The organism is Extibacter muris (assembly GCF_004345005.1).
Lineage (GTDB): Bacteria > Bacillota > Clostridia > Lachnospirales > Lachnospiraceae > Extibacter > Extibacter muris.
Window position 1 is genome coordinate 288,142 of record NZ_SMMX01000002.1, and the last position, 57,671, is coordinate 345,812.

Here is a 57,671-nt window from a genome sequence, read left to right on the forward strand (position 1 = left end):
TTGAGGTGTTTCCTCCAAAAACGGATGCAGGATATGAAAGTGTGCTGTCTGCGACTGAAAAAATAGCAGCATTAAAACCGTCATTTATAAGTGTAACCTATGGTGCAGGCGGCGGTACGAGCAAGAATACGGTCAACATTGCATCCCATATACAAAATGATCTGGGAGTGGTAAGCCTGGCACACCTGACATGCGCATCGTCCACAAAGGATGAAGTACGGCAGGTGATTGGAAAGCTGAAAGAAGAGGGAATTGAAAATGTACTGGGTCTTCGTGGAGATATACCCGATGATGTGCAGTTCCCTGTATCAAACCAGTACAAATATGCATATGAACTGATTCAGGATATAAAGTCTCAGGGCAGCTTCTGCGTTGGGGCGGCCTGCTATCCTGAGGGGCATGTGGAGACGGAACATAAGAAAGACGATATTGAGAATCTGAAGAACAAGGTGGAATGCGGAGTGGACTTTCTCACGACGCAGATGTTCTTCGACAACAATATCCTATATAACTTTCTTTACCGTATCCGGGAAAAGGGGATCACTGTACCAGTGCTTCCGGGCATCATGCCGGTGACGAATTCCAAGCAGATGAAGAGAATATGCTCTTTATCAGGAACAGCGCTGCCGGAGAGGTTCCGTGCCATCGTGGACCGCTTCGGAGAGAATCCGAAGGCGATGCAGCAGGCCGGTATCGCATATGCAACCGACCAGATTATCGATCTGATTGCCAATGGAATCAACAACATACATATTTATTCCATGAACAAGCCGGAAGTCGCGGAGGCAATCATGTATAATCTGTCGGAAATAGTAAAAGTATAAGCGAAGCATAAGGGGAAGACATGGATACAAGGACGAAGGAAGCAGTTCGTTACTTGGGGTATGGCAGACATGCGGTAGATGATTATACACTTGCGCTGATTGGGGAAGCATTTGAAGAGCTGGACCTGCTGGCAGCCAGGAGAATCGTCTACCGCATTTTTGACTTGACGCTGAAAGGGCAGGACTGCATAGAGATAGGAAATTTATGCATCAGGAGCAGAGGCCTCGGCAGAAATTTGAATGGCTGCAGTAAGGCAGCCGTACTCGGGGCGACGCTCGGCATCGAGATAGATATGTATATGAAGAAGCTGAGCATTACAGATATGGCCAAGGCAGTTGTCGTACAGGCGTGTGCCGCAGCCCTGCTGGAAGACTATCTGGACAGCTGCCAGCTTGAGATAGAGGAGGAGGCGGACAGGCAGGGACTGTATCTCCGCCCCCGGTTCAGCCCGGGATACGGGGACTTTCCCATACAGCACCAGGAAGAGATACTACGGATGCTGGACGCTGCCAAGAAGATCGGACTGACGATGACCGGAAGCAGCATGCTGACGCCGACGAAGTCTGTCACGGCAGTCATAGGGATGAGCAGGAGGAAGGAGCCGTGCCACAGAAAAGGCTGTGAGGCGTGCAAGATGACAGATTGTCCCTACAGAAGATAAGGGAAGACCATGACAAAGGAGAAAGTGAAAGTAGATGTTATCACAGAGACTTGGAAAAGAACTATTATATTTTGACGGAGGCATGGGCACCCTGCTCCAGTCAAAGGGGCTTAGGCCGGGAGAACTGCCGGAGACGTGGAACCTGATACACACGGAAGAGATCATCGACATCCACCGGCAGTATTTTGAAGCCGGCAGTGATATCGTGCTGACGAATACATTTGGTGCAAACGCGTTGAAGTTCCACGATACACAGTACAATCTAAAGGATATCGTCTCGGCCGCCGTCAGAAACGTCAAGAAAGCTGCGAAGCTCGGCGTGGCCGACGGGCGCGAGACCTATGCTGCACTTGATATCGGACCTACGGGCAAGCTGCTCAAGCCGATGGGCGATCTGGCATTTGAGGATGCCTATGAAGCCTTTAAAGAGGTCGCCTGCTATGGGGAGGAGGCCGGCGCCGATCTCATCCATATAGAGACGATGAGCGACACGTATGAAGTGAAAGCGGCCGTTCTGGCCGTAAAAGAGAACACGAATCTTCCGGTATTCGCAACGATGATCTTTGACGAGAGAGGCAAGCTTCTGACAGGTGGAGATGTGCTGTCTGTCGTGGCCCTGCTGGAGGGGCTTAGGGTGGACGCCCTCGGTATCAACTGCGGGATGGGGCCAAAGCAGATGATGCCTGTACTGGATGAGATTATGAGATACGCCTCCATACCTGTTATCGTGAAGCCGAACGCGGGGCTTCCGAAACAGAAGGAGGGAGCGGTGTTTTATGACGTGGATCCGGAGCATTTTGCTGAGTCGATGCACCAGGTCGTGCAAGTAGGTGCCTGCGTCATCGGGGGATGCTGTGGAACGACTCCTGCGCACATCAAGGCTATGGCAGGCAGATGTAAAGGTATGCGCCCAAAGGCGCCGGTAAAAAAAGGTGATACCATCGTGTCTTCCTATGGGCGGGGTGTCGCTATTGGTGACCGGCCGGTTATCATAGGCGAGCGGATCAATCCGACGGGGAAGAGCAAGTTCAAGCAGGCGCTGAAGAATCATGATCTGGATTACATTCTGCGGGAAGGAATCACGCAGCAGGATAAAGGGGCACATATACTGGATGTCAACGTGGGGCTTCCGGATATAGATGAAGTATCCATGATGAAAGAGGTGGTGTGTGAGCTGCAGAGCGTCACAAGCCTTCCGCTCCAGATTGACACGGTTGACATAGCAGCCATGGAGGCGGCTATGCGCATCTACAACGGCAAGCCGATGGTGAACTCTGTAAATGGGAAGCAGGAATCCATGGACGCCGTATTTCCGCTCATAAAGAAGTACGGCGGCGTAGTTATCGGACTGACGATTGATGAGGACGGCATACCGGACACGGCGGATGGAAGGCTTAAGGTTGCCGGCAGGATAATAGATGAAGCGGAAAAGTACGGCATCGACCGGAAAGATATTGTCATCGATGTGCTTGCCATGACAATCAGTTCAGAGCCGGAAGGTGCAAAGATTACGCTGGACGCGCTTCGGAAGGTGACCGAATACTATGGCGTCCGTACGGTGCTCGGTGTCTCGAACATATCTTTCGGCCTGCCTTACCGCCCTGCAATCAATGCCAATTTCTATACGATGGCGATGCAGTGCGGACTCAGCGCGGGTATTATCAATCCGTCTTCAGAAGATATGATGAGGTCTTATTACTCTTTCTGCGCACTCATGAACCATGACAAGAACTGTGAGCAGTATATTATGCAGTATGGCAATCAGAAAGCGCCTTCCCCATCCGTGCAGCCTTCAGGAGAGATGGCGCTCAAAGACGCCATTGAGAAAGGGCTGAAGGAGGAGGCGTACCAGGCGGCTGCCCGGCTTGTGATAGAAAAGGCGCCGCTTGACATCATCAATGAACACCTCATACCGGCTCTCGACGCGGTGGGGAAAGGGTTTGAGAAGGGAACCATCTTCCTTCCGCAGCTGCTTATGAGTGCAGATGCGGCGAAGCTCGCATTCGCGGTGCTTAAAGATGAGCTGGCCAAAAGCGGTGAAGCGGCGCAGAAAAAGGAGAAGGTGATTCTGGCTACCGTCAAGGGAGATATCCACGACATCGGCAAAAACATTGTGAAAGTGCTGCTAGAGAACTACAGCTTTGACGTGATCGATCTTGGCAAAGATGTGGCGCCGGAGGTGATAGTCCAACGGGCAGTTGCAGAAGACGTGCATCTCGTGGGCTTAAGCGCGCTTATGACGACGACGGTCGTCAGCATGGAGGAGACGATCCGGCAGCTCAGACAGGAAAAGCCGGACTGCAAGGTCATGGTGGGCGGTGCTGTATTAAACGAGGAATATGCGGATATGATTGGAGCGGACTACTATGGAAAAGACGCGATGCAGTCTGTATATTATGCGCAGGACGTCCTGAACGCAGCGAAGTGACGTATGTTTTTGATTAAATACATGTCTGCATATTGACAGTATTTTAACGATTCAGTATAGTGTTGGCAGGAACAAATTAGTGGAAGATAATCAGGAGGAAACTGCCATATGATGAGAGGGCTGGATACGACGGTCAGGAAGCTTAGAAGAAAAGTATTCGAGGAGGTTGCAAGGCTGGGATTTAAGGCCGATGCCGGGACGCTGAACGATGATATGGAGGCGATTCCATATAAGATGGTGAACGAAGATACGGCAAAGTACAGGGAGAGCGTGTACAGGGCCCGGGCAGTAGTCAGGGAAAGGCTGAGGCTGGCCATGGGCCTTTCCCTGCGTCCGGAAAATAAGCCGGTCCATCTGACCGCAGGCGTGGAATCGAGCAATATTTCCGACAAGTACTATGAGCCGCCGCTCATGCAGGTGATACCTTCCGCGTGCGAGGCGTGTGAGGAGCGGGGGTATGAGGTCAGCAATATGTGCAAAGGCTGTCTGGCCCACCCGTGCATGGAAGTCTGTCCGAAGGATGCAATCGCCATGATAAAGGGCCGTTCCTACATAGACCAGGACAAATGCATCAAATGCGGAAAATGCAAGTCCGTCTGTCCGTATGATGCCATCTCGAAGAAGGAGCGCCCTTGCCAGAAGGCCTGTGGAGTGGGGGCGATAGAGTCGGATAAGATGGGACGTGCCTACATCAACAATGATAAGTGCGTATCGTGCGGCATGTGCATGGTGAGCTGTCCGTTCGGGGCAATCTCCGACAAGTCGCAGATATTCCAGCTTGCCCGGGCTCTGACGGAAGGCGATGAGATTGTGGCGGAGATTGCCCCTGCATTTGCCGGGCAGTTCGGCGACAATATCACGCCGAGGAACCTTAAGGCCGCACTCCAGGAACTGGGATTTTCGGAGGTATACGAGGTAGCGCTCGGTGCGGATATCGGCGCGGTGGCAGAGGCGCACCATTATGTCAACAAAGTGACGACAGGCGAACTTCCATTCCTTCTCACTTCCTGCTGTCCGTCCTGGGCCATGCTTGCGAAGAAGTATTTTCCGGACCTGATAGACCAGGTGTCCCAGGAACTGACACCGATGGTCGCGACCGCCCGGACGATAAAGCAGGAACATCCGGAAGCGAGGGTGGTATTTATCGGCCCGTGCGCGGCCAAGAAGCTGGAGGCGATGCGCAGGACCGTCCGCAGTGATGTGGATTTCGTGGTGACTTTTGAAGAGCTTCAGGCGATGTTTGACGCCAAGGATATCGATCTGACTAAATATGAAGCAGAATCTTCCTTCCACAATGCGACAGGAGCGGGGCGCGGTTACGCGGTGGCCGGCGGAGTGGCAGAAGCGATTGAAAAATGCGTGAAAGAATACTATCCGGGCATAGACGTAAGCATCGAACACGCGGAAGGACTGGCAGAGTGCAAGAAGACGCTGGCGCTCGCCAAAGCCGGCAAGATGAACGGCTGCCTCATCGAGGGGATGGGCTGTCCGGGCGGCTGCGTGGCAGGGGCCGGGACGAATATCCAGGTCGCCAAGGCACAGAAAAAGATAAAAGAATTCGTGGCAGCATCGTCAAAACAGCTGCCGCCGAAAGAATTAGAAGAGATAGAGCTGAAATAAGGGACAGGGCAAAATGAGTTTGGGACGGGGGAAATTTGATTTTCCCCCGTCCCAAACTCATTTTGCCCTGTCCCCGCCCGTTGACAAACAGCCGGGTTCTCTTTATAATTAAGACTTAAGTATCAAATTGTCCCGGATGCCTGTGGCTGCCGGGTATTTTGGATATAGAAGCAGGAGGGCATATATGCAGAAATACGGAGTAAATGAATTGAGGAAAATGTTCCTGGAATATTTTGAAAGCAAGGGACATCTGATAATGAAGAGTTTTTCTCTCGTACCACACAATGACAAGAGCTTATTGTTGATCAACTCAGGTATGGCACCTCTGAAGCCATATTTTACAGGCCAGGAGATTCCGCCGAGAAAGCGGGTTACCACATGTCAGAAGTGTATCCGTACGGGCGATATTGAGAACGTAGGCAAGACCGCCAGACACGGAACGTTTTTTGAGATGCTTGGGAACTTCTCGTTCGGTGATTATTTCAAAAAGGAATCTATCCGGTGGACGTGGGAGTTCCTGACAGAAGTGGTAGGGCTTGAACCGGACAGGCTGTATCCGTCTGTCTATCTGGACGATGATGAGGCATGGGAGATTTGGAATAAGGAGATAGGCATCGCGCCTGAAAGGATTTTCCGTTTTGGAAAGGAGGATAACTTCTGGGAACATGGCTCCGGGCCGTGTGGACCGTGTTCGGAGGTATATTATGACCGGGGACAGGAATATGGCTGCGGAAGTCCGGAGTGTACGGTGGGATGTGAATGTGACCGCTATATGGAGATCTGGAACAATGTATTTACCCAGTTCGACAATGACGGCAACAATAATTATACAGAGCTGGAGCAGAAGAATATAGATACCGGCATGGGGCTGGAACGCCTGGCCTGTGTCGTGCAGGGCGTAGACTCCATGTTCGATATCGATACGATCAAGGCGCTGAGAGACCATGTCTGCCGAATCACGAAGACGGAATACGGGCAGGACGATGAGACCGATGTGTCCCTGCGTGTTATCACGGACCATATCCGTTCGGTGACCTTTATGATATCAGACGGAATCATGCCGTCCAATGAAGGCAGAGGATATGTGCTGCGCCGTCTGCTGCGCCGTGCATGCCGTCACGGGCGTCTGCTGGGCGTGGAAGGTGAATTCCTCGTGGATCTGGCGCAGACGGTTATCGATGGTTCCAAAGACGGATATCCGGAACTGGAAGAGAAGAAGGACTTTATCTTCAAGGTGATTGCCAAAGAAGAGGAACAGTTCAACAAGACAATCGACCAGGGGCTGACTATCCTTGCCGAGATGGAGGCCGAGATGGATGAAAAGGGAGAGAAGACACTGTCCGGCGGCCATGCATTCAAGCTGTATGACACGTACGGATTTCCGCTGGATCTTACAAAGGAGATTCTGGAGGAAAAAGGGCTGTCTGTCGACGAAGACGGCTTCAAGGCATCTATGGAGGTACAGCGAAGGACAGCGAGAGAGGCAAGAGAAGTCACGAACTATATGGGCGCGGATGCGACGGTGTATGAGTCCATCGATCCAAGTGTCAATTCAGAATTTGTCGGCTATGACAACCTGTCGTATGCGTCCGGCGTGACCGTTCTCACGACGGAGACGGATGTTGTGGATGCATTGTCTGACGGTGAGAAGGGAACCGTATTTACAGAGAAGACACCTTTCTATGCCACAAGCGGCGGACAGGAGGCCGATAAAGGTTATATACGGACTGCAGACGGAGAATTCCGGGTTGAGGATGTCGTAAAGCTTCTCGGCGGGAAAATAGGACATGTCGGCTATGTGGCAAAAGGAATGATTAAAACGGGCGATAGGGTTACGCTTGAGGTCGATAAGGAAGTCAGGGCATTATCTGCAAGAAACCACAGCGCCACACATCTGCTCCATAAAGCGCTTCGTACTGTACTTGGAACGCATGTAGAGCAGGCAGGCTCTTCTGTAAATGCAGAGCGGCTCCGATTTGACTTTACCCATTTCTCTGCATTATCAAAAGAAGAATTGAAGCAGGTAGAAGATATCGTCAACAGCCAGATAATGGCCGCGCTGTCAGTCAAGGTGGAGAACCTGCCGATTGAAGAGGCTCGCAAGACAGGCGCAGCGGCACTCTTTGGGGAGAAATACGGTGACATCGTCCGTGTCGTAAGCATGGGAGACTTTTCCGTAGAATTCTGTGGCGGAACACATGTGGAGAATACCGGCGTCATCACTGCATTCAAAATCATTTCCGAGGCTGGGGTTGCAGCGGGCGTACGGAGGATTGAGGCATTGACATCCAAGGGTCTGCTGAACTACTATGATGAGCTGGAGAGAAGACTTGTGGAGGCGGCAAAGCTTGTCAAGGCCGCACCGGATAAGCTGGCGGAAAAGATTACGCATCTCCAGGCGGAAAATAAAGCGCTGCACAGCGAAGTGGATAGCCTTAAGAGCAGATTAGCCCAGGATGCCATGGGAGACGTGATGAATCAGGTTGCAGATGTGAACGGAGTGAAGCTCCTTGCCACAAAGGTAGAAGGGGTGGATATAAACGGGCTCCGCGACCTGGGAGACCAGCTGAAAGATAAGCTTGGAGACGGGGTGATAGTGATAGCATCCGCCAGTGATGGAAAGGTAAATCTGATGGCTACAGCGACAAAAGGAGCCATAGACAAGGGGGCTCATGCAGGTAATCTTATCAAGGCTATCGCGGGACTTGTAGGCGGTGGCGGTGGCGGACGCCCGAACATGGCGCAGGCCGGCGGCAAGAATCCGGGCGGTATCGATGATGCGATTGCCAAAGCACGTGAAGTGCTCGAAGGGCAGTTATCCTAAAGAGAGACATCTTTGTCAGAAGATTAACGTCATAAAAATAACTATGGTTGACAAATCGACATGGTGCACATATACTGAAAAAAGAATAAAGCCAAGTGAAACGGCGAGGAAGATTTCTGTCTGATTTGCAGCAGAAAACCGATGAAGCAATTGGAGAGGCGCCTAATCTCTTCAAGAAACTTTCAGGTTCAGGTACCCGCCGCGGATGGAACTCTGGAAAGAGCCTTTAAAGGCCACCGTAGAAGTAAAGCTTTCAGGTAAAAATACAGAGGGTATAGGATACGCTACAAGTATGCCTATACCCTCTTTTGTATTGTCTGAATAGTGTGGAAATCTTCATAGGGGTCAGACCCCTGTGGACAAAGGGGTCTGACCCCTATGAAAATTTAAGGAGAATGATTATGGAGCAGAAAAAGGAATTGAAGAGGAACTTGGGTGTGGCGACTGCCATGGCTTTGGTTGTTGGCTGTGTTATCGGGTCTGGCGTGTTCTTTAAACCGCAGGCAATTTATACTGCTACAGGAGGAGCACCTGGGCTTGGCATGATTGCCTGGGTCATTACGGGGCTTGCGAGCATTGCGGCTGCCCTTACTTTTGCGGAAGTGGCTATCATGATTCCGAAGACGGGAGGAATGGTCGCGTATCTGGAAGAGATTTATAATCCGGTTGTCGGGTTTCTGGCAGGATGGGTGCAGACGATACTGTTCTATCCGGCCATGATATCCGCGCTTGCAGTCGTATGTGCCCAGCAGGCAGGGCTTTTTATCGGAGACGGCTTTACCGTTCCGCTTGCGATAGGCATCATCATACTGATTATCTTATTGAACAATCTTGGATCCAAAGTCGGCGGGAGCATTCAGGTCATTTTTACGGTATGTAAATTGATTCCGCTCGTTCTGCTGATGGTCTTTGGATTTGTAAAGGGTAGCGGCGCCAACCCGATTTTCAGCCCTATGGTAGGAGACGGGCTGAGTCCGGCGGTGGTCCTTGGACAGCTGATGGTTGCCATATTATTTGCCTTTGAGGGATGGACCGGGGTCGGTGCGATTGCAGGAGAGATGAAGAATCCAAGCAGAGACCTTCCGATTGCCATCGTCGGAGGCGTATCCGTCATCATGGGCGTATACTTTATCATCAATATCGCCTATCTGTGGGTGATTCCGGCAAGCGAACTGGCTACGCTTACGGCGCCTGCATCAGCGGTAGCGCTTAAGGTATTCGGCGACATCGGAGGTAAGATCATATCGGTCGGCATCATGATATCCGTGTTCGGCGCATGCAACGGTTTTGTCCTGTCTGGATCCAGGGTGGCGTATTCCCTGGCGGCGGAAGGCAATTTCCCATTCGGCAGAAACCTTGCAAAGCTGAACAACGCGCAGGTTCCTACGAATTCCATCATCCTTGTCGGGGGAATCGGATGTATCTATGCTATCAGCGGGCAGTTCAACCTGCTCACGGATCTTGCGGTATTCTCAAGTTGGACGTTCTATACCTTGACTTTCATCGGCGTAATGAAGCTCAGGAAGGACCGTCCGGATGCGGTGAGGACCTACAAGGTCCCGTTATATCCGATTGTGCCGATTATCGCGGTTGTCAGCGGAGTGTACGTCATCATCAACCAGCTGTTCATGTCGGGCCTGCAGTCTACGGTACTGTCAGTGGGCAGTATCATCATCATGCTGGTGGGACTTCCGGTATATACGGTAGTCAAGAAAAAGAAAGATAAGAAAAAACTACAGTAAATACCGAAAAAATATTGACGTAGTAGAAATATGTGATATAATCTTATGTAGTGCAATAAATATACCCGAACAGTCGTATGGTGCACAATATAGGACTGGAGGGAGGTTAGGTGTGAGTCTATGTCAAATGTAATCGTTAAAGAAAACGAGACGTTAGATAGCGCTTTACGCAGATTCAAAAGAAACTGCGCCAAAGCTGGCATTCAGCAGGAAATTCGTAAAAGAGAACATTACGAAAAGCCAAGCGTAAGACGTAAGAAAAAGTCTGAAGCTGCTAGAAAACGTAAGTATAACTAATATGTGCAGATAAATAGAGTGTTGGGGTACAACACTCTATTTTTACGTTGATGGAACATGTCGGCAGAAATACTCAGGAAGAACAGAGAGGTGGTAAAGATGTGGTGGAACAAAGTGATATTTGGCTGGAGTGCGTATCATGTCGTGCTGTGGTTCCTCGTGTACAGTATACTCGGATGGTTTGTAGAATCGGTCTATATGTCATTGTGCAACCGTAAGATTACAAACCGCGGATTCGCTAGATGCCCGATCTGCCCTATCTATGGCGTCGGCGCGCTGACCGTTTTTTTCATGCTGCAGCCATATAGCGAGCATCCGGTGAAGCTGTTTTTCATGGGAATGCTGCTTGCCACATCCATTGAATTTATAACAGCAGGTATCATGAACAAGATATTCGGCGAGATATGGTGGGATTATCGGAGGAAACCGTTTAATTATAAAGGAATCATATGTCTGGAAAGCTCTATCGCCTGGGGATTCTACACGCTTGCATTATTTGCGTTTCTCCAGAATATGATAGTCGGGATTGTAGATTTAATCCCTGTTATGATAGGAAAAATAGGCGGAACTATTGTTATTGTCGTCTATGCGGCAGATTTCTTCATCACCTTATACCGGGAGAAGAAAGAAGATATACCGGACCGTGTGTGGCAGGTAAAAGACAGGCTGCTGGACAAGCTATCTAAAGAATGATATGTACAATTTCCCGGCCCGCGCAAAAGTTTTAGAAACAGTTGTTGACGAGGAACCCGGGAAGGTTTATACTGTAAATGTCACAGACGAGGACGTCGTATTTTATATACGGCGTCCTTTTTTCATTGCATAATCTGTGAATAAGGGAGACTGTTAAAAGCCAGGTAGTAGAGAAAGTGAGGAGATTAGTATGAGACTGAAGGATACGGGACTTACGGCCAGAGAACTGAAGGCTCTGGCAGACAAGTACATGGTGGAGACTTATCCAAGATACGACTTTGTCGCAGAGCGGGCGGAAGGCATGTACCTTTATGATGAGAAAGGAGATGCCTACCTTGACTTTTACGGAGGAGTAGCGGTCAACAGCGCCGGCAACAGAAACGAGAAGGTTATACAGGCAATCAAGGAGCAGGCAGACGATATCATACATACGTTTAACTATCCATATACAGTGCCTCAGGCGCTGCTCGCCAGGAAGATATGCGATACGATAGGAATGGATAAGATATTTTACCAGAATTCAGGTACAGAGGCGAATGAGTGTATGATCAAGATGGCAAGAAAATACGGTACGGACAAATATGGTAAGAACCGTTATCATATCATCACCGCAAAAAATGGATTCCATGGAAGGACGTATGGAGCCATGTCCGCGACCGGACAGCCGGACAGTGCCATACAGCAGGGATTCATGCCCGTGGTACCTGGTTTTGCCTATGCAGAATTCAACAATCTGGACGACTTTGCTTCTAAGGTGACCCCAGACACGATAGCTGTCATGATAGAGCCCGTACAGGGGGAAGGAGGCGTGCATCCTGCGACGCAGGAATTCATGGAAGGGCTCAGGAAGCTCTGCGATGACAATGATATGCTCCTGCTGTTCGATGAGGTGCAGACTGGATGGGGACGGACAGGGACAGTGATGGCATATATGGGGTATGGTGTAAGACCGGATGCGGTGTCCATGGCAAAGGCCATGGGAGGCGGCATGCCTATCGGAGCATGCTGCGCACGGAAGGAAGTAGCGGAGGCGCTCGGTGCAGGAAGCCATGGATCCACTTATGGGGGGAATGCGCTTGCATGTGCAGCCGCTCTGGCATCCATATCGGAGATTCTGGATAACGATCTGAGCGCAAATGCGGCAAAGGTAGGAAAATACCTGCAGAGAAGGCTTGCAGCCCTGCCGCACGTAAGAGAAGTGAGGGGACGGGGGCTGCTGGCAGGGTGTGAATACGATATTCCCATTGCTACGGAAGTGAAATGGGCAGCCCTGAAAAGACGGGCATTGATTACAGCTATCGGTGACAGCGTCAACAGGATGGTCCCGCCGCTGACAGCTACAAAGAGGGACGTGGATAAACTCGCAGGCATTATGAGGGAGGCCATTGAGGAGGCGGCAGGAGGGCAGACAGCCAAAGCAGGTTAAGCAGCTAGATGCCACGCCCCCTGTCCTCTGCATTTTCAATATCAGGAAGCAGTTCAAAATAGAAATCCTGATATTCTTTTGCCAGTGCCTGATTGATAAGATTCTGTACAATCTTAAAGCGGGAGATGGATATCTCGTCCCGGTCAAACGTAATGTATACGCTGATCCATAGTTTTCTTCCCGTCCGTACGATATCATAGTACAGCCTGTCGTACCCGTACGCATCCAGAACCGGTGTGATAATCTCTTTGATGCGGCAGACTGTCTCTTCCTCCGGTGGAAGCAGGAACAGGTCTCTGAGCCCTGTTATGACAGTACGGACAGGCACAGGCAGCATTATCTGTATATTGTTTACAATCAGGCCTACGGTTACCGAGGCCATGATAGTGCCCTTTACGGCCATGAACAGAGACTCTATCTGCATATAGCCGAACGGCCTCTATTCGCTTGACGGCTTATAAAGCAGCGGTACGAGGAACAGAGAGAAGAATATCATAAGCAGTTCGACGCCGTCATAAAGCGCGTCAAGAAGAACCGCCTGTGAACTTGTGTACACAGCCATGATAAACTACAGTATGACAAAGACGGTTCCGCCGGCCAGTGAGATTTTCAAGGCTGATTTTTCATGTTTCTGCCTGTGCAGATCAATGTTCATAGCACATACCCCTGTCTAGCTCGTGGTACAGACGTGCTATCGGCAGACCGACCACATTGTTATAGTCACCGCTGATACATTTTACATGGATGGCAAACGGTCCCTGGATGCCATAGGCTCCTGCTTTGTCTAAGGGATCCCCTGTCGCGATGTAGGACTGCAGATCCTGGCGGGAAACAGGATAGAACGTCACATTCGTCTTTTCATAAAAGGTTCGGACATCCGGTGTCTTTACACTTCCCGTTACGAGGGACACCCCGGTATAAACCTGATGGGTACGGTCCGCCAGCAGGGAAAGCATGTCATAGGCCTCCAAAGCACCCGAAGGTTTTCCGAGTATCTCGCCATTGTATACGACAACCGTGTCTGCGCCGATTACAGTACACGGTTTTGCCGGCAGCGTCTTGAATATATGCAGCGCTTTCTGGCGGGCCAGGTTCATGACAATCTCCGGGGGATTGTCCCCGGCCATTATTTCTTCTATATCAGCCGGCATGACATCAAAGATAAATCCAGCCTGCGTTAATAATTCTTTTCTGCGTGGCGAAGCCGAAGCAAGGACGTATTTCACAACGTGTTCCTCCTTTTTTAAAACAGTGTTTTCTGATGTGGCTTTACGATTTGCATTTATTATATCACAATACGGGTTTATTTTTTACCAGATTTGCTCTATAATGTAACTCGTGATGACAATCTGAAAGAGAATAGAAATAATGGAGGAACGATACTATGTACATCAGTGAGATTACGACGACGGCGCCGGCCGACGAGAGGATGCCGCTGGAACGCAAAATGTATGAGACGCTTGATAAATTGAAGATTCCGTATGAGCGTGTGGATAATGAACCGGCTGCGTCTATGGAAGAGTGTGCGGCTGTGGACAAGGCGATTGGCACGGAGATCCGTAAGAATGTATTCTTATGCAACCAGAAGAAGACGACATTTTTCCTTCTTGTCATGCCGGCGGATAAAGCGTTCGACACGGCATCATTCAGCAAGAAGCTCGGCGTGTCGCACATGTCGTTTGCACCGCCGGAAAAGATGATGGAACATCTGGGCACGACCCCGGGTTCCGCAAGTGTGGCAGGGCTTCTCAACGACGAGGATGACTATGTGCAGGTGATTGTGGATAAGGAAGTGGCGGAAAGCGAATGGTTCGGCTGCAACCCCGGCATCAACACGAGCCATCTGAAGTTCAAGACAAAGGATCTGCTCACGAAATTCCTGCCGCACGTGCATCACAGGGCAAGAATCGTTGAGCTGTAGAGGTTGCGGGCCGACTATAATATGGGTAAGGAACAGAAGAATATGAAGTCAGAATCAGATTTAAGACAGTTGCTATATAGTATAGACCACAAAGGATATCCGGCGTATAAAGGGACGAAAGGAATCTATCGTTTTGGAACGTATGAATTATCTATAGACCATGTCCAGGGGGATCCCTTTGCGGCCCCGTCCAGGCTGAGTGTCAGAGTGCATGGCCGTACGGCAGGATTTCCGGTGAGGCTGTATGATGAAAAGTACAAACGCATTGCACTGCAGGACTATGTGACCAGGCAGTTTGCGGCACAGACGGCCCGCTATACGTTTCAGGCCAAAGGCTCTGGAAAAAGTGGAATTATCTCGGTGACTTGCTGTGGCCAGGAAGTTCTGGAACGCACGGCCTGTACGATAGACGAGCAGTCCGGAGATGTTACCGTGCGTTTTGAGGTCGGCTTCCCGTCCAACGGACGGACCATCAATGCAAAAGAGCTGATTAAGATACTATATGATTATCTGCCGGATTGCGTGGAAAAATCAATGCTGTATGGGAATCTGAATGCCCGGACAGTAGAAAAGGTCATGGAACTCAGCGTTGACCGAGATTACATCCTTGGCGAACTGGACCGCCTCGGGCTTGCGGCGTTTATCGCGAACGGATCTATACTGCCAAGAGAGTCGGGCGTGTCACAGAAGCCGATGAAGGAAGCTGTCGCATTCGTCTCGCCGGAGCAGATGGAGGTCACGCTTGAGCTGCCTTTTAAAGGAACGCTTACCGGCATGGGAATCAAGAGAGGGATTACACTTATCGTAGGCGGAGGCTATCACGGCAAGTCCACGCTCCTTAAGGCGCTGGAATCCGGGGTATATCCGCATATAGCCGGAGACGGCAGGGAGTATGTCGTGACGGACAGCTCTGCGGTAAAGCTCAGGGCAGAGGATGGAAGGAGCATCAGGCACACGGATATCTCTATGTTCATCAATGACCTGCCGAACGGGAAAGACACGAGAGCATTTTACACAGAAGATGCCAGCGGCAGTACGTCCCAGGCGGCCAACGTGGTAGAGGGCCTGGAGGCAGGGGCAAAAGTATTCTTCATAGACGAAGATACGAGCGCCACGAACTTTATGGTCCGGGACGAGCTGATGCAGCAGGTCATCCACCGCGATATGGAACCGATCACACCGTTTATAGAGAGGGTAAGAGACCTGTATGAGATGTATGGCATCTCTACTGTCATCGTAGCGGGAAGTTCCGGGGCATATTTCCAGGTGGCGGATGACATTATCCAGATGGACCGGTATGTGCCAAAAGTGATTACGCAGGCGGCAAAAGAGGCAGCCGAAGAGTATCCGGAGCTGGAACTGCCGGCGGACAAGCCCAAGATGCCGGAATTCAGAAGAATTGCCAAAAATAATCCGGGACTGAAGCAGAAAGGGCGTATCAAGATAAAGACGTTTGGGAAAGACGGCGTACAGCTGAACCACGACACGATTGACCTGCGTTATGTGGAACAGCTGGCTGACGCAGAACAGCTCACCTGTCTCGGCTACATCGTAAAGCATATGGAAGAGCACATGATGGACGGAAAAATGACGATACGGCAGCTTGTAGAAAAGCTGACATCTGATTTGGATAAAATGGGATTTAAAGCAGTCTGCGGCGAATCTTACCTTCCGGGCAATCTGGCGCTGCCGAGAAAACAGGAAATCTACGCTTGCCTGAACCGTTACAGACGGTTGGGGACACGTTAAAACGAAATGGGGACGGAGGTTTTTTAAAAAACCTCCGTCCCCATTTCGTTTTAACGTGTCCCCGCTGCCTATAGCAGCAGATTGTTGAGGGCATCTTTCAATGCGCTCTGATAACTTACTTCATCAACGGTTTCTCCGGCGATGATATCCTTGCTGCCGATTTCTTTTCCTGCCAGATAGTATTTCATTTCTCCAATCTTAGTCCCTTTTTTAATCGGAGCCTTCAAATTCTTTTTCAATACTTTTTTCTTTTCAATGCTGTTCAGGTCGGCTCCGGTCGTGTCTATGTAGGCAAAAGGTTCTGTCTGTTCTGCCTTGATTGTCTTTTTTACTCCTCTGGTGAGTGCGACAGGCTTGATGGAGGCTGTTTTTTCTTCTTCGTATTTGTTGCACTTTCCGAATCCATAGTTCAGCAGCGTGGTGGCGTCGTTGAAGCGGGCTTTATGGTCGGGCGCAGCCATTATGACAGCAATCAATTCCATGCCGTTTTTTTCTGCTGTGGCTGAGACGCAGTATTTGGCTTTGTCTGTGGAACCTGTCTTCAGGCCTGTCGCGTATTCATACTGGCGTACCAGCTTGTTTGTGTTCGTCAGCCCGAATTCGGTAGTCCCCTTTTTGGTCGTATGTGTTATGTCTTCCATCCATATCATGGAATAGTCCCGGATCTGCGGGTATGTAGTGATTAATTCACGGGACATCAGCGCGATATCCCTGGCTGTCGTGAGATGTCCGTCTGTATCCAGGCCATTGCAGTTCACGAAATGTGTATTGTCCATGCCAAGCCCTTTGGCGCGTTCATTCATATTTTTCACAAATTCTTCTTCGTTCCCGCATATGTATTCCGCCATCGCAACGCAGGCGTCGTTGGCCGAGGCCACTGCAATACATTTGATCATCGTATCTACGGTCTGGGTCTCGCCAGGCTCCAGGAATACCTGTGAGCCGCCCATAGAAGCGGCAAATTCCGAGGTGGATACAGAATCTTCGAGCTTGATCTTCCCGTCCTTCAGAGCGTCAAATATGAGCAGCAGCGTCATGATCTTCGTCACGCTGGCAGGCGGGCGCTGCTCATCGGCTTCTTTCTCGTAGATTACCTGTCCGGTTGAGGCTTCCATCAGGATGGCTGACGGAGCGGAGACGTCTAGTCCGGTCGCAGCGTCCTGTCCGGCACCGGAATCCGATTCGGTGTCCGTGCTTTCATCCGTGCCGGCATCGCTGTTTTGTTCCTGGCTCTGCCCGGTGTCCTCTTCATAGAGGAGAATGTTGTCCGGCGGCGCGGCAAGAGCGACAGACTGGGTACATAAAAATACGCATATTAGTAGAGCAAAGAATCGCTTCATTGGCAACTCTCCATATAGATTCTATTATTACCAGTGTAGTGGAAAAGGAGGGAAAATATAACCTGGGACAGGGTAAAAATAAAAAGGGACACGTTAAAATGAATTGGGGACGGAGGTTTTTTAAAAAACCTCCGTCCCCAATTACTTTAAGAAAATTAAATTGCTCTTGTGTATTCTTTCAGCCATTCTTTTTCGTCTTCATCCAGATGTGGGGAGACGATGTCGTATACTTTGGCGTGGTATGCGTTCAGCTGGTCTTTGTCTGCCTGTGACAGCAGTTCCGGCTTGATGGCGTCCAGATCTATCGGCACATAGGTGATAGGTTCAAAATACAGGAACTGTCCGTAGTCTGTGCAGTCCCCTTTTCTTACGACCATCTCGTTCTCCGTGCGGATGCCGTGGGAACCTTCGATATACAGTCCGGGCTCATTCGTGATTACCATGCCTGGTTCCAGCGGATGCTTTTCTTTCTCCCGGATAGCACAGCGGAAGCCGGTAGGGGCTTCATGGATGTTCATCAGATATCCCACGCCGTGGCCGGTTCCATGATTGAAGTTCTGGCCCCGTTCCCAGAGCGGCTGCCTTGCGAGCACATCCAGGTTATAGCCCGTAGTACCATAGAGGAACACTGCTGCAGCCAGATGCAGGTTGCACTTGAGGACTGCCGTAAAGTCCTCCTTCATGTTATCCGGAATATTGCCAAGGGCAAAGGTTCTAGTGATGTCGGTGGAACCTTCGTAATATCCACCGCCCGTGTCCGTCAGGAAAAGAGAACCTTCCTTCAGCGATACGTTCGTCTCCGGCGTCGATGTATAGTGTACGATGGCCCCGTGTTCGCCGAATCCGCAGATTGGCTCAAAGCTCTGCCACAGGTAGCCTTCCTGCTCTTTTCGGAACTCTTCCAGCTTATCTGCCGCGCTGAGCTCGGTAATCTCGATCTTGCCGACCTGTTTCTTCAGCCAGTACATGAACTTTGTGACAGCCACGCCATCTTTTACGTGTGCCTTGACAATATTCTGAAGTTCCGTATCATTTTTCATGGCTTTCATAAGAATCGTCGGGTTGATCTGCTCCACAACCTTAGTGCCCTTTGGAAGGTTGTTATACAAAGCATAGTTTAACCTGGAAGGGTCTACAAGCACGGTATCGCTCTCTTTAAACGACTTCACATCCTCATATACCGCATTGTAAGGATGGATGGAAATATTGTCTGCCGCCAGCTTTGCCTTCATTTCTTCCGTCAGCTTTCTCTCATCGATATAAAGCTTCATGTCCTCCATAGTGATGACAGCGTAGGAGAGAAGAAGTGGAAAATATTCGATATCATTGCCGCGCAGATTCGTCGTCCAGCACACGTCATCCAGTGCCCCGATAACGTGGATGTCAGCCCCCGCGGATTTCATGGCTTCGCGGATGCGGGCGAGCTTGGACGCGGTAGAGGCTCCCGTATAAGCTTCCTCGAGCGCGAATGCAGGCTCTTCTGAAAGCGGCGGACGGTCGTCCCATATCCTGTCGATCAGATCCTCGGAATAATCGATCTTTCCGTTCTTAGGAGCGACGGCGGCTTCAAGAGCCTGTCCTTCTCCCATGGCAACGACACGGCCGTCAAATCCCAAAGTCCCATATTCAGGCAGTGCTTCTGTAATAAATTCTTCTACAGAAGGAACGCCGGGATTCCCCATCTTGAACAGCCTGACGCCGCTTTTGTCCAGCTGCTTTTCAGCCTGGATGAAGTATCTGCCGTCGGTCCACAGGCCTGCCTCGGTCGGCGTGATTACAGCCGTCCCGGCGGAACCTGTAAAGCCTGTGATAAATGCTCTCGCCTTGAAATGTTCCCCAACATATTCGCTCTGATGGCAATCGTCCGTCGGCACCATGTAGATGTCGAAGCCTTTTTCTGCCATCAGTGCACGCAGAGCAGTGAGCCTTTCTCGTATATTCATGTTAAAACCTCCCTTTTGTTATAAATGTCTCTAATATAGAATTCTAACATATATGTTTGCAAATTCAAAGGAATAATTATATAATTATCACGATATAAAAGGAGCAGATTATGTTAAAAGATAAAAAATATTTTTTGTTTGACATAGACGGAACACTCGCTGTAGATGACGTGCTGTTTGACGGGAGCAGGAAGCTCATCGACTATATTTCATCCATCGGCGGCCGTTCCTTCTACATTACGAACAATTCTACAAAAAGCAGAAAAGATTATATGGCTGGCTTTCAGCGGTGGGACATCCTGACGGAGGAAGACCAGTTCATCACGGCATCATATGCCACCTGCCGTTACCTGAAGGAACATTACTCCGGAAAGAAGCTCTTTGTCATGGGCACCCCCTCCTTTATAGAAGAAGTAAAGGGCTGTGGGTTTGCCGTAACAGAGCAGGCAGAGGAAGACGTGGCATGTGTAGTGGTCGGATTTGACAGGACGCTTAGATATGAAAAGGTGGAAGAGGCCTGCAAGCTGCTGTTCCGGCCCGAAGTGGATTATATCGGCACGAATCCTGATTACCGGTGCCCTGCGTCCTTCGGGTTCGTCCCGGACTGCGGGGGAATCTGTGAGATGCTCAATGTGACGGTGGACAGAAAGCCATATTACGCCGGAAAACCAAACAAAGAGATCGTGGCCATGTGCATGGAACAGGTGGGCGCTGAGCCTGAGGAGGTGCTTGTCGTAGGGGACAGGCTGTACACCGACATCGCGTGCGGCATCCGGGCAGGGGTAGAGACCGCTCTCGTGCTCACAGGTGAAGCACGGGAAAAAGATCTTGACGGCACAGAATTCAGACCGGATTATGTATACAGGGATATCCGGCAGCTATATGAAGACTTCATCGGGCAAAGGAGAACGACATAAGTGACTGCCATTCTAATTACAGGAATCGTTATATTGCTGGGTATCCTGCTGGAAATCTGGCGGGAAACGCATACGTTCAAAATGACAAGGTATCCTATGGTACCGAAGGTGCTCAGCGGCATGCCGAATGCTCTCAAAGTGATATTCCTGAGCGATATGCACAACAAGACGTACGGACCGGGCAACAGCAGACTTCTGGACGCGGTGCGCGCTGAGCATCCGGATCTGATACTCATAGGAGGCGACATGCTGGTCGGCAAAAAAGGGCACGGCTTGTGCCCGGCGCTCCAATTCATAACACGGCTTGCCGATATCTGTCCCGTATACTATGCCGACGGCAACCATGAACAGCGTGTAAAGGAGAGCCCCGGGGAATATGGCATGGATATGGACGCATATGTAAAAGACCTCCGAAGAGCGGGAGTGCATTTCCTCGAAAATGAATGCGTCTGCATGGAGAAGGAGGGCATACCAATCCGCATCTATGGCCTCTCTCTGCCAAATCGCTGCTATGGGCGATTCAAAAGGGCAGCGCTTCGGGCGGAAGACATCACAAACATGATCGGGAGGCGTAAAGAGGGATGCTATAATATACTGCTTGCACATAATCCCTGCTACGCCGATGTATACAAAGCATGGGGAGCAGACCTCATACTGTCAGGACACTATCACGGAGGCATCGTACGCATTCCCGGTCTGGGAGGAATCATCGCCCCCGGCTTTTTTCTCTTTCCGAAGCACTCGGGCGGGAAATATGTGGAAGGGGATGCAACGATCATAGTGAGCAAAGGGATTGGCAGCCATACGCTGCCGGTCAGGCTTTTTGATCCTGCTGAGGCAGTCGTCCTGGAATTTCACAAAGAAAACTTGTGTAAACGTCCCCCAGACGGTATAATAAATTAGTTGTGACAGAATAAGACAAAAGGAGTATATATGGGTATACCAGTTAAGCTTCAGGTGTTCGAGGGGCCGTTGGACCTTCTGCTGCATCTGATTGACAAGAATAAAATCGATATATATGATATTCCGATAGTAGAGATAACAAACCAGTATATGGAATATATCCGGGCCATGGAGAAGGAAGACCTGAATGTGATGAGCGAATTCCTCCTGATGGCGGCAACGCTCCTCGATATCAAGTGCCGGATGCTGCTTCCTAAAGAAGTAAATGAGGAAGGCGAAGAAGAGGACCCGAGGCAGGAGCTCGTCGAACAGCTGCTGGAATACAAAATGTACAAGTATATGTCCTATGAGCTGAAGGACAGGCAGGTCGACGGCGAGATGGTACTCTATAAAGACCCGACGATACCGGAAGAAGTTCTGGAATATGTAGAACCGGTCGATATGGATGCATTGCTCGGGGATCTGACGCTTCTGAAGCTGAACCGTATATTCAAAGATGTGATGCGCAGGCAGATAGACAAGATAGATCCGGTCCGCAGCACGTTCGGGAAGATCGAAAAAGAAGAAGTCACTCTGCCTGAGAAACTGGATTATGTGACGGATTATGCAAGGATACATAAGAAGTTCAGCTTTCGTGAGCTTCTGGAGAAGCAATGTTCCAAAGTGCAGCTTATCGTGACATTTCTGGCGGTCCTGGAACTGATGAAAGTCGGAACGGTCTTCATCGAGCAGGAGCAGCAGTTTGATGACATTATCATTACATCCGTGTTATAGATGAGAGTGGGAAAGGTAGTATGGAAGAAGTGGAGATTCGTAAATTAGAAGGCGTGATAGAAGCCATTTTATTTACCATGGGAGAGTCGGTGGAGCTTGGCAAGATAGCATCTGCCATTGAACATGATGAAGATACGACGAGAAAGATCATCCGCCAGATGATGGTCAGGTATGACGAGGAGGACCGGGGCGTCCGCATCATTGAACTGGAAGGCTGCTTCCAGATGTGTACGAAGAAGGAGATGTACGAATACCTGATCAAGATAGCAAAGCAGCCGCGCAAATTCGTCCTGACGGATGTCCTGCTTGAGACGCTGTCGATCGTGGCGTATAAGCAGCCGGTCACGAAGCTGGAGATTGAGAAGATCAGAGGGGTCAAATCAGATCATGCGGTAAATAAGCTCGTAGAGTATAACCTTGTCTGTGAAGTGGGCAGGCTGGACGCCCCGGGACGGCCGCTGCTGTTCGGGACGACGGAAGAGTTCCTGCGCAGGTTCAGCATCCAGTCGGTGGAAGAGCTTCCAAGCCTTAACCCGGAACAGATGGAGAACTTCAAGACAGAGGCAGAGGAAGAGATACAGCTCAAGCTGGACGTATGACAGCCGCTGTCTCAGGATGAAAAATGTTCATAGTATCCGTGTACAGAACATAGATTACAGTAACACAGATTATATGCGGTGCTGTATATGAAAAAGAAATACTGGATGATAGGTATGATAATGATGATAGTTCTCTCTGGCCTTCCTTCCTTCGGCGCACGTGCCGGGGATGAGGACGCCCCGGAAGAGCTGTCGCAGCTATACGCCCGGTCCGCAGTTCTTATGGATGCTGACAGCGGGCGTGTTTTATTTGGCAAGGAGGAAGATGTGGTAAGGCCGATGGCCAGCACTACGAAGATCATGACTTGCATTCTTGCGCTGGAGAACATGCAGGAAGATGAGGTGACGGCGGCATCGGATTATGCTGCGAGCCAGCCGAAAGTCCGGCTTGGGGTGAAGGGCAAAGAGGAGTTCCGGATGAAGGACCTCCTATACTCGCTTATGCTGGAATCCCATAATGACAGTGCGGTAGTGATTGCGGAAGGGATTGCAGGATCGGTGGAGGAATTTGCCGTCATGATGAATGAGAAGGCGGCAGAGCTTGGATGCAGCAATACATATTTTGTCACCCCGAACGGGCTGGACGGTTATGACGATGGGGGGACGCACTCGACGACTGCGAGAGATCTGGCGGCAATCATGAGGTACTGCATCAAGGAATCGCCGAAGAAAGACGCGTTCCTTGAAGTGACGCGCACGAAGGAGTACAGCTTTACAAATGTAAAAGGAGACAGGAGCTTTTCGTGCAGCAACCACAATGCGTTCCTGACGATGATGGACGGAGCCCTGTCGGGAAAGACAGGTTTTACCGCAGATGCCGGATACTGCTACGTAGGAGCGCTTGAGCAGGACGGCCGGACATTCATCGTAGCCCTCCTGGCCTGCGGATGGCCGAACAATAAAGGATATAAATGGAAAGACACGAGGAAGCTGATGGAGTACGGCATCGCCAATTACCAGTATCAGACGGTCTGGCAGGATATGGAGCTCAAAGACATAAAGGCAGAAAAGGGAATAAAAAAAGGAGATGAATTTGGGGGCGATGCGAAGATTCCGGTCAAGGTTGCGGATGCAGATAAAGACTTCAAAGTTCTGCTCAAAGAAGGAGAGAAAGTAGACGTGGCCTGTGATGTAAGCAAGGTGCTTGCCGCACCGGTCAAGGAAGGAAAAAAAGTCGGCACGGTCACCTATATGCTGAACGGCGAGCTGTTGAAGGAATTCCCGGTCATAACTACGGAATCCGCGGACAAAAAAGATGCCGGATGGTGTGCGGGGGTTCTTGTGAAGAAACTTCTGATGCAATAGGCAGCTATCCATTACGAAATCTTATATCCCCATAACGAACGGTAATTTCACAACCTTCTGCAGGAATGATACTATATAAGTGAAGAAAGAGGAATGAAGTTTACGATAGGGAGGTGTCATTATGGGAAACATCATAGGATGGGCTATCGTAGCTGCAGCGGCGCTGTATGGAATATATATTGTAGTATCTGACAGAAAAAGGCACTTCTAGGCGGAAGGAATAGCGGGAACAGGCGGCTGCATGCTGTATGCTGATTGCTATCGGCAGACAGTATGCAGCCGCTTTAAATCAGAGGAGGTTCTTCCTGACGTACTGGAGGAAAAGCTTCATGGCCGGCGAAAGGTCTTTGGACGAACGCAGGGCGATTCCTAAGTTGCGGTACGACTTCGGTACAAGCGGCCGGGTCACATAATCCCCGTGGTATAGTGACAGAAAAAGCTGAGGCATGATGCTGATGCCAAGTCCGTGTTCCACCATCGATGCGATAGAATAATCGTTCTTGCCGGTAAATTTAATGTCTGGCGTAATTCCTGCCTTTTCAAGCAGCGGATGTATATCCGCGTCATTGACCCGGTCGTATATGATAAACGGCTGGCTTTCAAACAGCTCGATCGGCACTTTCTCAAGCTCCGCGTAAGGATGACCCTTCGGAAGGACCGCAAGGAGAGGATCCTGCTCTACATGGATGAAATCATAGCTTTTGTCTTTTTGAAAGCTTGTAAAGCCGATGTCTACTGTAAAATCCTCCAGCCATCTGGCAATCTCCCCGCCGCTTCCTTCCATAATCTGAAATATGATGCCGGGGTAATCGGCCTGGAACCGGCGGATGATATCAGGAAGCCAGCGTATCGAACAGCTGACATAAGTTCCGATGCGTAACGTACCTTTTTTCAGGCCCTTCAGAAAAGAGATCTCCTGATTGACGGTCTCGTTGGAAAAGAGCAGTCCCCGGATAGACGGGAGCAGGGCCTCGCCCTCCGGCGTAAGGGATACGCCTTTGTGGCCTTTGTAGAACAGCGGGAAGCCGACCTCGGCCTCAAGCGACTTCATCATCTGCGTGATTCCGGACTGTGTATAGCCGAGCTTTTCACCGGCCTTTGTAAAACTGCCGAGATGGATGGCGGTCAGCAGCACTTCACATTTTTTCAGATCCATAAGCCCTTTCTCCTTTCCTTTTTCTTCCGTTTCTATGTGCCTGTTCTAATTATATAACAGATGGGACCTGAAAAGAAAGTTTTAAGGGTGGATTTTTCTGCGGATGCATGTATAATCTACAGTATACGTAAAAAGATATATGCCCCGCCCGGTGGGGATGAAGGAGGAGAGAAGATGTCCATAGAAAGAGTCAGAGATTATTTTCGGCAGTATGGCATGGAAGGACGGATAAGAGAGGTAGATGCGTCGAGCGCTACGGTGGAGACGGCTGCCGCTGCCTTTGGATGCGAGCCGAAGCGTATTGCCAAGACGCTGTCGTTTTGTGCGGGGGAAGATATTATCCTTGTAGTGACGGCAGGGGATATGAAGATAGACAATAAGAAGTATAAATCACGGTTCGGCTGCAAGGCACAGATGCTGAAGGCGGAAGAAGTAGAGCCCATCGTGGGCCATGGCGTGGGGGGAGTATGTCCCTTCGGAATAAATGACGGTATAGACGTATACATGGATGTGTCGCTGAAAAGGTTTGATACCGTGTTTCCTGCGGCCGGAAGCAGTAACAGCATGATTGAGCTCGGCATAGATGAGCTGGAGCAGTACGGAGGCAGCAGCGGATGGGTCGACGTGTGCAGAGAACGCTGAGAGGAAGCCTGTGAAAAAGACGGATGCCATCATTGCAAAAAGAGAGGAATTCTTTTATAATGGCTTACAGGAAGAGTATTTTAAAAGCTGGCATTTTCTTCATACGACGACATATGACTTGACGAAGGGAGGGAACAGCTGGTCCAACCAATTCTGACGTACCGGAGCAGTGCATCTGCTCCGATGTCCCGATAAGGCGACAGGCCTTTTCTGATGGAATCGCAGCCGCTTCTGGCAGAATCCACATTTTATTCTTGGAGAGAGAAAAGCAGGAATATTCTTTCCGTCTTTTACCGATATTTTGTTGATTTTAATATTGACATTTCCCGGTAAGTATAATACTATATTAATCGAGGAACGAACATTCGTTCGACAATGAGAAGGAGAGCATGTTATGGTAAGTGATGATAAGAAGAAAGCGCTCGATGCGGCGATATCGAAACTAGAGAAAGATTTTGGAAAAGGCACGGTCATGAAATTGGGAGACCCGGCAGCCCAGGTTCAGGTAGAGACGGTGCCGACAGGTTCCCTCAGCCTTGACCTTGCTCTGGGGCTCGGCGGTGTCCCGAAGGGGCGTGTGATCGAGATATATGGGCCTGAGTCAAGCGGTAAGACGACGGTGGCGCTCCACATGATAGCCGAGGTGCAGAAGCGCGGAGGGATAGCAGGATTTATCGATGCGGAGCACGCGCTGGATCCTGTATACGCGGGCAACATAGGGGTCGACATTGATGAACTGTACATATCACAGCCGGACAGCGGAGACCAGGCGCTCGAGATTACCGAGACGATGGTGCGCTCCGGCGCGATGGATATCGTTGTCGTCGATTCGGTGGCCGCGCTCGTGCCGAGGCAGGAGATTGAAGGCGATATGGGCGACAGCCACGTAGGGCTTCAGGCAAGGCTTATGTCCCAGGCGCTGAGGAAGCTGACACCTGTAATCAGCAAGTCGAACTGTGTCGTAATCTTCATCAACCAGCTGAGGGAGAAGGTAGGGATCATGTTCGGCAACCCGGAGACGACTACCGGCGGCCGCGCGCTTAAGTTCTACGCGTCTATCCGTATGGATGTCAGAAGGATAGAGACGCTGAAGCAGGGCGGAGAGATGGTCGGCAACCGGACGAGAGTCAAGATTGTAAAGAATAAGATTGCACCTCCGTTTAAGGAAGCTGAGTTTGACATCATGTTCGGGAAAGGAATCTCCCGTGAAGGCGATATCCTGGATTTGGCCGCAGGCATCAATGTAATCAATAAGAGCGGCGCATGGTATGCTTACAACGGCGATAAGATTGGGCAGGGACGTGAAAATGCCAAGATGTATCTGGCGGAGCATCCGGATATGCTGGAAGAAGTAGAGGCCAGGATACGGGCGCATTATCATCTGGGAGAGGATGCCGCCGCGGCGGCGGAAGAGGCCGGCCCGCAGGAAAGCAAGAAGAAAGAATCCAGGAAAAAGGATGAGGACAAGCAATAATGACAGTCACGAAGATAGAGCCTGTGACAAAGACGAGATTTCGGATATATGTGGACGGACAGTTCGCCTTTATATTATATAAAGGCGAACTGTCCCGTTATCATATCGCACAGGATGAGGAAATCACAGAAGAGACATATGAGACGATTCGGACGGATGTGATCTTAAAGCGGGCCAAGCTTAAGGCCATGCACCTGCTGAACGACATGGACCGCACAGAGGGACAGCTCAGGACGAAGCTTGGGCAGGGCGGCTATCCGGAAGATATGATAGACGCGGCTATAGACTATGTTAAGGCTTTCGGCTATATCAATGACGACGCTTATGTGAGAAGATTCATAATGGGCAGGAAAGAGAGAAAGAGCAGACGAGAGATATCAGGAGCGCTCAGCCAGAAAGGTATCCCCAAAGAACAGATCGATGCCGCCATGGAAGAGTGCTATGGAAAAGAGGATTCCCAGGCGGCTATCCGTAAGATACTGGAAAAGAAAAAGTATGACCCCGCCACCGCGCAAGACGTTGAAAAGCGCAGAATCATGGGATATCTGACACGCAAAGGATTCAGCTATGATGACATCCGTCATGTAATACAAGTTTCTGAGTGGAATGCTTGACATCTTTGTGAAAACAGTATAAAATTTAAGTGTTGTATTTGTACAATGAAAATTTAATAAGGAGGTGCTCCTGTGCCGATAGGAATAGTAATTGCTGTAGCCGTGGTGCTTGTTATAGTAACAGCGGCAGTCAGTCATTTTGTTACGGTCTCCAATCTGAAGAAGAATGCAGAATCTAAGATTGGGAATGCGGAAAGCAAGGCCAGAGAAATTATTGACGATGCGGTGAAGACAGCCGAGGCCAAGAAAAAGGAGTCTCTCTTGGAAATTAAGGAAGAGTCTATCAAGAATAAGAACGAGCTTGAAAAAGAGACAAAAGAACGCAGGGCAGAATTGCAGCGTTACGAGAAAAGAGTCCTTTCCAAAGAAGAGGCACTGGATAAGAAGTCAGAGGCTATCGAGAGGCGTGAGTCAGGGTTTGCAGCAAAAGAAGAACAGCTTAAGCAGCGCGAAACGAAAGTGGAAGAGCTGAGTAAGCAGCGAGTACAGGAACTAGAAAGAATCTCAGGACTTACCTCCGAACAAGCAAAAGAATATTTGTTAAAAACTGTTGAAGAAGATGTTAAACATGATACCGCTAAGATGATTAAAGAATTGGAGACGCAGGCGAAGGAAGAGGCGGACAAGAAGGCGAAGGAATATGTTGTCACCGCCATCCAGAGATGCGCCGCAGATCATGTGGCGGAAACTACAATTTCGGTTGTACAGCTTCCAAGTGATGAAATGAAAGGGAGGATCATCGGAAGGGAAGGACGTAATATCCGCACCCTCGAAACGCTTACAGGCGTAGAGCTTATTATCGATGACACCCCGGAAGCCGTCGTCTTGTCAGGCTTCGATCCAATCAGGAGAGAGGTCGCAAGGATAGCGCTTGAGAAGCTGATTGTTGACGGACGTATTCATCCGGCAAGAATTGAGGAGATGGTAGAGAAAGCGCAGAAAGAAGTAGAGACGATGATTCGTGAAGAAGGAGAGGCGGCAGCTCTTGAAGTAGGCGTACATGGAATTCATCCTGAGCTCATCAGGCTTTTAGGACGGATGAAATTCAGAACGAGCTATGGGCAGAATGCACTCAAGCATTCTATCGAAGTTGCGCAGCTGTCAGGTCTTCTGGCGGGAGAAATCGGCCTTGACGTCAGAGTGGCGAAAAGGGCAGGTCTTCTGCACGATGTAGGAAAATCTATTGATCATGATGTGGAAGGCTCACATATTCAGATTGGAGTGGATCTCTGTAGGAAATACAAGGAATCTGCGACGGTCATCAATGCGGTAGAGGCTCATCACGGCGATGTAGAACCGGAAACTTTAATTGCATGTGTGGTACAGGCAGCAGATACGATATCTGCGGCACGGCCAGGTGCAAGAAGAGAAACAATTGAAACATATACAAACAGGTTAAAACAATTAGAAGATATCACCAATCAGTTTAAAGGTGTTGAGAAATCTTTTGCAATTCAAGCGGGTAGAGAGATTCGTGTAATGGTAGTTCCAGAGCAGGTATCTGATGCAGACATGGTATTGATGGCCAGAGATATAGCAAAGCAGATAGAGTATGAGCTAGAATATCCTGGGCAGATTAAAGTCAATGTAATCCGTGAGTCACGTGTTACCGACTATGCCAAGTAGAAGATAAATGTTGAAGGGAGCTGTCGCGCTGAGCAATCAGCGGGGCAGCTCTTTTTTGTATACCTATACAATAAAACCACCTGCTATGCGGGTGGTTCCCCAACTGGCTTTAGCCCTAGATAAAAAAACCTCCCGAGTTATAATAAGTGTGGGTCCTAAACCGCACCAAAATAACTAAGGAGGTATCCAAATGTATAAGAATACTTTATCACACACCTCTTGTAAGGACTAAGCCAGAGAATAAGGTGCGGTTTGGGCTTTTATTCTCGAAGGGCCTTTGAGGCCCAAGCCGGCAATAGTCCCTTACAGGGACAGAACAAACCAACAGCTAAGCTGGTGGTAGTGATTATACCCTCGTGCATCTACTTTTCGGCCGGTGCATATGCAATCAATACGATGTCTTCTTCTGTCTGCTGTTTCAGCTTTTCCTGCAGTTCGTTGATTTCTTTTATACAGCCAGACGAGATATGGGCAATTTCATATTCCTGTTCCATGGTAATCACCTCCGGGGTTAGTATTGGCAGATCATTAAAAATTAAACGCTGTGCCAAAATATCACGCACGCTTCTCCTGAACTGGAATTTTCAATCTCGGCGGAGCCTCCAAGCTGTTCTGCAAGCTGCTTTACGATATAAAGTCCAAGTCCGGAATCGCAGATCCTATAACATACCCGTTCTTTTCCAAGCGATACATCCATCGTAATCCTGCCGCCTCTGGGTGTAAACTGCAGGCTGTTGGATATGATATTGACGATGATACGTGACAGCTTTTCCACATCCCAGGTCGTGGGCCAGAGCCACCGTCATCGTGACGCGTTCCTGTTCCATATGCCATTGGGCGGACAACGAGCTATTCAGTTCCTCTTTCATATCAGAAAATGCGCTGCAGAGCCTGCCCAGCTCATTATCTGAATGATAGTCGATTTCAAAGTCAAGGTTCTTCTCCCGTATGTTCTTAGCGGCGTCGGTTAGAAGCCGCAGCGGGTAATTGATTTTCTCAGCCTGTATTCTGGAAAACAGAAATGTAAAGCCGATAATATATATAAATTGCGAAAACAGAGCAAGACCAATAATGACAGCGGCCAGACGTCCCCTGTCATTGGCGTAGGTCATCTTGATCTGATAGGAGAGAAGCACGGCTCCCTCGATGTTCCCGCCGGCTTCTGTGATAGGGACGGTATGGATATAATATCCGTTTCGGAAGATGGTTGCATTCAGGTAGCTGTCAAATAAATGTTGCTTACGGCCTGTTGGCTCCCATATCTTTTTGATAAACTTTTTGTTTCCAGAATGAAATCTTTCATGTCTGAACATCCTTTCTCTTATAAGCTGAATTCTGTTGCTTGAGGAATACTAGCACAAAAGAATAACATTTCTATAACGTTTTGGACAATCAGTGTTAAAAAAGTAACGTTTGACATTCTATACTGTAATAATTGTAATTACAGTATGTGGCGGCATAATCGTTGAAATATCAGTTGAAAGCATGGAGGCTGCGATGGAAAAAGAATACAGGGAATTACGAAATGAAATACAAGCGGAGGAGACAGCAGACATCTGGAGAGAAGCATATATCGGAACCTACGCATCTGAAAAGAGCAAAGGGGTATATCGGTTTTCGGTCAACATCGATAACGGATGTATGACACAACCGGAACTGCTTTACGAAGCACACAATGCAAAATGGGTATCCCTGGCAGGAGATATGCTTGCGTTTCCTACGGAGCGGCAAGACAGGGCCGGAACATGCTTTGTCAGCCTCACAGATCATAGGGCAAGTCTTGTGGGAGAGATACTGGAAGAAAAAGATACGCCATGTTTCATCCTGCAGGAGGGAGCCTTCGCATATACGGCCAACTACCACGATGGCACGGTTATGATATACCATATGGGAAAGGAAGGGCCTGAAGCTGCAGGCAGGATTGAAAATGGAGCGGAGGCAGGCTGCCATCAGATTATATTACATGGGCCATATGTGATGGTTCCCTGCCTGACGCAGCATCGCATCCGGATGTTTGACCGGACAGATGGTTTCCGCTCCTGCGGCGCTGTCCGGTTCCCGGATGGGAGCGGGCCGAGGCACGGAGTATTCAACGCGTCACATACGCTGCTGTATGTGGTGAGCGAATGGAGCAATGAGCTGTTCATATTTGAAGTGCAGGAGGATACGTTTCTATTGCGCCAACAGTTATCGATACTTCCCGAAGAAACGGGAAGCGGGAGAAAGAAGCAGGTTGCGTCTGCCGCGGCAGTCCGCCTTACGGTAGATGAACGGTTTTTATATATATCCATTCGGGGGCAAGATCTTCTGGCCGTGGTGGATGTCGGCGGGAGCAGCGCGGCAGTACTGGAACATGTGCCATGTGGCGGAGAGCATCCAAGGGATTTTGTCCTGACGGAAGATGAAAGGTTTCTGCTCGTTGCAAACCGTTTTTCGGGAGAGGTATTCAGTTTGGAAAGAGACAGGATGAGCGGCAGGATTCTTGGAATCCGAAGCCGTATCAGCATGCCGGAGGGAGTTTCTCTGGCGATAAGGCAAGGCAGTGGATCGATGAAGGAGGTAATATGATGCAGAAAACGGAGATTGGGGTCATCGGCCTGGCGGTTATGGGAAGAAGCATTGCCCTTAACATGGCGGACCATGGATTTAAAGTAGGCGGATATAACAGGAGCGGCAAAGTGACAGACGAGATGGTCAAGGAGTACCCGCATGAGAACTTTGTACCTTTTTATGATATGAAGTCGCTCGTCGCGTCCCAGGAGCGTCCGAGACGGTTCCTGATCATGGTGAAGGCAGGAAATCCGGTCGATATGGTAATCGAACAGCTTGCTTCGCTGCTGGATGAAGGAGATATGATACTGGACGGAGGCAACTCATATTTTGAGGATACGAGGAGGAGGGAGAAAAGCCTGAAGGCGCAAGGCATCTATTACTTTGGCACCGGCGTATCTGGAGGAGAGCACGGTGCGCGCTTCGGCCCGTCCATCATGCCGGGAGGGGATGAATCCGCCTACAGGCACATCGCCCCTGTACTGGAGGCGATCGCGGCCAAGGCAAAGGGAGAACCGTGCTGTGCATATATGGGTCCTGACGGTGCCGGACATTATGTTAAGATGGTCCACAACGGAATAGAATATGCGGATATGCAGCTCATAGCAGAGGCATACCTGCTGCTGAAATACGCCGGCGGCTATACGAACGAGGAACTTGCGGATATCTTTGAAGCCTGGAACGAAGGGGAGCTGAAGAGCTATCTGATTGAGATAACTGCCAGGATATTACGGGAGGCAGACGATTACGCCCAGGGAGAGCTGCTGGATCATATACTTGACAGCGCCGGGCAGAAGGGCACCGGCCGGTGGACCAGCCTGGAGTCGCTTAGGCAGGGGGTGAACGTATCCATGATTACGGCAGCCTGCAACGCGAGGATCATGTCCAACAGGATAGAAGAGAGAAAGGCAGCGCAATCGCTGATCAACGGTTCTCCGAACAGGCCTGCTGTGGATAAAGGGGCATTTGCCGATAAGGTTAGAAAGGGACTCTATACGGCAAAAATCGTCGCATATGCCCAGGGGTTTGATCTGCTCAGGCATGCCTCTGCAGAATATGGCTGGGATCTCAACTACGGCAGGATAGCCGCCATATTCCGCGCGGGGTGCATTATACAGGCCCAGTTCCTCGATGAGATAACAAAAGCATTTGACAAGGATTCGGAACTTTCAAATCTGATGCTGGATTCTTATTTTCTGGAAGGTATCAACCAGGGGAAGGAAAGCCTTCAGAATATACTGTGCCTTGGCATCCAGAACGGGATTCCGCTGCCGGCTATGAGCCAGGCGGAAGCTTATATCGATGCATCCAGAGGTATGCCGGTGGGGGCGAATCTCATACAGGCACAGAGGGACTGCTTCGGAGCCCACACATACGAAAGGACAGACCGGGAAGGCATTTTCCATCATGACTGGGGGCAGGACAATGAATAAGGAACAGACATTTACCATATTCGGCGGTACCGGGGATCTGACGTTCCGCAAGCTGATTCCGGCGTTTTATAATATGGCGGCCGCAGATAACGAGCAGCTCAACGGGCAGATCGTCATTATCGGAAGAAGAGACTATACGAGCGAGGCGTACCGGAAGCTGGCGGGAGAATGGGTTGAGAAGTTTGCCCGGCTTTCGTACAGGGAAGAGTTCTACAAAGAACTGGCAGAGCGTATCGTCTATTACCGTATGGACTTTACGGATGAAGAGGAATATAAAGGGCTGGACGAGTTCTACAGAGCATCAGGTGCCGGCGGCCATATCTTTTATTTTGCAGTTGCGCCCCGCTTCTTCGGTACTATCGTAAAAGGGCTGCAGAAGGTTGAAGGGGCAGGCAGCGGCAAGGTGGTGATCGAGAAGCCGTTCGGCGAGAATCTTGAGGCGGCGGAAGAACTGAATATCATGATGGAAGCATTTTTCCAGCCGGACCACATATACAGGATAGACCACTATCTTGGAAAGGAAATGGTCAGGAATATCCAGACGATCCGGTTTGCCAACCCTATCTTCAGCAATATATGGGATGCAGAGCACATCGAATGTGTCCAGATATCCGCGCTTGAGGAGGTGGGCGTCGAGACGCGGGGCGGGTATTATGACCACAGCGGCGCGTTGAAAGATATGATGCAGAACCACTTGTTCCAGATAATCACGATAGTTGCAATGGAGCGTCCTCAGGGCCCCGGGGTAGAAGAGATGCATCAGGAGCAGATGAAAGTGCTGGAAACACTTGCTATGCCGGATGATGCTGCCGGGAGCGCGGTGCTCGGGCAGTACGTGGGATACCGGAGCGAGCAGGCGGTAGCTCCCCATTCTGCTACCGAGACATATGCGGCGCTGCGTCTCTTCGTGGAGAATGACAGGTGGAGGGGGATGCCGTTCTATATCCGGACGGGCAAGAAGCTTATGAAGCGGGAGATGCAGGTGGCGATCGTATTCAAAAGCTCTGTACCGGGCGTGCCGCAGAATATCCTGAATATCAAGATCCAGCCGACGGAAGGCGTATATCTGCAGTTCAATATAAAGAGGCCGGGTGAGCTGGATGAGATTATCCAGGCGAAGATGGACTTCTGCCAGAGCTGTTCCTATATCAACCAGATGAATACGCCGGAAGCGTATGAAAGACTGCTCGGTGCATGCATCCGTGGGGAGCGGTCCTGGTTTTCCCAGTGGGACCAGGTGGAGACGAGCTGGAAATATGTAGACGCATTGCGGGAACGGTATGTAAGCCAGCGCCTTCCTGTATATGCTTACGAACCCGGCGATACAGGACCGGCCGAAGCAGATCTGATGCTGGAGCGTTATGGCCATACCTGGTTCGATTGACCGTGTGGTAAGTACATGGAACATGCAGATAATGCAGGATTGAAACGATGAAATTGCAAAAAAAGTGTTTGCAAATTGGAAATATGCTATTGTAAAGGATAAAAAGAATATTATAAAAATTAATCTTGCAAATCGGTGCGTCTTATACTATAATGACTTACTAGAACGTTAAATAAAATATGAAAAAGATAGGATGGATGGAACAATGGCGTTGACATTATCAGAAAAGGCGGCTAGGGTTAAGCCGTCATCAACACTTGCAATTACTGCGAAAGCGAAAGCGATGAAGGCAGAAGGTATTGATGTAGTAGGATTTGGAGCTGGGGAACCGGATTTTAATACACCGGATAATATTAATGAGGCTGCGGTTGATGCCATCCGGTCTGGATTCACAAAGTATACCCCCGCGTCCGGCACAGAGGAGCTGAAAAAAGCGGTGAGCAGGAAATTCCGCGATTTTAACGGGCTTGATTATGCAGCGAACCAGATTGTCGTGAGCAATGGGGGAAAGCACTCGCTTACGAACATCTTCCAGGCAATCACGAATCCGGGGGACGAGGTAATCATTCCGGCGCCCTACTGGCTGACATATCCGGAGATTGTCAAGCTGTGTGACAGCATCCCCGTCGTCATCTACGGCACGAAAGAGTCGGGGTATAAGGTGACGGCAAAGCAGATCGAAGGCGCGATTACGAACAAGACGAAGGCGCTCATATTGAATACTCCGAACAACCCGACCGGCATGGTATATTCGGAGGAGGAGCTGCGTGCCATCGCTGACGTGGTGGTGAGGAATGATATTTATGTCGTTGCAGATGAGATGTATGAGAACCTTATCTACGGGGAAAAGAAGCATGTGAGCATCGCCTCTCTCGGTGAGGAGATCTACAAGAGGACGATTACATGCAGTGGCCTGTCCAAGAGCTATTCCATGACGGGGTGGAGGATTGGCTATACCGGTTCCAGCGTTGAGATTGCTAAACTGATGGGAAGCATCCAGAGCCATCAGACCTCCAACCCGAACTCTATCGCCCAGAAAGCGGCGCTGGAAGCGCTGGAAGGCCCTCAGGACGCAGTGGATGCCATGCGCGAGGAATTTGATGCCAGAAGAAAATATATGTATGGACGTATCCAGAATATGCCTCTGCTGGACTGCCTGGAGCCGGAGGGTGCATTCTATACGTTCGTGGACTTTACGAATGTTCTGGAGAAGTCTTACAAAGGCGTACGTATCGGAACAGCGTCCCGTGCCGCAGAGATCCTCATCGAAGATTACCGTGTGGCGGTCGTTCCGTGCCAGGATTTTGGATTTGACAATTTCGTGCGCCTGTCCTATGCTATATCTATGGAAGGCATAGAGAAGGGGCTCAACCGGATTGAGGAATTCGTATCTTCTCTATAGGCTGCAGAGAAAGAGAAGAGGCAGGCAGAACAATGAGCGGAGAAGTCAGAAGAAAGAAGAGAGAACTTGTGTATCAGGGAGCTATCCTGCAGGTGTACCAGGATACGATGGAATTTGCCAACGGTAACAGCGCCAGGTGGGATTATATCCATCATGTGGGAGCGGCTGCCGTCGTGCCTGTACTGGAAGACGGCAGGATACTTTTGGTACGGCAGTACAGAAATGCCCTCGAGCGGGATACGCTGGAGATACCGGCGGGGAAGCTGGACGCGGCAGGGGAGCCCGGAATCGAGTGCAGCAGAAGAGAGCTGGAGGAAGAGACCGGCTACCGTGCGGGAAAGCTTGACTGGCTCATTACGATACGCCCTACGGTTGCCTACTGTGACGAGCGGATAGAAATTTTCGTGGCGAGAGACCTGACCGCATCAAGACAGAACCTGGATGAGAATGAGTATGTGGATGTCAGTCCATATGAGCTCAGCGTGCTGAAAGAGATGATATTTGACGGAAGGATAGAAGATTCCAAAACAGTGGCGGCGCTGCTGGCATATGAGTCCAGATACCTCCGGTGACGGATGTGCGATCATACGACTGAGGCCAGCCACGCATAAAATAAGAATATATCGCAAGACCCGGCATATAATGAAGTATCTTGACAAGAGGAGGAGTATTTGTGAGGATACGGGAAAACAAGAAGTATTTTGTTTTATTTTGTATGCTGGGTTTTTTGATTGGAATCTTGTATGCTAACATTGTGTCGAAGGATTACATAACAAGCATGGGAATCTTCAACGATTTCTTTTTGAACCAGTATGCCGAGACGGATATAGGTATGGCAGAATATGCCTGGTATATCGTACGGATACGGATGATGCCGGTCATCCTGCTCTTTGCACTGGGATGTACGAGGATCAGAAAAGGGGCCGTCGTGGCTTTCCTGCTTTGGACAGGCTTTTCCTGCGGTATGATAATGACGTCCGCAATCATGAAGATGGGAATCAAGGGGATCGTATTGTGCCTGCTTGCTATGACGCCGCAGTTTGCATTTTACATAGCCGGATACGTCGTGCTGCTCTGGCACTTGTTTTCTTATCCGGAATCTAAGTGGAACCTTACAAAGACGGTATGTTTCCTGCTTCTGCTTGCACTTGGCATTGTCCTGGAATGTTATGTCAATCCTGTGCTGATGAAGATGTTCCTGAAGACTTTGTGAGTTTAAGTAAATTAGGCGCCGCTGGTGAGGATTCTCCGTTCCTCCCGCTTACACCTTCGCATCTGCCCTATACCTCCCCATCGGCTATCTACTTTACTGGCACGGGCGGGGGTGGCTGTGTGCCACTACTGGCTGATGGAAGTACTTTGATTGTGTCAGCATAGTGATAAAGGCTAAGTAAGTTGGAAACCTTTGTGGAAGTAATCATAATGAAGAAGAGCCGGAATCAGGTACGGGGATGTTATGTGATATAACATCCCCTGCCTGATTCCGGCTCTTCTTGCAGCAACCGCGTGCACGCCTCGCTGCAAACGCTTGACGACGGGCATATATATCAGTCGCAGATTTATGCCGCATATATTAAGCCCGTTATATTGTTTCACTCATCTTACGCAGCCAGCGGTCATCCGCTGGCCAGTAACGCCACACAGCCGCCCTCGCCCTTGTCAGTGAAGTAGATAGCGGGCGGGGAGCCGGGTGGGAGATGCGCAGGTGCAAGCGGAAGAGGCGGAGAATCCGTCCCGTAGCCCTTATCCTACGGGATGTAAGCCGCTATCGGCGCGCATTCCGGAGGGTTAGGGATACGTGAAATAGTCGGAACCTCGTACGCATCGGAGCAGATGCCACCCGGCTCCCCGCCCGCAGCCTAATTTACTTAAACTCACATTTTCCTGCGGATTGCCAGATAATAATACAGGTAGAAGATACAGAACAGGAAGATACAGAGCTGGCTCGCCAGCAGTCCCCACAGATAGCCCCGGATTCCATATACCGGAATCAGGAGGAGTACGCTTCCGATGCGGATGAGCAGGCCGACGGCGTTGATGACGAAGGAGAGCGTCGTCTTGCCGATGCCATTGATGATGCTGATAAGGGTGTTGTCCGTGTAGAGGAAGGGGCATATCCATGCGAGGGTGACGATGAAGCTTCCCGCCGCGGGGCTGTGGAACAGGAAGGAACCTATCCAGCTGCCGGTCAACAGCAGGAGGGCACAGCAGCCGCTTCCGAGCAATACGCAGCAGGAAACCACTTTCTTGATAATGGCAGACATCTCCCGCTGGTTATCGAGCGCCTGTATCTCTGCCACGGTCGGAAGGAGCATGGTGGAGATGGAGTTGGTGATGGCAGAAGGAAACAAGATGCAGGGAAGTGCCATGCCGGTCAGCACGCCATATGTACTAAGAGCTGCCTTGTTCGTCATTCCATATGCCTGCAGCCGCAGCGGAATAGAGATAGCCTCCACGCTTTGCAGGACATTGAGGAGCACCCGGCTTCCAGTGAGCGGGATGGACAGAAAGAGAAGCTCTCTCATATTCCTGCCGAAAGAGGGGAGGGCGGGCCGTATCTTCCGCATGGACATAGATCTACCCGTGACGGCCTTCAGACAGAAGAGCGAGGAGATGACTTCCCCGGCTATCAGCCCCGCCACTGCGATGGAGATGCCGAAGGTGACACCGTTTTTCTGGCCGAATACGTAGATGAGATAGACGGACGTGATTCTGGCCACCTGTTCGATGAGCTGTGACGTGGCAGGCACTCCTGTCATCTTCAGGCCGAAATAGTAGCCGCAGATACAGCTGTGGACTGCAGCGAACGGAAAAGCATAGGACAGGATGACGAGCAGTTCGGCGCAGCGGTCGTCTTTGAGGAAGGCCGATGAGATGAACCATGCATATTTCTGCAGCAGCAGTGTAGTGATACACGAAATTATAACAGTAAATACGATGCTCGTATACAGTAATTCTCTGGCTTCTTTTTCCTGTCCAAGCGTGGTGCGTTTGGCAACACAACGGGACAGGGCTATTTCAATTCCGGCAGAAGTAAGCGAGAAGCATAAGGCATAGATGGGGAAAATGAGCTGATAGAGCCCGACGCCTTCTTCGCCGAAAGTATGGCTCAGAAAAACCCGGTAGAAAAAGCCCATGAACCTGGTGGCGAAACCGGTGAGGGTAAGGATGAAAGTTCCTTTGATAATGGCACGTTTTCTGGACATAATTAACTCCTATAGGATTTCGTTATAAGATATTCAGGATATATGCTTGACAGAACAGATTTAAAAGTGTTATTCTACAGAAAGATAAATCCCAGTAAAATACTAGGAATTCAAAAAGAAGGTGATAGCATGAAGCTTTCTACAAAGGGGAGATATGGCCTGCGGGCTATCATAGACCTGGCCAGATATGCGGAGACCGAGCCTGTCTCCATCAGCAGCATAGCGGCGAGGCAGGAGATATCAGAGCGGTATCTTGAACAGCTCGTCGGCCTGATGAAGAAGGCGGGGCTTGTGAAAAGTATCCGGGGTGCCGGAGGCGGCTATGTGCTGGCGCGGGATATGAAAGACATATCTGTCGGCGATGTGCTGCGTGCACTGGAAGGAAGCCTCGAGCCGGTGAAATGTGCCGCATTCTATACGCAAGACGGCTGTATGGCATCAGACGGCTGTGTGACAAAATATGTATGGCAGAAGATTAATGACAACATCAACCGGACGGTGGATGAGATTAAACTGGATGAATTGGTTCTGGAGAGCAGGCGTGTCAATCCGCAAGGAGAATGTGCCAATCCCCAGTGCAATAAATAAAGACTTAAGGAGGAAGAACATATGGGACAGTTTATATATTTGGATAATGCTGCGACGACAAAGACGGCGCCGGAGGTTGTGGAGGCGATGCTTCCTTATTATACAGAGAAGTTCGGAAATCCATCCAGCGTGTATGGATTCGCCTCGGCGAATAAAGAAGCCATAACGGCACAGAGGGATATCATCGCAGACGCGCTTGGCGCCAAGAGCAATGAGATCTACTTTACGGCCGGAGGATCGGAGGCTGATAACTGGGCGCTGAAAGCGACGGCAGAGGCATATGCTGAAAAGGGGAAACATATCATCACGACGAAGATAGAGCATCATGCCATTCTCCATACCGGAGAATATCTTGAGAGCAAGGGCTTTGATGTGACATATCTTGACGTGGATGAAGACGGTATCGTCAGGCTGGAAGATTTAAAAGAGGCGATACGGCCTGACACGATCCTCATATCAGTCATGTACGCGAACAATGAGATAGGATCGATTCAGCCAATCAAGGAAATCGGCCGGATTGCCCACGAACACAACATACTGTTCCACACGGATGCAGTCCAGGCATTCGGCCAGGTGCCGATCAATGTAGATGAGTGCCATATCGATATGCTGAGCGCCAGCGGACATAAGCTGAACGGGCCAAAAGGAATCGGCTTCCTGTATATCCGAACAGGGGTGAAGATACGTTCGTTTGTCCACGGGGGTGCCCAGGAGAGAAAACGCCGTGCAGGGACAGAGAATGTCCCTGGTATCGTCGGACTCGGAGCGGCGGTGAGCCGGGCCGTGAGGACGATGGAAGAGCGGAGCGCAAAGGAAAGCGCTTTAAGGGATTATATGATAGAGCGCGTGCTGGAGGAGATTCCACACTGTAGATTAAATGGGCACAGGACGAAGCGGCTTCCGAACAACGTGAACTTCAGCTTCCGCTTTATTGAAGGGGAATCGCTCCTGATCATGCTGGATATGAAAGGTATCTGTGCGTCAAGCGGATCGGCCTGTACTTCAGGCTCCCTGGACCCGTCACATGTGCTGCTTGCCATCGGGCTGCCGCACGAGATCGCACACGGTTCGCTGAGGCTGACGTTAAGCGATGAGACGACAAAGGAAGATATCGATTACGTCATCGGCAATCTGAAAGAGATCGTGGAACATTTAAGAAAGATGTCGCCGCTCTATGAAGACTTTATAAAGAAAAATTCTTAAAACGCTCGAACAAGGAGGAAGACAGACATGTATTCAGAAAAAGTGATGGATCATTTCCAGAACCCGCGTAATGTGGGAGAGATAGATGGCGCCAGCGGTGTCGGTACTGTAGGGAACGCGAAATGCGGGGATATCATGAGGATGTATCTTGATATAGATGAGAACCACATTATCCGTGATGTGAAATTCAAGACCTTTGGCTGTGGGGCGGCTGTCGCCACAAGCAGCATGGCGACAGAGCTTGTCAAAGGAAAGACGATAGAAGAGGCGCTGAAGGTGACGAACAAGGCTGTCATGGAGGCGCTTGACGGACTCCCGCCGGTGAAGGTGCACTGCTCTTTGCTGGCGGAAGAAGCGATTCACGCCGCACTCTGGGATTATGCTGAGAAGAACGGTATCAAGATTGAGGGACTGGAAAAGCCGAAATCAGATATCCATGAGGACGAAGAAGAGGAAGAAGAAGCGTATTAGGCGAAGGTGGAAGGATGGGAAATAAAAAAGTTGTCGTAGGGATGTCGGGAGGCGTTGATTCCTCTGTCGCCGCTTACCTTCTGAAGGAGCAGGGCTACGATGTCATCGGTGTGACGATGCAGATATGGCAGGATGAGGAGCGTGTGGTACAGGAAGAAAATGGAGGCTGCTGCGGGCTGAGTGCCGTGGATGATGCAAGAAGAGTGGCGGCCCGTCTGGAAATTCCGTACTATGTGATGAATTTCAGGCAGGAGTTTAAAGAGCAGGTCATCGACTATTTTGTAGATGAATATACGCATGGGCGTACGCCGAATCCGTGTATCGCCTGCAACCGGTATGTGAAATGGGAATCGCTCCTTAGAAGAAGTATGGACATCGGGGCAGATTATATCGCAACCGGCCACTATGCGAGAATCGACCGGCTTCCAAATGGAAGATATGCGCTGAAAGTATCGGCCACAGCGGCAAAAGACCAGACATATGCGCTTTATAACCTGACGCAGGAGCAGCTTAAGCGCACGCTGATGCCTGTCGGCATGTATGGCAAAGAGGAGATAAGGAAGATTGCCTGCGGCCTCGGCCTTGCGGTGGCAGATAAGCCGGACAGCCAGGACATCTGCTTTGTTCCGGACGGCAATTATGCTTCGTTTATTGAAAAGGAGACCGGCACAAAGGCCCGGCCCGGGAACTTTGTCACTTCCGACGGTACCGTGCTGGGTACGCATAAAGGAATCATCCACTATACGGTAGGGCAGCGGAAAGGCCTGGGACTGTCCCTCGGGCATCCCGTCTTTGTGCTTGAGATACGTCCCGAGACGAATGAGGTTGTGGTAGGGACCAATGAGGAAGCCATGTCTATCTATGTAAGGGCGGACCGGGTGAACTTTATGTCCGTCAGCGGCCTGCCGGAGAAGAAGAGAGCATGGGCCAAGATTCGTTATAACCACAGAGGCGCCTGGTGTACGGTGGAAAAGACAGGGCCGGATGAGATATTATGCACATTTGAAGAGCCCCAGCGGGCCATCACCCCGGGTCAGGCAGTCGTGCTCTACGACGGGGACTATGTCCTCGGGGGCGGAACAATTATAGGAGATGAATAGGAAGATTATGAGAGCAGATGTTCATATGCATACGTCATTTTCACATGATTCTAAGGCGGCGCCGGAGGAGATGGTTCTCGGAGCTATAGACAAAGGCCTTGAGATTATATGTTTTACAGACCATTACGACAAAGACGAGATGGAGTGGGGAGAAGAAAGCATCTTTGACCCGGAGGAATATTTTAACGTGCTGCGCCCTCTTCAGGAAAAGTACAGAGGCCGGATTGACATACGTATCGGGGTGGAGCTTGGCCTCCTTCCATATCTGGGGGACTATTACAGAGCATTTACGGACAGGTATCCCTTTGACTTTGTGATCGGCTCTGTGCACAGCGTCCAATCCACTGACCCGGCAGCCGGGAAGCTGTTTGAAGGAAAGACGGATGAAGAGGCATACAGGATCGCTTTTGCGGAGATACTGACAGATATCCGTTCTTACAAGGGCTTTGACGTGCTCGGACATCTCGACTATGTAGTCCGTTATGGGGCAGGCAGAGAAAAGGCATACGTGTACGATGCATTTGCCGATATTATCGATGAGATACTCAGGCAGCTGATTTCTGACGGCAAGGGGCTGGAACTGAACACGGCAGGACTCAAATACGGCCTTCCGTTCGCCCATCCGCACCCGGATGTGCTAAGACGTTATCGTGAACTTGGCGGAGAGATAGTCACCATAGGTGCCGATGCCCACTGTCCGGAGCATATCGCTTATGATTTCAAAAAGGCAGAAGATATCCTGAAGTCATGCGGCTTCACATATTATACAGAATTTTCCGGCAGGACGCCTGTTTTTAAGCAACTTCCATAAAAATGGTAAAAGCCCTTGAATTTTTGTATCAAATTTAGTACAATTATAGACGGTTGATGATTCTTTAACGATGTTAAAGAGTTTCAAGAATAAAGGCTGTGTAACAGTTAATAAACAAACTTTAGGAGGAATTAATCATGGCAGTAAAAGTAGCGATTAATGGATTCGGGCGTATAGGACGTCTTGCATTCAGACAGATGTTCGGAACAGAAGGGTATGAAGTAGTAGCAATCAATGACTTGACATCTCCAAAAATGTTAGCTCACTTGTTAAAATATGACTCTTCACAGGGAAAATATGCTTTGGCTGACAAGGTAGAATCTACAGATGACTCTATCATCGTAGACGGCAAAGAAATCAAGATTTACGCTAAAGCGAATGCAGAAGAACTTCCATGGGGAGAAATCGGTGTTGACGTTGTCCTTGAATGTACCGGATTCTATACATCAAAAGAAAAAGCATCTGCACATGTGAAAGCGGGCGCAAGAAAAGTCGTTATCTCAGCACCTGCCGGAAACGACCTGCCAACTATCGTATATAATGTAAACCACGACATCCTGAAACCAGAAGATACCGTTATCTCCGCAGCTTCCTGTACGACAAACTGTCTTGCACCTATGGCGAAGGCGCTGAACGACCTTGCGAAGATCAAATCAGGTATCATGTGCACGATTCACGCTTACACAGGCGATCAGATGACGCTTGACGGTCCTCAGAGAAAAGGCGATCTCAGAAGATCCCGCGCGGCTGCTTTGAATATCGTTCCGAACAGCACAGGCGCTGCAAAGGCTATCGGCCTCGTTATTCCGGAACTGAACGGCAAATTGATCGGATCTGCACAGCGTGTTCCGACACCGACAGGATCTACGACTATCCTGACGGCAGTTGTAGACGGAACAGTAACGGTTGACGATGTAAATGCAGCTATGAAGGCAGCGGCTACAGAATCCTTCGGATATAACACAGATGAAATCGTATCCACTGACGTTATCGGCATGAGATATGGTTCACTGTTTGACGCTACCCAGACAATGGTACTGCCTTTAGATAACGGAACAACAGAAGTACAGGTCGTATCCTGGTACGATAATGAGAATTCTTACACAAGCCAGATGGTAAGAACAATCAAATACTTCTCAGAATTAGCATAAATCTGCTTTAAGACTCACAAAGGGGTCCGGTCTATATTGGGCCGGATTCTTTTTTAATTATCAGAATATTGAGGGAATTTTCATAGGGGTCAGACCCCTATGCCCTGCAGGGGTCTGACCCCTATGAAAAAGGAGGCCATCATATGCTTAATAAGAAATCAGTGGACGATATCAATGTAAAGGGTAAAAAGGTACTTGTCAGATGTGATTTTAACGTGCCGCTTATCGACGGTAAGATTACGGACGAGAACCGTCTCGTGGCTGCACTGCCGACCATCAAGAAGCTTGCTGCGGACGGCGGCAGGGTAATCCTGTGCTCCCATCTTGGCAAGCCGAAGGGCGAAGCGGTTCCTTCTCTTTCTCTTGCCCCGGTAGCTCTGCGCCTGAGCGAGCTGCTTGGACAGGAAGTGAAGTTTGCCGCTGACCCGGAAGTGGTAGGGCCGAACGCGAAAGCTGCTGCTGCAGAGATGAAGGACGGAGACATCATACTGCTTGAAAATACACGCTACAGGGCAGAGGAGACGAAGAACGGCGAGGCATTCTCCAAGGATCTTGCGTCACTGTGCGACGTGTTTGTCAACGATGCGTTTGGAACCGCACACAGGGCACACTGCTCTAATGTAGGCGTTACCCGGTTCGTAGACACGGCTGTCGTAGGCTATCTCATGCAGAAAGAGATAGATTTCCTTGGCAATGCTGTAAACAATCCAGAAAGGCCGTTTGTCGCCATTCTGGGCGGTGCAAAAGTATCCAGCAAGATATCCGTTATCGAGAATCTGCTGGACAAGGTCGACACCTTGATCATCGGAGGGGGAATGTCCTACACATTCAGCAAGGCGCAGGGCGGAAGCGTCGGCAAATCGCTTCTCGAGGAAGACTATTGTGATTATGCGCTGAAGATGCTGGACAAGGCGAAAGATAAGGGCGTCAAGCTGCTCCTTCCTGTAGATACGGTTATCGCAGATGACTTTTCTAACGATGCAAATTCCAAGGTTGTCAAGGCGGGAGAGATTCCGGCGGACTGGGAAGGGCTTGACATAGGACCAGAGACAGCCGCTATGTTTTCAGAAGCGGTAAAGGATGCAAAGACTGTGGTATGGAACGGACCGATGGGATGCTTTGAGATGCCTAACTTCGCAATAGGTACAGAAGAGGTTGCAAAGGCCCTTGCAGACACAGATGCCACGACTATCATCGGCGGCGGAGATTCCGCGGCTGCGGTAAACCAGCTCGGGTACGGCGACAAGATGTCACATATATCGACCGGCGGCGGAGCTTCGCTTGAATTCCTGGAAGGCAGGGAACTGCCGGGAGTAGCCGCTGCAAACGATAAATAGATCTGTTAGCAGATAAAATATATGAAATAGGAGAGAAAAAGATGGCAAGAAGAAAGATTATAGCTGGAAACTGGAAGATGAACAAGACACCAAGCGAGGCGGTTGCGCTTGTGGAGGAATTGAAGCCGCTTGTGGCTAATGATGATGTGGACGTCGTGTTCTGCGTGCCCGCAATCGACATCATACCTGTCGTAGAGGCCTGCAAAGGAACGAACATACAGGTTGGCGCTGAAAACATGTACTTTGAGGAGGGCGGCGCCTACACAGGAGAGATCGCTCCAGGGATGCTTACGGACGCAGGTGTAGCATACGTAGTCCTCGGACATTCTGAGAGAAGAGAGTATTTTGCGGAGACGAGTGAGACGGTAAACAAGAAGATGCTGAAGGCGTTCGAGCATGGCATCACTCCAATCATGTGCTGCGGCGAGACGCTTGAGCAGAGAGAACAGGGCGTAACGATGGATTTCATCCGCCAGCAGGTCAAGGTCGGATTCCTGGGGGTTACCGCAGATCAGGCAAAGACGGCTGTCATCGCTTATGAGCCGATCTGGGCCATCGGGACAGGCAAGACTGCCACGACAGAGCAGGCACAGGAAGTATGTGCAGGAATCCGTGCATGTATCGCCGAGATATATGATGATGCTACGGCAGAGGCTGTCCGTATCCAGTACGGCGGTTCTGTAAATGCCGCTACGGCACCGGAACTGTTCGCGCAGGCGGATATCGACGGCGGCCTTGTAGGCGGGGCCTCCCTCAAGGCAGACTTCGGGAAAATCGTCAATTACAAATAGAGACGGCGAAAGCCGCAGGAAGCAGATTCCTGCGGCTTTTCCTTACCCGGCTGCATGTCACGGGCCGGTCGGTGCCCCATAAGATACTGTGGGGCCGAACGTCATAAAGTTGAAGGGACACCTTGAAAGATAGTATGAAATCATGTAAAATTAGATTTTGGAAAAGAGTAAATAGTAGGAGATGAATTATGAGTAAAAAACCAACAGTATTGATGATTCTTGACGGATATGGGTTGAACGACAGCATAGAGGGAAATGCCGTGGCAGAAGGCAGGACGCCCGTTATGGATAGACTTATGGCGGAGTGCCCGTTTGTAAAGGGCTATGCCAGCGGAATGGCCGTCGGACTTCCGGACGGGCAGATGGGCAACTCCGAAGTCGGACATCTGAACATGGGTGCAGGACGCATCGTATATCAGGACCTCACGAAAATTACGAAAGCAATCCAGGACGGCGATTTCTTTGAGAACAAGGCACTTCTGGCAGCTTGTGAAAATGTGAAGAAGAATGGTTCTTCCCTCCATATGATGGGGCTTGTGTCAGACGGTGGCGTCCACAGCCACAATGAACATATATACGGGCTGCTGGAACTGGCAAAGAAACAGGGGATTGAAAAAGTATATGTACACTGTTTCCTCGACGGGCGTGACACGCCGCCGGCGTCCGGAAAAGGATATGTGGAAGAGCTCGCTGCAAAGATGAAGGAGATCGGCGTCGGCGAAGTTGCCACTGTGATGGGCCGCTACTATGCCATGGACCGGGATAACCGGTGGGAGCGTGTTAAGAAGGCATACGAGGCTATGGCAGAAGGCAGGGGAGAAACTGCATCCGGAGGGCCGGAGGGAATCCAGGCCTCCTACGATAAGGACACGACAGACGAGTTCGTCCTGCCTACGGTCGTTTTGAAAGACGGCGCGCCGGTGGCGACTGTGAAAGATGGTGATTCCATCATCTTCTTCAATTTCCGCCCGGACCGTGCAAGAGAGATTACGAGGACGTTCTGCGATGACGCTTTTGAAGAATTTGACAGAGGGGAACGGATTAAGGCGACCTTCGTGTGCTTCACGGAATATGACGTGACGATTGAAAATAAGCTGGTTGCATTTGTGAAGGATGAGATTACGAACACGTTCGGAGAGTTTCTGGCGGCAAATGGAAAGACGCAGGCGCGTATCGCAGAGACCGAAAAGTATGCGCATGTCACCTTCTTCTTTAACGGTGGCGTAGAAGAGCCGAATAAGGGCGAAGACAGAATACTCGTAAAATCTCCCAAGGTTGCCACGTACGACCTGAAACCGGAGATGAGTGCTTACGAAGTATGCAATAAGCTTGTCGAAGCTATCAAGTCTGACAGATACGACGTTATCATCATCAACTTTGCCAACCCCGACATGGTAGGACACACAGGAGTCGAAGCCGCTGCAATCAAGGCAATCGAAGCAGTAGACGAATGCGTGGGCAGAGCAGTGGAAGCATTAGAGGAAGTGGACGGGCAGATGTTCATCTGTGCAGACCATGGCAATGCAGAACAGCTCATTGATGATAAGACAGGGGAGCCGTTTACGGCACATACGACAAATCCGGTTCCATTCATCCTTGTAAATGCCGACCCGGCGTTCAAGCTGAGAGAAGGCGGATGCCTTGCAGATATCGCTCCCACCCTCATCGAGATGATGGGGATGGAGCAGCCGGAAGAGATGTCAGGCAAGTCCTTGATTGTAAGGGGAGAATAGACTTCCGCAATTGAAACAGAAAACCAGGATTCTGATACATGCCGCCTTGCAAAGCGGCTGACATCAGAATCCTGGTTTTTATTCTCATGTAGGCAACGAGCCGAAGGTACATGCCTGCATGTACCTTCGGCTTGCCTGTCTTATTTTGCATCATTCCATATTCTTATTGGCAGTTGACAGCATGAGCTTGATACGGTTCAGCTGGTTGACCTCGCTTGCACCAGGATCGAAGTCGATTGCTACCACATTGGACTTCGGATACCGCCTCCTCAGCTCTTTTATGACTCCTTTGCCTACGACATGGTTCGGAAGGCAGGCGAAGGGCTGCGTACACACGATGTTGGACGCTCCGCTGTGAATCAGCTCCAGCATCTCGCCCGTGAGGAACCAGCCTTCTCCGGTCTGATTGCCAAGGGAGACGATTTCGGACGCCATACGGCCAAGATCTTCTATACGGGCCGGAGGATCAAAATGCCTGCTAGCCTGAAAAGCTTCTGTAGCAGGAGCACGGAACCATTCCAGCACTTTGATGCCGAGATTGCCAAACGTCGCCTTCGATTTTTTGAATCCAAGATGTGACACCTTGAAGTTCTGATTGTAGAAGCAGTAGAGCAGGAAGTCGAGCAGATCAGGCACGACGGCCTCTGCACCTTCACTTTCCAGCAGTTCGACGAGATGGTTGTTGGCAGCCGGAAGGAACTTGACGAGTATCTCGCCGACGACGCCGACCCTTGGCTTCTTCACATCCAGCAGCTGTATATTTGTATCGAAATCTTCGATTATCTCCCTGCACAGTTTCTTGAACTTCCGCCTGGATGGATATCCCTCAGATACGAAATTGGCACATGCCTTGACCCATTTCCTGTGCATTTCATTGACGGAACCTGGCACAGCCTCATATGGACGCAGCCGGTATACGCACTTCATGAAGATATCTCCGAATATGGCAGCGTAAACGCCGCGCAGTGCCAGGGCGGGCGTAATCTTGAATCCCGGGTTGCCCTCCAGACCGCTCAGATTGATAGAGATGACCGGTATATGCGAGTACCCCGCTTTCTTCAGCGCCCTTCGGATAAATCCTATGTAGTTGGAAGCACGGCATCCACCGCCGGTCTGGCTGATGATGACCGCAAGCTTGTCGGTGTCGTATTTTCCGGACAGGATGGCTTCCATGATCTGCCCTACCACCATCAGGGAAGGATAACATGCGTCGTTATTGACATATTTCAACCCTACATCGACCGCCTGCTTGTTATCATTGGGCAGTACATCTACATTGTACCCGGATGCACGGAAGGCAGGTTCCAGCAGCTCAAAATGCATCGGTGACATCTGCGGACATAGTATAGTGTAGTCCTTGCGCATCTCTTTCGTAAACGGCACTTTCTCTATGGCGGAAGAGGAGATGCTGCGTTTCGTGTTCCGCTGCTCCCTTACACGGATGGCTGCAAGAAGCGAACGTACACGGATCCTGGCAGCTCCTAAGTTATTGACTTCATCAATCTTAAGTGACGTATATATCTTGTCTGAGTCTGTCAGTATATCGGCTACCTGGTCGGTCGTAACAGCATCCAGCCCGCAGCCGAACGAGTTGAGCTGTATAAGGTCCAGATTATCTACCGTCTTCACATAGTTTGCCGCAGCATAGAGCCTTGAATGGTACATCCACTGGTCCATGACGTTCAGAGGACGTTCCACCTGCTTCAGGTGTGAGATGGCATCTTCCGTAAGTACGGCGATATTGTAGGAATTAATGAGCTCCGGCAGCCCATGGTTGACTTCCGGGTCGATATGGTAAGGACGCCCGGCAAGAACGATACCCCGGTTGCCCGTTTTCTCAAGGAACTTAAGCGTCTCTTCGCCTTTGCGCCTCATGTCTTGCCGGCAGGCTTCCAGCTCCTTCCACGCATCATGGACGGCAGCCTTGATATCATCCTCCAGTATGAGGAATTTGGAGGCAAGCTCATCCGTCAGACGCCGGGACAGCGTGTCTTCGTTGGCGAAGGATATGAACGGATGCATGAAATCGACTTCCCCGTTGGCGATAGCATCGATGTTGTTCTTGATGTTTTCCGGGTAGGAAGTTACGATCGGGCAGTTATAGTGGTTGTTGGCATCTGAGAACTCGTTTCGCTCATAAGGGATAGAAGGGTAGAAGATATGCTCTATTCCTTCGTTTATGAGCCATTGTATATGACCGTGTGCAAGCTTTGCCGGATAACATTCAGATTCGCTTGGGATGGACTCGATTCCAAGCTCATATATCTTACGGGTAGAGGCCGGGGTCAGCACGACCCGGAACCCAAGCTTCGTAAAAAAGGTAAACCAGAACGGGTAATTCTCATACATGTTCAGGACACGGGGAATCCCGACGGTACCACGCACGGCTTCCTCATCGCTGAGCGGCGTATAGTCAAAATAACGCCTGGCCTTATAATCGAACAGGTTCGGCAGCTTGTTTTCATTCTTCTCCTTGCCAAGCCCCCGTTCGCAGCGGTTACCTGTGATGAACTTGCGTCCTCCGCTGAAATGGTTGATCGTGAGGCGGCAGTTGTTCGTACAGCCTTTGCACTTCGTCATGGTTGTCCTGTATTCCAATGCCTTGATATCCTCGATGGAAAGCATGGTGGTGCCCTCGCAGCTTATATAACGCTCCCGTGCGATGAGCGCTGCACCGAAAGCCCCCATAATACCTGCGATATCGGGACGTATGGCCTGGCAGCCTGCAATCTTCTCAAAGCTTCTTAAAACGGCGTTGTTATAGAACGTCCCGCCCTGCACGACGATGTGGCGCCCGAGTTCTGCGGCGCTGGACACTTTGATGACTTTGAACAGAGCATTCTTGATTACCGAGTAAGCGAGACCTGCGGAGATGTCAGCTACTTCGGCTCCTTCTTTCTGCGCCTGCTTGACCTTTGAATTCATGAAAACGGTACAGCGTGTACCGAGGTCGATCGGATTCCTGGCAAACAGCGCTTCATGAGCAAAATCTTCTACCGAATAGTTCAATGATTTTGCAAATGTTTCTATAAAAGAACCGCAACCGGAAGAGCATGCTTCGTTGAGCTGCACGCTGTCCACAGTCTGGTTTTTGATTTTGATACATTTCATATCCTGGCCGCCGATGTCCAGGATACAGTCAACATCCGGTTCGAAGAAGGAAGCGGCATAATAATGGGCTACCGTTTCCACTTCTCCCTCATCAAGCAGAAGGGCAGCTTTAATCAGCGCCTCCCCATACCCGGTTGAGCAGGAATGGACAATCTCCACCTCTTCCGGCAGCTGGCTGTAGATGTCTTTGATGGCATGGATTGTCGTGCCGAGCGGGTCTCCTTCGTTATTGCGGTAGAAAGAGTACAGCAAAGTGCCGTCTTCTCCCACAAGGGCAGCTTTGGTGGTGGTCGATCCGGCGTCAATGCCGAGGAACGCTTTGCCCTTATATGAGGCAAGGTCCTTCACCGGTACCTGATGCTTGTCATGGCGTCCCTTGAACTCCGTATAGTCTGCCTCGCTGGAAAACAGGGGCTCCATACGGTCTACTTCAAATTCCATCTTTATCTTGCCCGCCAGCCGGTTCTGCATCTCCTGAATCGGGATATCCAGATCCTTTTTGGAATTCAGGGCAGAGCCGATAGCCGCAAAGAGATGGGAATGTTTTGGAGCGATCGTGTGCTCATCATCCAGCTTCAGCGTACGGACAAATGCTTCCTTAAGCTCCGACAGGAAGTGGAGAGGCCCCCCCAGGAAAGCGACATGTCCACGGATCGGCTTGCCGCACGCAAGCCCGCTGATCGTCTGGTTTACGACAGCCTGAAAGATTGATGCGGCCAGATCTTCTTTGGAGGCTCCCTCATTGATCAGAGGCTGTATGTCGGATTTGGCAAATACGCCGCAGCGGGCGGCGATGGAATACAGGGCCTTATAATTCCTGGCATATTCGTTGAGCCCGGAAGCGTCTGTCTGCAGCAGGGAGGCCATCTGGTCGATAAATGAACCTGTGCCGCCGGCACATACGCCGTTCATGCGCTGCTCTACATTGCCGTTTTCAAAATAGATGATCTTGGCATCTTCCCCTCCGAGCTCTATGGCTACGTCTGTCTGCGGAGCATAATCCTGAAGGGAGGTCGATACGGCGATTACCTCCTGGACAAAAGGGACGCCTAAGTGCTTGGCAAGCGTAAGGCCGCCGGAGCCGGTGATGACCGGCGACACCTGTATAGGCCCAAGCTTATAGACCGCCCTGCCAAGGAGGTCGGTGAGGGTTTCCTGGATATTGGCAAAGTGTCTTTCGTAATCTGAAAAGACGACGTCGTTATTGTCATCTAAAACGGCGATTTTGACCGTCGTAGAGCCAATATCTATACCCAATGTATATAATTCTCTATGACTCATGATATGTACTCCTTATACTGGAAAAATATGTATTGCTTCTTATTAAATGTAGTTAGCTATTTACAACTTGTAACATTATACGACAAAAAAAGCGAAAAGACAATTCACAAATGTAATAGATTTATAAAATTGCTGTTAAACTTCATAGGTATAAATTGACAAACAGAGTGTGAAACGGTAGAATGTCTACAGTGTCTAACATATGAAAGCAGGGAGCAAATATATGAATTGGTTGAATAAACTTGAACGGAAATTCGGCAGATATGCCATTCCGAACTTGATGTATTATATTATTATCTTATATGGAGCCGGTTTTGTGCTGAACCTTCTGAATCCTCAGTTCTATTCTCAATATCTGAGCCTGAATGCCGAGGCAATCCTTCACGGACAGGTCTGGAGAATCGTAACCTTCATCATCCAGCCGCCGTCGTCCAGCCTTCTGTTTGCCGCACTCTTCCTGTATCTGTATTACATGATAGGAAGGCAGCTGGAGATGGCATGGGGGGCATTCCGGTTTAACTTGTATTTTCTGGCAGGCGTGCTGTTCCACGTAATTGCTGCGATTCTGGTATACCTGATAACAGGGGTGACGCTTACTCTGAATACCGGGTATCTGAACCTGTCCTTGTTCTTTGCGTTTGCCGCGCTGTATCCAGACGTACAGCTACTCGTGTTTTTTGTCATACCGGTGAAAGTGAAGTGGCTGGCCTGGCTAGACGGGGCTTTCTTCATCTGGGCGATCATACAGGCGTTCCTGCCTGCTTACGGCGGAGGCTTGTACGGTATCCTCTATAAAGCGAATGCGCTTGCAGCGGCAGTTTCAATCCTGAATTTCGCAATATTTTTCTTCGGTTCCAGAAATATGAAACCTTATTCGCCGAAGCAGGTGAAACGGAAGAAGGAATACTATAAAAAAGTCCAGCAGGCAAAAAGGCCGGACAATGTATATGCAAACGGAGCCCGGCACAAATGTGCGGTCTGCGGCAGGACAGAACTGGACGACCCGAACCTGGAATTCAGATATTGCTCCAAATGCAACGGCAATTACGAATACTGCCAGGATCATCTGTTTACGCACACACATGTAAAATAAGTAAGGAAAGAGAGTATATAAGAGGTTATATGACTATGAAGAAAACAAAAATCATCTGTACGATGGGACCAAATACGAATGACGCAGGGCTGATGAGGAGGCTTGTCCAGAATGGCATGGATATTGCAAGGTTCAATTTCTCCCATGGGGACCATGAAGAGCAGAAGTCCAGAATGGATATGCTCAAGAAGATCCGGGAAGAGGAGAAAAAGCCGGTTGCCATCCTGCTCGACACGAAAGGGCCTGAAATCCGTACAGGAGTTTTGAAAGGCAGCAAAAAGGTCAGCCTTGATGCAGGCGATAAATTTGTGCTGACGACAAAGGATATAGAAGGGGATAAGACAAAGGTCTCGATTACATACGGAGGTCTTGTGGAGGATGTCCAGATCGGCAAGAAGATTCTGATTGATGACGGGCTAATAGAGCTGACCGTACGTGAGAAGACAGATACGGATATTATCTGTACGGTCGATAACGGCGGGGAGCTTGGAGAACGCAAAGGCGTCAATGTGCCGAACGTGCCGATACGTCTTCCGGCAATTACGGAAAAGGATAAGGAAGATTTGAAGTTCGGGGTTGAACAGGAAGTGGACTTTATCGCTGCATCCTTTGTCAGGAATGCAGAATGCATTCTGGAAATCAGAGCATGGCTCAAGGAATGCGGCTCCCCTTATATTCCGATTATCGCCAAGATAGAGAATGCGGAAGGCATCAGGAATATAGAAGAGATCATACGGTGCGCAGACGGTGTCATGGTAGCCAGAGGTGACCTTGGCGTAGAGATACCAGCCGAGGAAGTGCCGTATCTTCAGAAGATGCTCATCCAGAAGTGTAATGACTACTATAAACCGGTTATCACTGCCACTCAGATGCTGGATTCTATGATCCGCAATCCGCGTCCCACAAGGGCGGAGGTGACCGATGTCGCAAACGCGGTCTATGACGGTACGGACGCCGTGATGCTCTCCGGCGAGACGGCGCAGGGGAAATATCCGCTGGAAGCGCTCCAGATGATGGTGCACATTGTGGAAAATACAGAGGAACACCTCGACTATGAGGTGATTCTGGAAAAGGCGGCAGAGCATAAGAGAAAAGGAATCTCCAGTGCTATCGGCTATGCATCCGTAGCAGCCGCAGATAATCTCGGTGCCAAATGCATCGTGACACCTTCCGTCTCAGGAGCTACGGCAAGGGTAGTCTCAAAGTTCAAGCCGAGGGCAGATATCATCGGTGTGACGCCGAATGAGGCGACGCTGAGAAGGATGCAGATATACTGGGGTGTAAGACCGTACAAATCAATCGAATTCAATACGACCGAAGACATACTGACTGGTGCTATCGAACTGATCAGCGCAAAGCAGGTGGTGGAACCGGGGGACATCATCGTGCTGACAGCAGGCATACCTTCCCCGAATATCAAGCGCTCAAAAGAAGGCGTCAGCAATATGATGAGAATAGCAGTGGTAGATTAGGAGAATGGCACGGTATTACCGTGCTTTTTTTCTATTTTTCTATTATCATACGATTTATTATTGACAGCCGGCACGGAATGTAATATAGTGTTCCTGTGGAGAACTACTAGAAGAAAGCGAAGGACAAGAAGATGGAAAGTACGACATTTGTTGAACGTCTGCTGGAATTTGGACTGACAAGGCAGGAGGCGGCCATATACCAATGTCTTCTGGGAGAGGGAAAGACGACAGGGTATGAGGTTGCCAAGCTGATAGGCATATCCAGATCCAATGCTTATAATTCCCTCGCAAGCCTTACAGAAAAGGGCGGAGCTTATCTGGTGGAAGAAGGTACTACGAGGAAGTATGTGCCGGTACCGCTCAGGGAGTTCTGCAAAAATCATATAAGGATGCTTGAGGAATCAAGAAACTGGCTTATATCGCACCTCCCGACTGAAAAGAGCAGCGCGGAAGGATATATTACGATAGAAGGAGCCCGCCATATACTGGATAAGATGAAGAACCTGCTCGGACAGGCAGAGAACAGAGTGTACATCTCATGTACGCGGAATTACCTGCTCCTTTTCGTACGTGAGCTGGAAGACCTTGTCTCTGCGCGTAAGAAGGTCGTTATTATCACGGACCGGCCTGTCCATCTTGCCAATGTAAAAGTATACATGGGAGAGGACAGAGGGATGCAGGTAGGGCTCATCACAGATTCAAAATATGTACTGACGGGAGAGTACGGAGAGGGCAGCCTGAACACATGCCTGTATTCCGGGCAGAAGAACTTTGTAGAGCTGTATAAGAGGGCATTGGGAAATGAGATAAAATTACTTGCGCTACGGGAGGAGAATAAAGAATCATGAAAAAAGAGACATTTGTAAAAAAAGAGCAGCTGGACAAAATCATAGAAGAATATCCGACTCCTTTCCATCTGTATGATGAGAAGGGGATCCGCGCAAATATGCAGGCGCTCAGGGATGCATTTTCATGGAACGAAGGATATAAAGAATATTTTGCCGTAAAAGCGACGCCCAATCCGTTTCTTATCGACATACTGCGGGAATATGGCTGCGGCTGCGATTGTTCATCCTATACGGAGCTGATGCTGTCGGAGGCGGTTGGAATTACCGGGGATGACATCATGTTCTCTTCAAATGATACGCCTGCGGAAGAGTTCGTATATGCGGAAAAGCTAGGTGCGGTCATCAACCTGGATGATATCACCCATATTGATTTTCTGGAAGAGACGATCGGATATATTCCCGAGACGATAAGCTGCCGTTATAATCCGGGAGGCCTGTTCAAGATCAGCAACGATATCATGGATAATCCGGGCGATTCCAAATACGGCATGACAACAGAGCAGCTGTTTGAAGCTTTCAAGATACTGAAAGCCAAAGGCGCCAGAGAATTTGGCATCCATGCATTCCTTGCCAGCAATACGGTGACGAACGAATATTATCCGATGCTTGCCAAGATATTATTTGAAGAGGCGGTCAAGCTTCAGAAGGAAACGGGAGTACATATTAAATTCATCAATCTTTCAGGCGGTATCGGCATTCCGTATACGCCGGATCAGGAGCCGAACGATATAAGGATCATCGGTGACGGCGTACGCCGCGTATTTGAGGAAATCCTTGTCCCGGCCGGCATGGGGGACGTGGAGATCTATACGGAGCTCGGCCGGTTCATGCTCGGGCCTTACGGATGTCTTGTGACGGAGGCGATTCATGAAAAGCACACCCACAAAGAATATATCGGCGTGGATGCCTGCGCCGTAAATCTCATGCGTCCGGCCATGTACGGGGCATACCACCATGTCACCGTGATGGGGAAGGAAGACTGTCCGTGTGACCACAAGTATGATATCGTCGGCTCGCTCTGCGAAAACAACGATAAATTCGCTATCGACCGTATGCTGCCCGAGATTGGGATGGGAGATATCCTCGTCATCCATGACACAGGGGCGCACGGATTCTCGATGGGCTACAATTATAACGGCAAGCTGAAATCGGCGGAAGTTCTGCTGAAGGAAGACGGCAGCACGCAGCTCATAAGACGGGCTGAGACACCGGCAGATTACTTTGCCA

50 protein-coding genes and 1 riboswitch (2 of these 51 only partly in view) are annotated in these 57,671 nt (G+C 50.0%); of the genes, 40 read left to right on the plus strand and 10 right to left on the minus strand.

Translation table 11 applies throughout. The annotated features are described in order from the left end of the window. From metF to E1963_RS03255, 9 genes are all read left to right on the plus strand, one after another. Positions 1-824, plus strand: the 3' portion of a protein-coding gene (gene metF, locus E1963_RS03215; RefSeq protein ID WP_066575743.1) for a methylenetetrahydrofolate reductase [NAD(P)H]. Its footprint begins 46 nt before the window's first position; only the last 824 of its 870 coding nucleotides appear in the window; the start codon falls outside the window, past its left edge; its stop codon occupies positions 822-824. 20 nt (positions 825-844) lie between these two features. Next, positions 845-1,486, plus strand: coding sequence for a vitamin B12 dependent-methionine synthase activation domain-containing protein (locus E1963_RS03220; protein WP_132275180.1), 642 nt, complete (start codon positions 845-847; stop codon positions 1,484-1,486). A 34-nt stretch (positions 1,487-1,520) separates the two neighbouring features. Beyond that, entirely contained in the window at positions 1,521-3,914 is a 2,394-nt protein-coding gene (locus tag E1963_RS03225; protein WP_132275182.1) for a homocysteine S-methyltransferase family protein, read from the plus strand. 108 nt (positions 3,915-4,022) lie between these two features. Beyond that, positions 4,023-5,534 (plus strand): 4Fe-4S dicluster domain-containing protein, encoded by a 1,512-nt coding sequence (locus tag E1963_RS03230; RefSeq protein ID WP_132275183.1) that lies wholly within the window; start codon positions 4,023-4,025, stop codon positions 5,532-5,534. Positions 5,535-5,718: 184 nt separating this feature from the next. Then, the gene (gene alaS / locus E1963_RS03235) at positions 5,719-8,358 is read left to right on the plus strand and encodes an alanine--tRNA ligase (protein ID WP_132275185.1); all 2,640 of its coding nucleotides are present in this window, start codon (positions 5,719-5,721) and stop codon (positions 8,356-8,358) included. Positions 8,359-8,561: 203 nt separating this feature from the next. Further along, positions 8,562-8,637, plus strand: a riboswitch (glycine riboswitch). 122 nt (positions 8,638-8,759) lie between these two features. Beyond that, positions 8,760-10,100, plus strand: a complete 1,341-nt coding sequence (locus tag E1963_RS03240) for an APC family permease (RefSeq protein WP_132275186.1) — start codon at positions 8,760-8,762, stop codon at positions 10,098-10,100. A gap of 120 nt (positions 10,101-10,220) precedes the next feature. Then, a complete protein-coding gene (gene rpsU, locus E1963_RS03245) occupies positions 10,221-10,397 on the plus strand; it encodes a 30S ribosomal protein S21 (protein ID WP_004054229.1) in 177 nt (58 codons plus the stop codon). Between the two features lie 99 nt (positions 10,398-10,496). Next, positions 10,497-11,090 (plus strand): putative ABC transporter permease, encoded by a 594-nt coding sequence (locus E1963_RS03250; protein ID WP_132275189.1) that lies wholly within the window; start codon positions 10,497-10,499, stop codon positions 11,088-11,090. A gap of 190 nt (positions 11,091-11,280) precedes the next feature. After that, positions 11,281-12,516, plus strand: coding sequence for an aspartate aminotransferase family protein (locus E1963_RS03255; protein ID WP_132275192.1), 1,236 nt, complete (start codon positions 11,281-11,283; stop codon positions 12,514-12,516). A gap of 4 nt (positions 12,517-12,520) precedes the next feature. On the opposite strand, the gene E1963_RS03260 is transcribed toward E1963_RS03255, so the two are convergent. The 3 genes from E1963_RS03260 to E1963_RS03265 form a co-directional block, all read right to left on the minus strand. Next, complete coding sequence (locus E1963_RS03260) at positions 12,521-12,940, minus strand: hypothetical protein (protein WP_315974373.1); 420 nt, start codon at positions 12,938-12,940, stop codon at positions 12,521-12,523. A 15-nt stretch (positions 12,941-12,955) separates the two neighbouring features. Next, a complete protein-coding gene (locus tag E1963_RS21705; protein WP_315974374.1) occupies positions 12,956-13,078 on the minus strand; it encodes a hypothetical protein in 123 nt (40 codons plus the stop codon). Positions 13,079-13,160: 82 nt separating this feature from the next. Then, positions 13,161-13,742: a Maf family protein gene (locus E1963_RS03265; protein WP_132275194.1), complete on the minus strand. Its 582-nt coding sequence runs from the start codon at positions 13,740-13,742 to the stop codon at positions 13,161-13,163. A gap of 158 nt (positions 13,743-13,900) precedes the next feature. Here E1963_RS03265 and E1963_RS03270 point away from each other — a divergent pair, with 158 nt between their 5' ends. Together E1963_RS03270 and E1963_RS03275 are read left to right on the plus strand one after the other, a co-directional pair. Then, positions 13,901-14,437: a prolyl-tRNA synthetase associated domain-containing protein gene (locus E1963_RS03270; protein WP_132275197.1), complete on the plus strand. Its 537-nt coding sequence runs from the start codon at positions 13,901-13,903 to the stop codon at positions 14,435-14,437. A 42-nt stretch (positions 14,438-14,479) separates the two neighbouring features. After that, complete coding sequence (locus tag E1963_RS03275) at positions 14,480-16,186, plus strand: ABC-ATPase domain-containing protein (protein WP_132275200.1); 1,707 nt, start codon at positions 14,480-14,482, stop codon at positions 16,184-16,186. Between the two features lie 68 nt (positions 16,187-16,254). Here the strand turns inward: E1963_RS03275 and E1963_RS03280 are convergent, their stop codons facing one another. Then, positions 16,255-17,526, minus strand: a complete 1,272-nt coding sequence (locus E1963_RS03280; protein WP_132275202.1) for a D-alanyl-D-alanine carboxypeptidase family protein — start codon at positions 17,524-17,526, stop codon at positions 16,255-16,257. A 155-nt stretch (positions 17,527-17,681) separates the two neighbouring features. Further along, complete coding sequence (locus tag E1963_RS03285; protein ID WP_132275205.1) at positions 17,682-19,469, minus strand: aminopeptidase P family protein; 1,788 nt, start codon at positions 19,467-19,469, stop codon at positions 17,682-17,684. Positions 19,470-19,579: 110 nt separating this feature from the next. Between E1963_RS03285 and E1963_RS03290 the strand changes: the two genes are divergently transcribed. The 5 genes from E1963_RS03290 to E1963_RS03310 all read left to right on the plus strand — a co-directional run bounded on the left by E1963_RS03290 (position 19,580) and on the right by E1963_RS03310 (position 23,967). After that, positions 19,580-20,386 (plus strand): HAD-IIA family hydrolase, encoded by an 807-nt coding sequence (locus tag E1963_RS03290; RefSeq protein WP_132275208.1) that lies wholly within the window; start codon positions 19,580-19,582, stop codon positions 20,384-20,386. Then, a complete protein-coding gene (locus E1963_RS03295) occupies positions 20,387-21,289 on the plus strand; it encodes a metallophosphoesterase (protein ID WP_201271984.1) in 903 nt (300 codons plus the stop codon). 30 nt (positions 21,290-21,319) lie between these two features. Next, positions 21,320-22,063, plus strand: coding sequence for a segregation and condensation protein A (locus tag E1963_RS03300; protein WP_132275211.1), 744 nt, complete (start codon positions 21,320-21,322; stop codon positions 22,061-22,063). 20 nt (positions 22,064-22,083) lie between these two features. Then, positions 22,084-22,662 (plus strand): SMC-Scp complex subunit ScpB, encoded by a 579-nt coding sequence (scpB, locus tag E1963_RS03305; protein WP_181992849.1) that lies wholly within the window; start codon positions 22,084-22,086, stop codon positions 22,660-22,662. 87 nt (positions 22,663-22,749) lie between these two features. After that, positions 22,750-23,967: a D-alanyl-D-alanine carboxypeptidase family protein gene (locus tag E1963_RS03310; RefSeq protein ID WP_201271985.1), complete on the plus strand. Its 1,218-nt coding sequence runs from the start codon at positions 22,750-22,752 to the stop codon at positions 23,965-23,967. Between the two features lie 289 nt (positions 23,968-24,256). Here the strand turns inward: E1963_RS03310 and E1963_RS03315 are convergent, their stop codons facing one another. Continuing rightward, complete coding sequence (locus E1963_RS03315) at positions 24,257-25,123, minus strand: LysR family transcriptional regulator (protein WP_132275216.1); 867 nt, start codon at positions 25,121-25,123, stop codon at positions 24,257-24,259. A 174-nt stretch (positions 25,124-25,297) separates the two neighbouring features. Between E1963_RS03315 and E1963_RS03320 the strand changes: the two genes are divergently transcribed. From E1963_RS03320 to rny, 5 genes are all read left to right on the plus strand, one after another. Beyond that, positions 25,298-25,765, plus strand: coding sequence for a YbaK/EbsC family protein (locus tag E1963_RS03320; protein ID WP_132275219.1), 468 nt, complete (start codon positions 25,298-25,300; stop codon positions 25,763-25,765). Between the two features lie 10 nt (positions 25,766-25,775). Continuing rightward, positions 25,776-25,922 carry a hypothetical protein gene (locus E1963_RS19555; RefSeq protein WP_167482096.1) on the plus strand — a complete coding sequence of 49 codons (147 nt, stop codon included), beginning with the start codon at positions 25,776-25,778 and terminating at the stop codon, positions 25,920-25,922. A gap of 237 nt (positions 25,923-26,159) precedes the next feature. Then, positions 26,160-27,239: a recombinase RecA gene (gene recA / locus E1963_RS03325; protein ID WP_132275221.1), complete on the plus strand. Its 1,080-nt coding sequence runs from the start codon at positions 26,160-26,162 to the stop codon at positions 27,237-27,239. Then, a complete protein-coding gene (locus tag E1963_RS03330; RefSeq protein WP_132275224.1) occupies positions 27,239-27,853 on the plus strand; it encodes a regulatory protein RecX in 615 nt (204 codons plus the stop codon). Before recA ends, E1963_RS03330 begins: the two co-directional genes overlap by 1 nt. 72 nt (positions 27,854-27,925) lie before the next feature. After that, positions 27,926-29,479, plus strand: coding sequence for a ribonuclease Y (gene rny / locus E1963_RS03335; protein WP_132275226.1), 1,554 nt, complete (start codon positions 27,926-27,928; stop codon positions 29,477-29,479). Positions 29,480-29,841: 362 nt separating this feature from the next. Here rny and E1963_RS21210 read toward each other — a convergent pair whose 3' ends face one another. Together E1963_RS21210 and E1963_RS20365 are read right to left on the minus strand one after the other, a co-directional pair. Then, on the minus strand, positions 29,842-29,973 hold the full coding sequence (locus E1963_RS21210; protein WP_262201928.1) for a hypothetical protein: 132 nt from the start codon (positions 29,971-29,973) through the stop codon (positions 29,842-29,844). Between the two features lie 165 nt (positions 29,974-30,138). After that, positions 30,139-30,792 carry a HAMP domain-containing protein gene (locus E1963_RS20365; RefSeq protein WP_243117540.1) on the minus strand — a complete coding sequence of 218 codons (654 nt, stop codon included), beginning with the start codon at positions 30,790-30,792 and terminating at the stop codon, positions 30,139-30,141. Between the two features lie 184 nt (positions 30,793-30,976). Here E1963_RS20365 and E1963_RS03345 point away from each other — a divergent pair, with 184 nt between their 5' ends. From E1963_RS03345 to E1963_RS03370, 6 genes are all read left to right on the plus strand, one after another. Then, the gene (locus E1963_RS03345; RefSeq protein WP_243117541.1) at positions 30,977-32,047 is read left to right on the plus strand and encodes a lactonase family protein; all 1,071 of its coding nucleotides are present in this window, start codon (positions 30,977-30,979) and stop codon (positions 32,045-32,047) included. After that, positions 32,047-33,462: an NADP-dependent phosphogluconate dehydrogenase gene (gndA, locus tag E1963_RS03350; RefSeq protein WP_132275350.1), complete on the plus strand. Its 1,416-nt coding sequence runs from the start codon at positions 32,047-32,049 to the stop codon at positions 33,460-33,462. Before E1963_RS03345 ends, gndA begins: the two co-directional genes overlap by 1 nt. After that, positions 33,455-34,846, plus strand: coding sequence for a glucose-6-phosphate dehydrogenase (zwf, locus tag E1963_RS03355; protein ID WP_132275231.1), 1,392 nt, complete (start codon positions 33,455-33,457; stop codon positions 34,844-34,846). The genes gndA and zwf overlap by 8 nt, the downstream gene beginning before the upstream one ends. Positions 34,847-35,051: 205 nt before the next feature. Next, the gene (locus E1963_RS03360) at positions 35,052-36,248 is read left to right on the plus strand and encodes a pyridoxal phosphate-dependent aminotransferase (protein WP_243117542.1); all 1,197 of its coding nucleotides are present in this window, start codon (positions 35,052-35,054) and stop codon (positions 36,246-36,248) included. Positions 36,249-36,280: 32 nt separating this feature from the next. After that, a complete protein-coding gene (locus E1963_RS03365) occupies positions 36,281-36,820 on the plus strand; it encodes an NUDIX domain-containing protein (protein ID WP_132275234.1) in 540 nt (179 codons plus the stop codon). A 101-nt stretch (positions 36,821-36,921) separates the two neighbouring features. Further along, the gene (locus E1963_RS03370; protein WP_243117543.1) at positions 36,922-37,461 is read left to right on the plus strand and encodes a stage II sporulation protein M; all 540 of its coding nucleotides are present in this window, start codon (positions 36,922-36,924) and stop codon (positions 37,459-37,461) included. Between the two features lie 661 nt (positions 37,462-38,122). On the opposite strand, the gene E1963_RS03375 is transcribed toward E1963_RS03370, so the two are convergent. Continuing rightward, entirely contained in the window at positions 38,123-39,454 is a 1,332-nt protein-coding gene (locus tag E1963_RS03375) for a polysaccharide biosynthesis protein (protein ID WP_132275239.1), read from the minus strand. A 129-nt stretch (positions 39,455-39,583) separates the two neighbouring features. On the opposite strand from E1963_RS03375, the gene E1963_RS03380 reads away from it, so the two are divergent. From E1963_RS03380 to gpmI, 9 genes are all read left to right on the plus strand, one after another. Beyond that, positions 39,584-40,042 carry an RrF2 family transcriptional regulator gene (locus E1963_RS03380; RefSeq protein ID WP_066575856.1) on the plus strand — a complete coding sequence of 153 codons (459 nt, stop codon included), beginning with the start codon at positions 39,584-39,586 and terminating at the stop codon, positions 40,040-40,042. Between the two features lie 21 nt (positions 40,043-40,063). After that, positions 40,064-41,245: a cysteine desulfurase NifS gene (nifS, locus tag E1963_RS03385; RefSeq protein ID WP_132275242.1), complete on the plus strand. Its 1,182-nt coding sequence runs from the start codon at positions 40,064-40,066 to the stop codon at positions 41,243-41,245. 27 nt (positions 41,246-41,272) lie between these two features. Further along, on the plus strand, positions 41,273-41,716 hold the full coding sequence (nifU, locus tag E1963_RS03390) for a Fe-S cluster assembly scaffold protein NifU (RefSeq protein WP_132275245.1): 444 nt from the start codon (positions 41,273-41,275) through the stop codon (positions 41,714-41,716). 14 nt (positions 41,717-41,730) lie between these two features. Continuing rightward, positions 41,731-42,816 carry a tRNA 2-thiouridine(34) synthase MnmA gene (gene mnmA, locus E1963_RS03395; protein WP_132275248.1) on the plus strand — a complete coding sequence of 362 codons (1,086 nt, stop codon included), beginning with the start codon at positions 41,731-41,733 and terminating at the stop codon, positions 42,814-42,816. Between the two features lie 7 nt (positions 42,817-42,823). Beyond that, complete coding sequence (locus tag E1963_RS03400) at positions 42,824-43,627, plus strand: histidinol-phosphatase HisJ family protein (protein WP_132275251.1); 804 nt, start codon at positions 42,824-42,826, stop codon at positions 43,625-43,627. 137 nt (positions 43,628-43,764) lie between these two features. Continuing rightward, a complete protein-coding gene (gap, locus tag E1963_RS03405) occupies positions 43,765-44,778 on the plus strand; it encodes a type I glyceraldehyde-3-phosphate dehydrogenase (protein ID WP_066575877.1) in 1,014 nt (337 codons plus the stop codon). 143 nt (positions 44,779-44,921) lie between these two features. Continuing rightward, the gene (locus tag E1963_RS03410) at positions 44,922-46,115 is read left to right on the plus strand and encodes a phosphoglycerate kinase (RefSeq protein ID WP_132275254.1); all 1,194 of its coding nucleotides are present in this window, start codon (positions 44,922-44,924) and stop codon (positions 46,113-46,115) included. 41 nt (positions 46,116-46,156) lie between these two features. After that, a complete protein-coding gene (gene tpiA / locus E1963_RS03415) occupies positions 46,157-46,906 on the plus strand; it encodes a triose-phosphate isomerase (protein ID WP_132275257.1) in 750 nt (249 codons plus the stop codon). Between the two features lie 188 nt (positions 46,907-47,094). After that, positions 47,095-48,639: a 2,3-bisphosphoglycerate-independent phosphoglycerate mutase gene (gene gpmI, locus E1963_RS03420; protein ID WP_132275260.1), complete on the plus strand. Its 1,545-nt coding sequence runs from the start codon at positions 47,095-47,097 to the stop codon at positions 48,637-48,639. Positions 48,640-48,789: 150 nt separating this feature from the next. Here the strand turns inward: gpmI and E1963_RS03425 are convergent, their stop codons facing one another. Further along, entirely contained in the window at positions 48,790-53,031 is a 4,242-nt protein-coding gene (locus E1963_RS03425; protein WP_132275263.1) for a 2-hydroxyacyl-CoA dehydratase, read from the minus strand. Between the two features lie 223 nt (positions 53,032-53,254). Here E1963_RS03425 and E1963_RS03430 point away from each other — a divergent pair, with 223 nt between their 5' ends. From E1963_RS03430 to E1963_RS03445, 4 genes are all read left to right on the plus strand, one after another. Then, entirely contained in the window at positions 53,255-54,124 is an 870-nt protein-coding gene (locus tag E1963_RS03430; RefSeq protein WP_132275266.1) for a hypothetical protein, read from the plus strand. A 35-nt stretch (positions 54,125-54,159) separates the two neighbouring features. Further along, positions 54,160-55,596 carry a pyruvate kinase gene (pyk, locus tag E1963_RS03435; RefSeq protein WP_132275269.1) on the plus strand — a complete coding sequence of 479 codons (1,437 nt, stop codon included), beginning with the start codon at positions 54,160-54,162 and terminating at the stop codon, positions 55,594-55,596. 131 nt (positions 55,597-55,727) lie between these two features. Next, positions 55,728-56,444: a TrmB family transcriptional regulator gene (locus E1963_RS03440; RefSeq protein WP_132275272.1), complete on the plus strand. Its 717-nt coding sequence runs from the start codon at positions 55,728-55,730 to the stop codon at positions 56,442-56,444. After that, a protein-coding gene (locus E1963_RS03445) for a diaminopimelate decarboxylase (protein WP_132275275.1) crosses the window boundary here: on the plus strand, positions 56,441-57,671 show its 5' portion. 47 nt of this gene lie beyond the right edge of the window; the window shows 1,231 of its 1,278 coding nt (coding positions 1-1,231); its start codon is at positions 56,441-56,443; its stop codon lies off the right edge, out of view. Before E1963_RS03440 ends, E1963_RS03445 begins: the two co-directional genes overlap by 4 nt.

What these genes read in the sequence shown, in the direction of transcription:
- E1963_RS03220 (WP_132275180.1), top strand. Translation starts at nt 845, where the DNA reads ATGGATACAAGGACGAAGGAAGCAGTTCGTTACTTGGGGTATGGCAGA.
- E1963_RS03225 (WP_132275182.1), top strand. Translation starts at nt 1,521, where the DNA reads ATGTTATCACAGAGACTTGGAAAAGAACTATTATATTTTGACGGAGGC.
- E1963_RS03230 (WP_132275183.1), top strand. Translation starts at nt 4,023, where the DNA reads ATGATGAGAGGGCTGGATACGACGGTCAGGAAGCTTAGAAGAAAAGTA.
- alaS (WP_132275185.1), top strand. Translation starts at nt 5,719, where the DNA reads ATGCAGAAATACGGAGTAAATGAATTGAGGAAAATGTTCCTGGAATAT.
- E1963_RS03240 (WP_132275186.1), top strand. Translation starts at nt 8,760, where the DNA reads ATGGAGCAGAAAAAGGAATTGAAGAGGAACTTGGGTGTGGCGACTGCC.
- rpsU (WP_004054229.1), top strand. Translation starts at nt 10,221, where the DNA reads ATGTCAAATGTAATCGTTAAAGAAAACGAGACGTTAGATAGCGCTTTA.
- E1963_RS03250 (WP_132275189.1), top strand. Translation starts at nt 10,497, where the DNA reads ATGTGGTGGAACAAAGTGATATTTGGCTGGAGTGCGTATCATGTCGTG.
- E1963_RS03255 (WP_132275192.1), top strand. Translation starts at nt 11,281, where the DNA reads ATGAGACTGAAGGATACGGGACTTACGGCCAGAGAACTGAAGGCTCTG.
- E1963_RS03260 (WP_315974373.1), bottom strand. Translation starts at nt 12,940, where the DNA reads ATGCAGATAGAGTCTCTGTTCATGGCCGTAAAGGGCACTATCATGGCC.
- E1963_RS21705 (WP_315974374.1), bottom strand. Translation starts at nt 13,078, where the DNA reads ATGGCTGTGTACACAAGTTCACAGGCGGTTCTTCTTGACGCGCTTTAT.
- E1963_RS03270 (WP_132275197.1), top strand. Translation starts at nt 13,901, where the DNA reads ATGTACATCAGTGAGATTACGACGACGGCGCCGGCCGACGAGAGGATG.
- E1963_RS03275 (WP_132275200.1), top strand. Translation starts at nt 14,480, where the DNA reads ATGAAGTCAGAATCAGATTTAAGACAGTTGCTATATAGTATAGACCAC.
- E1963_RS03280 (WP_132275202.1), bottom strand. Translation starts at nt 17,526, where the DNA reads ATGAAGCGATTCTTTGCTCTACTAATATGCGTATTTTTATGTACCCAG.
- E1963_RS03285 (WP_132275205.1), bottom strand. Translation starts at nt 19,469, where the DNA reads ATGAATATACGAGAAAGGCTCACTGCTCTGCGTGCACTGATGGCAGAA.
- E1963_RS03290 (WP_132275208.1), top strand. Translation starts at nt 19,580, where the DNA reads ATGTTAAAAGATAAAAAATATTTTTTGTTTGACATAGACGGAACACTC.
- E1963_RS03300 (WP_132275211.1), top strand. Translation starts at nt 21,320, where the DNA reads ATGGGTATACCAGTTAAGCTTCAGGTGTTCGAGGGGCCGTTGGACCTT.
- scpB (WP_181992849.1), top strand. Translation starts at nt 22,084, where the DNA reads ATGGAAGAAGTGGAGATTCGTAAATTAGAAGGCGTGATAGAAGCCATT.
- E1963_RS03310 (WP_201271985.1), top strand. Translation starts at nt 22,750, where the DNA reads ATGAAAAAGAAATACTGGATGATAGGTATGATAATGATGATAGTTCTC.
- E1963_RS03315 (WP_132275216.1), bottom strand. Translation starts at nt 25,123, where the DNA reads ATGGATCTGAAAAAATGTGAAGTGCTGCTGACCGCCATCCATCTCGGC.
- E1963_RS03320 (WP_132275219.1), top strand. Translation starts at nt 25,298, where the DNA reads ATGTCCATAGAAAGAGTCAGAGATTATTTTCGGCAGTATGGCATGGAA.
- recA (WP_132275221.1), top strand. Translation starts at nt 26,160, where the DNA reads ATGGTAAGTGATGATAAGAAGAAAGCGCTCGATGCGGCGATATCGAAA.
- E1963_RS03330 (WP_132275224.1), top strand. Translation starts at nt 27,239, where the DNA reads ATGACAGTCACGAAGATAGAGCCTGTGACAAAGACGAGATTTCGGATA.
- E1963_RS21210 (WP_262201928.1), bottom strand. Translation starts at nt 29,973, where the DNA reads ATGGAACAGGAATATGAAATTGCCCATATCTCGTCTGGCTGTATAAAA.
- E1963_RS20365 (WP_243117540.1), bottom strand. Translation starts at nt 30,792, where the DNA reads ATGTTCAGACATGAAAGATTTCATTCTGGAAACAAAAAGTTTATCAAA.
- E1963_RS03345 (WP_243117541.1), top strand. Translation starts at nt 30,977, where the DNA reads ATGGAAAAAGAATACAGGGAATTACGAAATGAAATACAAGCGGAGGAG.
- gndA (WP_132275350.1), top strand. Translation starts at nt 32,047, where the DNA reads ATGCAGAAAACGGAGATTGGGGTCATCGGCCTGGCGGTTATGGGAAGA.
- zwf (WP_132275231.1), top strand. Translation starts at nt 33,455, where the DNA reads ATGAATAAGGAACAGACATTTACCATATTCGGCGGTACCGGGGATCTG.
- E1963_RS03360 (WP_243117542.1), top strand. Translation starts at nt 35,052, where the DNA reads ATGGCGTTGACATTATCAGAAAAGGCGGCTAGGGTTAAGCCGTCATCA.
- E1963_RS03365 (WP_132275234.1), top strand. Translation starts at nt 36,281, where the DNA reads ATGAGCGGAGAAGTCAGAAGAAAGAAGAGAGAACTTGTGTATCAGGGA.
- E1963_RS03375 (WP_132275239.1), bottom strand. Translation starts at nt 39,454, where the DNA reads ATGTCCAGAAAACGTGCCATTATCAAAGGAACTTTCATCCTTACCCTC.
- E1963_RS03380 (WP_066575856.1), top strand. Translation starts at nt 39,584, where the DNA reads ATGAAGCTTTCTACAAAGGGGAGATATGGCCTGCGGGCTATCATAGAC.
- nifS (WP_132275242.1), top strand. Translation starts at nt 40,064, where the DNA reads ATGGGACAGTTTATATATTTGGATAATGCTGCGACGACAAAGACGGCG.
- nifU (WP_132275245.1), top strand. Translation starts at nt 41,273, where the DNA reads ATGTATTCAGAAAAAGTGATGGATCATTTCCAGAACCCGCGTAATGTG.
- mnmA (WP_132275248.1), top strand. Translation starts at nt 41,731, where the DNA reads ATGGGAAATAAAAAAGTTGTCGTAGGGATGTCGGGAGGCGTTGATTCC.
- E1963_RS03400 (WP_132275251.1), top strand. Translation starts at nt 42,824, where the DNA reads ATGAGAGCAGATGTTCATATGCATACGTCATTTTCACATGATTCTAAG.
- gap (WP_066575877.1), top strand. Translation starts at nt 43,765, where the DNA reads ATGGCAGTAAAAGTAGCGATTAATGGATTCGGGCGTATAGGACGTCTT.
- E1963_RS03410 (WP_132275254.1), top strand. Translation starts at nt 44,922, where the DNA reads ATGCTTAATAAGAAATCAGTGGACGATATCAATGTAAAGGGTAAAAAG.
- tpiA (WP_132275257.1), top strand. Translation starts at nt 46,157, where the DNA reads ATGGCAAGAAGAAAGATTATAGCTGGAAACTGGAAGATGAACAAGACA.
- gpmI (WP_132275260.1), top strand. Translation starts at nt 47,095, where the DNA reads ATGAGTAAAAAACCAACAGTATTGATGATTCTTGACGGATATGGGTTG.
- E1963_RS03425 (WP_132275263.1), bottom strand. Translation starts at nt 53,031, where the DNA reads ATGAGTCATAGAGAATTATATACATTGGGTATAGATATTGGCTCTACG.
- E1963_RS03430 (WP_132275266.1), top strand. Translation starts at nt 53,255, where the DNA reads ATGAATTGGTTGAATAAACTTGAACGGAAATTCGGCAGATATGCCATT.
- pyk (WP_132275269.1), top strand. Translation starts at nt 54,160, where the DNA reads ATGAAGAAAACAAAAATCATCTGTACGATGGGACCAAATACGAATGAC.
- E1963_RS03440 (WP_132275272.1), top strand. Translation starts at nt 55,728, where the DNA reads ATGGAAAGTACGACATTTGTTGAACGTCTGCTGGAATTTGGACTGACA.